The organism is Burkholderia diffusa (assembly GCF_902499115.1).
GTDB classification, from domain to species: Bacteria; Pseudomonadota; Gammaproteobacteria; order Burkholderiales; family Burkholderiaceae; genus Burkholderia; species Burkholderia diffusa.
Map to the genome: position 1 here is coordinate 53,837 of NZ_CABVPN010000006.1, position 57,671 is coordinate 111,507.

Below are 57,671 nucleotides of genomic sequence, written 5' to 3' on the forward strand. Positions count from 1 at the left end.
ATTGCGGCGCACCATGATGAGTGCATAGGGTACGAAGTCGCGACAGGGAGGTCTCATGGCTAGCTACAACAAGATTCTGCTGTGCTACGACGGCACGCTCGAAGGACGCAAGGCATTGCGGTGCGGTGCCAATCTTGCGCTGGACCTGAAGGCGGAAACGCATTTGCTGTCGGTCGTCGACATGCGCTCGAGCATCGCGCAAAGCGCAGGGCTGCTGACCGACGTCGCGTGCGGCCGCTTCGAGGAAACGGCGCGCGAGATACTGCAGGAAGGCGTGAACTGGCTGCGCGAGCGCGGCGTTCAGGCGGAAGGCCATTTCGCATTCGGCTATCCGATCGACGAAATCGCGAACCTCGCGACGGAATTGAAGGCCGACCTCGTCGTCGTCGGCCATCGGTGCCGCAGCGGGTTGTCGAGATGGTGGATGGGTTCGGGCAACACACAACTGCTCGATCGCGTGAACTGCAGCATTTTGGTCGCATGTTCGTCGGCGGAAGAGCAAAAGGCCGAGATCGCACGCGAACGCGAAGCGGCCACCGCGAGCGGCAAGTGACGCAACGATTGTGTGGCCGGCCGGGTCGTATCGCGATTCGCGCCGGTCGCGCGCAGTGCCGCTAGCGGCATCCACGCCGATTGCGGCCGCTCAGGCGTGCAGGTCGATCGCGGACAGCTTCCACGAAAACAAGCCGAAGCGGTGGAAGATCGCCGCATAGCGCGTGCCGTCCGCGCTGCGCTGGTAGGTCACGACAAATTCATCGATATTCCGGTAGCCGGCGCTCGTTTGCTGAGGATGGGCCGCCTCGCCGGGGCTGGCCGGTGCGGGTGCGGTGGCTGGCGCCGATGCGGCGGAGGCGGTGGCATTGCTGGCCGGTACGGGGGCGCTCGCCGGATTGACCGGCGGCGCGGCCGGTGCATTGTCAGGCGCAGCGCCTGACGGCGGGCCCGACCATTCGGGCGGTCGTTCGCCCGGATTGCCGCGCGGGGGAATGCCGCTCATCAGCGCCGCTACACCTTCCGGTGTCGCATAGGCATCGACCAGGGGGCCGATCAACGCAGATCCGATCAGCGCGCCAATCACCGCGAACGGATTGTCCTTCTTCACTGCGTCGATTCGGCGCATCAACTCTTCCGTGACCTGCTGCTTCAGGCTGATGCGCAGCGACGGAAAATCGACATACTCGCTGACCGCTTGCGCATCGCGCGCATCGATCGCCGATTTCAGGCGACCGAGCGCGACGTACGGCGATGCGTACGCATAACCGATCGCCACCAGGACGGCGATGGCCAGCACGACGATCAGCAATGGCTTGAGCCGCCACGCGCGGCCCGAAGATCCAGTCACGATGCCTCCGGTGCGGACACGTTCCGCAATCAGAGACCGCCGTGCGTGGCCGATCGTTCCTCGGCGATGCAGCGATCGATCATCCGGCACACGGCATCGATCGTCCCGACCATGATCAGGCGCGACCGGCCGTGATAGACGCGCACGGGCGCACGGCGTGCCGGTTCCGCGTGATTCAGGCCGGCGTTCAGCGAGACCCGCGCGAATGCGGGAAGTGCTGACGGCAGCAGCGACGCCTGCCGTTCAACTGCGACTTCTTGGCTCACCACGGGCGCCGCGGCGGACAGCGGCGCGCAGGGCGTGCGACCGCGCAGGTGACGCAGGCGGCCGAATTGACGGAAAGGCAGCAGACGGGAAAGGCGTTCCATGATGTTCTCCTCAGCGAGACCGATTGTCAGAGTTCGCCCGAGCGGATCAGCCCGACGGCGATGCCTTCCAGCGCGAACTCCGCGCTGCCGGCCTTGACGAAGATATTTTCGTAATCCGGGTTCTCCGCGATCAGCTCGAGGCCGCCGGGCCGGCGCATCAGGCGCTTGACCGTGACGTCGTCGCCGAGACGCGCGACGATGATCTGGCCGTCCTTCGCTTCCGTGCGCTTCTGCACGGCGAGGAGGTCGCCGTCGAGAATGCCGGCGTCGCGCATCGACAGGCCACGCACCTTCAGCAGGTAATCGGGCTTGCTGGTGAACAGCGCGGGATCGCACGCGTAATGATGCGAGATGTGCTCCTGCGCGAGGATCGGGCTACCGGCCGCGACGCGGCCGACGAGCGGCAGCGACAGTTGCATCAGGCCGGCGTGCGGCAGCGTGAACTGGTGCGGGGCGTCGTCGATGCCGAGCAGGCGGATGCCGCGCGACGCGCCGGCGGCCAGCTCGATCACGCCCTTGCGCGCCAGCGCACGGAGGTGTTCCTCGGCCGCGTTCGGCGAGCTGAAACCCAGCTCTGCCGCAATTTCGGCGCGCGTGGGCGGGAAACCGGAGCGCTCGATCGCGCGGCGGATCAAGTCGAACACTTGCTGCTGACGGGCGGTGAGTTTGGTCATGGCTGAACTGTATGGATAGACAGTGAGCTGTATTTTTATACAGTACTTCGCGAATTTCAAGTGTTACTTGAGGTTCGACGCGATCACGCCGGTTCCGGCGCGATTTCGCGACGTCCGGACGCCGGTTTGTCTGCCGCAACCGTCCGTCCCGTCTGCGTTAGCACTTTTGAGTATTAAAAAATGAAGAACGATTATTTTTAATCATGTAACCCGTTCGTTAGACTGGCCCGACATCGCAATACCGACAACACTGGAGAACCAAGGATGGGCAAGCGCAATACGGGGCTGGTGGGCGGAGCGGGCCGCCTGATCGCAACACTCGCGCTGGGCGCGGCGGCGGCGCTGGGCGTCGCGACGCACGCCCAGGCCGATGTGACGTTCCTGAACGTGTCCTACGACCCGACGCGTGAGCTGTATCAGGACTTCAATCAGGCGTTCGGCAAGGAGTGGAAGGCGAAGACGGGCGAGACCGTCAACTTCAAGCAGTCGCACGGCGGCTCGGGCGCGCAGGCGCGCTCGGTGCTCGACGGCCTGCAGGCCGACGTCGTGACGCTTGCGCTCGCCTACGACATCGACGCGCTCGCCAACAAGGGCCTTGTCAACAAGGACTGGCAGAAGCGCCTGCCCGACAACGCATCGCCGTACACGTCGACGATCGTGTTCCTGGTGCGCAAGGGCAATCCGAAGGGGATCAAGGACTGGGACGACCTGACCAGGCCGGGCGTCTCGATCGTCACGCCGAACCCGAAGACGTCGGGCGGCGCGCGCTGGAACTACCTGGCCGCGTGGGCGTATGCGGTGCACAAGCCGGGCGGCAACGAGCAGACGGCGAAGGAATTCGTCACGAAGCTGTACAAGAACGCGGGCGTACTCGATTCCGGCGCGCGAGGCGCGACGACGAGCTTCGTTCAGCGCGGAATCGGCGACGTGCTGATCGCATGGGAAAACGAGGCATTCCTGTCGGTCAAGGAATTCGGTACCGACAAGTTCGAGATCGTCGTGCCGTCGGTGAGTATCCTGGCCGAGCCGCCCGTCGCGGTGGTCGACAAGGTGGTGGACAAGAAGGGCACGCGCAAGCTGGCCGACGCGTACCTGAACTTTCTCTACAGCCCGCAGGGCCAGGAGATCGCGGCGCGCAACTACTACCGGCCGCGCTCGAAGAACGTGCCGGCGGAGCTGACGAAGCAGTTCCCGAAGCTGAAGCTGTACACGGTCGACGACACGTTCGGCGGCTGGACGAATGCGCAGAAGACGCATTTCGCGGACGGCGGTGTGTTCGATTCGATCTACAAGCCGCAGTAACGCGACGCAGCAAGCCATAACGACAGCGGCGCGCCACGAGAGCGCGCCGCATCCCCGACGGGCCGCCGGCGCAATGCATCGCGCCGGCGGTTTGCGTCGGACCCATGAGCAGCATCGACCCAGCAAGAGCATCCGATGACGACGTACACCTTTCGCAAGCCGAGCGCGCTGCCCGGTTTCGGCGTGACGCTCGGCATCACGGTGGCTTATTTGAGCCTCGTGGTGCTGATTCCGCTCGCCGCCACGTTCATGAAGACCGCGACGCTGTCGTGGGACCAGTTCGTCACCGCCGTCACGTCGCCGCGCGTGCTCGCGTCGTACCGGCTGACGTTCTCCGCCGCGCTCGGCGGCGCGCTGATCAACGCCGTGTTCGGCTTTCTCGTCGCGTGGGTGCTCGTGCGCTACACGTTCCCGTTCAAGCGTCTCGTCGATGCAATCGTTGACCTGCCGTTCGCGCTGCCGACGTCGGTCGCCGGCATCTCGCTTGCCGCCGTCTATGCGACCAACGGCTGGGTCGGCCAGTATCTCGCGCCGTTCGGCATCAAGATCGCGTTCACGCCGGTCGGCGTGCTGGTGGCGCTGACCTTCATCGGGCTGCCGTTCGTCGTGCGCACCGTGCAGCCGGTGCTCGAGGATTTCGAGCGCGAGCAGGAAGAGGCCGCCGCGTGCCTCGGCGCATCGCGCTGGCTGACGTTCCGCCGCGTCGTGCTGCCGGCCGTGCTGCCGGCGCTGCTCACCGGCTTCGCGCTGGCGTTCGCGCGCGCGCTCGGCGAGTACGGGTCGGTCATCTTCATCGCCGGCAACGTGCCAATGAAATCCGAGATCACGTCGCTGCTGATCATCACGAAGCTCGAGCAGTACGACTATGCGGGCGCGACCGCGCTGGCGGTCGTGATGCTGGTCGTGTCGTTCCTGATGCTGCTGCTGATCAACTCGCTGCAGTGGTATCTGCAACGCCGCACGAGCAAGGGCGCGAGCGGCCCCGCGCCGGCGACCGTCACCGTCGCCGCCGCAGCAGGAGGCCAGCAATGAACCAGGAGGCCACCGTCGTGCTGAAAACCCCGCCGTCGGCCGCGCAAGGCCGTGCCGCGAATCGGCTCGACCCCGTCAGCGAGCCGCGCGCCGTGCGCTGGCTGCTGATCGGCGTCGCGCTGGCATTCCTCGCGTTCTTCCTCGTCGTGCCGCTCGCCGCGGTGTTCTTCGAGGCGCTGCGCAAGGGCGTCGGCTTCTATCTCGAATCGCTCGCCGATCCCGACGCGTGGTCGGCGATCAAGCTGACGCTGACCGTCGCCGTGATCGCGGTGCCGTTGAACCTCGTGTTCGGCGTGTGCGCATCGTGGGCGATCGCGAAGTTCGAATTCCGCGGCAAGGCGTTGCTGACCACGCTGATCGACCTGCCGTTCTCCGTGTCGCCGGTGATCTCGGGTCTCGTCTACGTGCTGCTGTTCGGCGCGCAGGGCTGGCTCGGGCCGTGGCTGCAGGATCACGACGTGCAGATCATCTTCGCGGTGCCGGGTATCGTGCTCGCGACGATCTTCGTCACGTTTCCGTTCGTCGCGCGCGAACTGATCCCGCTGATGCAGGCGCAGGGCACCGACGAGGAAGAGGCCGCGCGCGTGCTCGGCGCGTCGGGCTGGCAGATCTTCCGGCGCGTGACGCTGCCGAACGTGAAGTGGGGCCTGCTGTACGGCGTGATCCTGTGCAATGCGCGGGCGATGGGCGAATTCGGTGCGGTGTCGGTCGTGTCCGGCCACATTCGCGGCGTGACCGACACGATGCCGCTGCACGTCGAGATCCTGTACAACGAATACAACTTCGCGGCGGCGTTCGCGGTGGCGTCGGTGCTGGCGTTGCTCGCGCTCGTCACGCTTGCGCTGAAGCTGCTCGCCGAACGTCACCTCGCCGCCGAACTGGCCGGCGCACGCGACGACGTTCCCGCTCATGCCGGCCCCGTCGCCGCCATTTCGTCGAAATCGTAAAGAGGCAACCAGAATGGGTATCACCGTCCGTCACCTTCAGAAGCGCTTCGGCGATTTCACCGCGCTCGACAACGTATCGCTCGACTTTCCGCCGGGCGAGCTCGTCGCGCTGCTCGGGCCGTCCGGCTGCGGCAAGACCACGCTGCTGCGCGTGATCGCGGGCCTCGAGCACGCGGACGCCGGCCAGGTCGTGCTGCAGGGGCTCGACGTCGCGTCGGTCGGCGCGCGCGATCGCCAGGTCGGCTTCGTGTTCCAGCATTACGCGCTGTTCCGCCACATGACCGTGTTCGAGAACGTCGCGTTCGGGCTGCGCGTGAAGCCGCGCCGCGAGCGGCCGTCGGAAGCCGTGATCCGCGACAAGGTGCACGAACTGCTGAAGCTCGTGCAGCTCGACTGGCTCGCGCAGCGCTATCCGTCCGAGCTGTCGGGCGGCCAGCGCCAGCGGATCGCACTGGCCCGCGCGCTCGCGGTCGAGCCGAAGGTGCTGCTGCTCGACGAGCCGTTCGGCGCGCTCGACGCGAAGGTACGCAAGGAACTGCGCGGCTGGCTGCGCCGCCTGCACGACGACCTGCACATCTCGACGATCTTCGTCACGCACGACCAGGAGGAAGCGCTGGAAGTGGCCGACCGGATCGTCGTGCTGAACCGCGGTCACGTCGAGCAGGTCGGCAGCCCGCAGGATGTGTACGACCATCCGCAAAGCGCGTTCGTCTACGAGTTTCTCGGCGCGGCGAACCGGCTGCCGGGGACGGTCGCCGGGCGCGGCTTCGTCGCCGAGGGCGCCGCTGCGCCGATCGAGGTCGACGCCGACTTCGCGGGCCCCGCGAACGCGTACGTGCGGCCGCACGACCTGCAGCTTTGGCCGGCAGGCGAAGGGCATCGGGACGGCATCGCGGTGGACGTGCGCCGCGTGATCCCGCTCGGCGGCTCGGTGCGGGTCGAACTCGAGGCGCGCACGGGCGGCGCGCTCGAAGCGGAGCTCGATCGCGATGCGTGGCGTGCGCTCGCGCTGCAGGTCGGCGACGGCGCGACGGCCGTGCCGCGCGCGGTTCGCGTATTTCCCGCACACTGACGCCCATACCCGGTAATGAGAAGAGGGCGGATACCGCTCCGGATCACATTCGAACAACGACAGCCCAAGAGGCAAACCCATGAATTTTCAGCAATTGCGTTTCGTGCGCGAAGCCGTGCGCCAGAACATGAACCTGACGGAAGTCGCTAACGTGCTGTACACGTCGCAGTCGGGCGTGTCGAAGCAGATCAAGGATCTCGAGGATGAACTGGGCGTCGACATCTTCATCCGGCGCGGCAAGCGGCTCACGGGGCTCACGGAGCCGGGCAAGGCCGTGCACCAGCTGATCGAGCGGATGCTGCTCGATGCGGAGAACCTGCGCCGCGTCGCGCGCCAGTTCGCGGACCAGGACAGCGGCCACCTCGTCGTCGCGACGACCCACACGCAGGCGCGCTATGCGCTGCCGAAGGTGATCCGCCAGTTCACCGAGGTGTTCCCGAAGGTGCATCTCGCGCTGCGCCAGGGCAGCCCGCAGCAGATCGCGCAAATGATCCTGAACGGCGAAGCCGATCTCGGCATCTCGACCGAGGCGCTCGATCGCTATCCGGATATCGTCACGTTCCCCTGCTATTCGTGGCACCACACGGTGGTCGTGCCGAAGGGGCATCCGCTCGTCGGCCGCGAAAACCTGACGCTCGACGAAATCGCCGAGTACCCGATCATCACGTATGACCAGGACTTCACGGGCCGCTCGCACATCGACCAGGCGTTCGCGCAGGCCGGCGCCGTGCCCGACGTCGTGCTGACCGCGATCGACGCGGACGTGATCAAGACCTACGTCGAGCTCGGGATGGGGATCGGCGTCGTCGCGGCGATGGCCTTCGATCCGCAACGCGACACCGGGCTCGTCGCGCTCGACACGCAGCACCTGTTCGAGGCGAGCACGACGCGCGTCGGGTTGCGCAAGGGCGCGTTCCTGCGCGCGTATGCATACCGGCTGATCGAGATGTTCGCGCCGCACCTGAACGAAGCCGAAATCGCCGGGCTGCTGCGCGAAGCGGTCTGATCGAGCAAGCGATGTTTCGGGGGCGCGGCAGGCCCCCGCTGGGCGGCCGCGACGAAGCGGCGCCGCCGCACCCGGTGTAACGCGCCGCAATCGGAGCGCGCAATCGCGCGCTCCGAATAAACCCTTAAATATTGATCAGACGGGTTGCGCGTCGACCCGAAACGGTACAGCATAGCCCTCACTCCGCCGGCGTCCCCGCCGGCGGTGGCGCGTCGACGACAGCACGCGCCAGGCAGTCGGCCGTCTGCCTCGCTTCCATTCCGTGGTACCGACAAGCAGCATCGATGGCCAATGCCCGGGTAGTGTGGCGCAAACGTTTGCTCGCATTAAAACAACAGTCCGGCCCGTCGGGCCAGTCGCCAGGAGATATGTATGAATGTCCGCTTTCGCCGTCGCTTCCTGACCGCCGCGCTTGCCGCCGTCGCGGTCGCTGCCGCACCGGCCGTCCATGCCCAATCGGCAGGCAAGCCGAAGGTGGCGCTCGTGATGAAGTCGCTCGCCAACGAGTTCTTCCTGACGATGGAAAACGGCGCGAAGGAATACCAGAAGCACAACGCCGGCCAGTTCGACCTGATCACGAACGGGATCAAGGACGAGACCGACACCGCGAACCAGATCCGCATCGTCGAGCAGATGATCGTGTCGAAGGTCGATGCGATCGTGCTCGCGCCGGCCGACTCCAAGGCACTCGTGCCGGTCGTGAAGAAGGCGGTCGACGCGGGCATCATCGTCGTGAACATCGACAACCGGCTCGATCCCGACGTGCTGAAGTCGAAGAACCTGAACGTGCCGTTCGTCGGCCCCGACAACCGCAAGGGCGCGCGCAAGATCGGCGACTACCTCGCCAAGCGGCTGAAGGCGGGCGACCAGGTCGGCATCATCGAAGGCGTGTCGACGACCACCAATGCGCAGCAGCGCACGGCCGGCTTCCAGGATGCGATGAAGGCGGGCGGGATGAAGGTCGTGTCGGTGCAGTCGGGCGAATGGGAGATCGACAAGGGCAATGCGGTCGCCTCCGCGATGCTGAACGAATACCCGAACCTGCGGGCGCTGCTGTGCGGCAACGACAACATGGCGATCGGTGCCGTGTCGGCCGTGCGGGCGGCGGGCAAGCAGGGCAAGGTGCTCGTGGTCGGCTACGACAACATCAACGCGATCAAGCCGATGCTGAAGGACGGCCGCGTGATCGCGACCGCCGACCAGTACGCGGCGAAGCAGGCCGTATTCGGCATCGACACGGCGCTCAAGGCGATCGCCGAGCATCGCAAGCAGGCCGACATGACCGGCGTGGTCGAGACGCCGGTGGATCTCGTGACGAAGTGACGCTGCGCCGGTGCGGCCGCCGCCCTCAAGAATCCGGCGCGGCGGCCGTTATCCGGTGTGAGCGCGATCACGGCCACTGCATGCACATGCACTAGTGAGCGTCATACCCGCGCGCCGCGTGCGCGTGGCCGCAACCAGGATCGCGATGGAACCGACCTTCCAACCCTCCCGTTCAGCTGTTCCCGTGCTGTCCGTCTCCGGCGTGGGCAAGACCTACGCCGAACCCGTGCTCGCCGACGTCACGCTGACGCTCGCGCCGGGTGAGGCGCTCGCACTGACGGGCGAGAACGGCGCCGGAAAGAGCACGCTGTCGAAGATCATCGGCGGGCTCGTCGACCCGACGACCGGCACGATGCAGCTCGGCGGCCAGGCCTATGCGCCGGCGAGCCGCACGCAGGCCGAGGCGCTCGGCGTGCGCATGGTGATGCAGGAGCTGAACCTGCTGCCGACGCTGACGGTTGCCGAAAACCTGTTTCTGAACCGTCTGCCGCGGCGCTTTGGCATCATCGATCACGCGCGGCTGCGCGACGATGCGCGTGCCGCGATGGCGCAGGTCGGGCTCGACGCGGTCGACCCCGATACGCCGGTCGGCGCGCTCGGCATCGGCCACCAGCAGATGGTCGAGATCGCGCGCAGCCTGATCGGCGACTGCCGCGTGCTGATCCTCGACGAGCCGACCGCGATGCTGACCGCGCGCGAGGTCGAACTGCTGTTCGAGCAGATCGACCGGCTGAAGGCGCGCGGTGTGGCGATCGTCTACATCTCGCACCGGCTCGAGGAGCTTGCGCGCGTCGCCGAGCGCGTCGCGGTGCTGCGCGACGGCCGGCTCGTGCATGTCGGCGACATGGCCGCGACGACGTCCGACGGGCTCGTCACGCTGATGGTCGGGCGCGAGCTCGGCGAGCACATCGATCTCGGCGCGCGCCATATCGGCGCGCCGCGACTCGTCGTGTCGGGCATGACGCGCGGCACGGCCGTGCAGGACGTATCGCTCGAAGTGCGCTCGGGCGAGATCTTCGGCATCTCGGGGCTGATCGGGGCGGGGCGCACCGAGCTGCTGCGGCTGATCTACGGCGCGGATACGCCGGACGCCGGGATGATCGCGGTCGGCGATCCGCTGAAACCGGCGCACATCGGCTCACCCGTCGACGCGGTGAGGCACGGCATCGCGCTGATCACCGAGGACCGCAAGGGCGAAGGGCTGCTGCTGTCGCAGTCGGTCACGTCGAACGTGTCGCTCGGCCAGCTCGACCGGCTCGCGCGCGGCGGCATCGTTGATACGACGCGCGAGACGGCGCTCGCCGAGCAGCAGATCGACGCGTTGCGGATCCGCACGCACGGCGCCGCGCAGGCGGTCGGCGAACTGTCGGGCGGCAACCAGCAGAAGGTCGTGATCGGCCGCTGGCTCGCGCGCGACATGGGCGTGCTGTTGTTCGACGAACCGACCCGCGGCATCGACGTCGGCGCCAAGTTCGAGATCTACACGCTGATGGGCGCGCTCGCGCGCGAGGGCCGTGCGCTGGTGGTCGTATCGAGCGACCTGCGCGAGCTGATGTTGATCTGCGACCGGATCGGCGTGATGTCGGCCGGCCGCATGACCGCCGTGTTCGAGCGCGGCAACTGGACCCAGGATGCGCTGCTGGCCGCGGCGTTCGCCGGCTTCGGCCGCGAAGCGCTGCCGGACGGCGTGCGGCATCCGGATGCGGAAGGCGCGCCGCGCGCGGCTTCCGGCACTTCGACCACAGGACGACAGCAATGACTCAGCCTCCCGTATCCCCGAGCGACGCAGGCGCGCAGCAGACCGTGACGGGGCGCCGCGCGCGTACGCTGTCCGGCACGCGGCTCGGCGTGTCGAACTATCTCGGGCTCGCCGGCGCGCTCGCCGCGATGATCGCGCTGTTCTCGGCGCTGAGTTCGCATTTTCTGACCTACGATACGTTCAGTACGATCGCGAACCAGATTCCCGATCTCGTCGTGATGTCGGTGGGGATGACCTTCGTGCTGATCATCGCCGGCATCGACCTGTCGGTCGGCTCGGTGCTCGCGCTGGCCGCGTCGATGGTCAGCGTGGCCGCGCTGAAATGGCAGTGGGGGCCGCTGCCGGCCGCGCTGATCGGGATCGCGGTCGCGACCGCGACGGGCTCGCTGACGGGCGCGATCACGGTCGGCTGGCGGATTCCGTCGTTCATCGTGTCGCTCGGCGTGCTCGAGGCCGCGCGCGGCGTCGCATACCAGCTGACGAATTCGCGCACGGCCTACATCGGCGACGCGTTCGATTTCCTGTCGAATCCGATCGCGCTCGGCATCTCGCCGGCGTTCCTGATCGCGGTCGCGGTGATGATCGCGGCACAGTTCGTCCTCACGCGCACCGTGTTCGGACGCTATCTCGTCGGGATCGGCACGAACGAAGAGGCGGTACGGCTTGCCGGGGTTAACCCGCGTCCGTATAAAATCCTCGTATTCGCATTGATGGGCGCGCTCGCCGGGCTCGCGTCGCTGTTCCAGATCTCGCGGCTCGAGGCCGCCGATCCGAACGCGGGCGCGGGCGTCGAGCTGCAGGTGATCGCAGCCGTCGTGATCGGCGGCACGAGCCTGATGGGCGGGCGCGGCTCGGTGATCAGCACGTTCTTCGGCGTGTTGATCATCTCCGTGCTGGCCGCGGGGCTGGCGCAGATCGGCGCGAACGAGCCGACCAAACGGATCATCACCGGGGCGGTGATCGTGGTCGCGGTCGTGCTCGACACGTATCGCAGCCGGCGCGCGCGCGCGCGATAGAACTACTACACGGAAAGCAGACCAGAGAGAAACGGGAAATGGCGACGATCAAGGATGTGGCAGCCATGGCGGGCGTGTCGTTTACGACCGTCTCGCACGTGGTGAACAATTCGCGGCCGGTGTCCGCGGATGTGCGTGCGAAGGTCGAGGGTGCGATCCGCGAGCTGAATTACGTGCCATCGGCCGTGGCGCGCTCGCTGAAGGCGCGCTCGACGGCGACCATCGGCCTCGTCGTGCCGAACAGCACGAATCCGTACTTCGCGGAGCTTGCGCGCGGCATCGAGGACCAGTGCGCGGCCAACGGCTATTGCGTGTTCTTCTGCAACTCGGACGACGATCCCGTGAAGCAGCGCAACTACCTGCGCGTGCTGCAGGAAAAGCGCATCGACGGGCTGATCGTCGCGTCGGCCGGGGAGGACGCGGTGCTCGCGCAGACACTCGCGGACGCGCATGCGCCGCTCGTCGTCGTCGACCGCAACATCGAGGGGCTTGCGGCCGACCTCGTGCAGATCGACCACGAACGCGGTGCCTACCTGGCGACGCGTCACCTGCTCGAACTCGGGCACGCGAAGATCGGCTGCATCACCGGGCCGACCGACACGGCCGTCAGCGCGATGCGCGTGCACGGCTTCATCCGCGCGATGGCCGAGCGCGGGATCGACATCGTGCCGGGCGCGATCGCGGAAAGCGATTTTTCGTGCCTCGGCGGCTACCACGCGGCATCGCGGCTGTTCGAGTCGGTGCATCCCAGCGCGATTTTCGCGGGCAACGACCTGATGGGCGTCGGCGCGCTGCGCGCGGCGGCCGAGCGCGGCATGCGCGTGCCGGACGACTGCTCGATCATCGGCTTCGACGACATCGAATTCTCCCGTTACACGTACCCGGCGCTCTCGACGGTAGGCCAGTCGGTGCGCGCGCTCGGCGAAATGGCCGCGCAAACGCTGATCGAGCGGATCGGCGGCGGTTCGACGGCTGCGCCGAGCCGTCGTCGCGTCGTGTCGCCGCGTCTCGTGCTGCGCGAATCGACGGCGATCTACCGCGAGCCGGCCGCGCCGGGCGGCCGCCCATGACGGCGCGTACGGCGGGCGCCGGCCGCGTGACGGTGGTCGGCAGCCTCAACATGGATCTCGTCGTGCGTGCGCCGCGGCTGCCGATGCCGGGCGAAACGCTTGCCGGGCATGAATACGCGCAGGCGGCGGGCGGCAAGGGCGGCAACCAGGCCGTCGCGGCGGCGCGGCTCGGCGCGCAGGTCGTGATGATCGGCTGCGTCGGCGCGGATGCGCACGGTACCGCGCTGCGGGCCGGCCTCGAGGCCGAAGGCATCGACTGTTCGCGGCTCGCGACGAGCGCGTCGGCGTCGACCGGTGTCGCGCTGATCGTCGTCGACGACGCGAGCCAGAACGCGATCGTGATCGTCGCGGGCGGCAATGGCGAAGTGACGACCGATACGGTGGCACGGCACGAGGCCGCGCTCGCCGCGACCGACGTGCTGATCTGCCAGCTCGAGACACCGCCGGACGCCGTGTTCGCGGCGCTGTCGGCCGGGCGGCGGCTCGGCCGCATCGTGGTGCTCAATCCGGCGCCGGCCGTCGCGCCGCTGCCGGACGGCTGGCTGCCGCTGGTCGATTACCTGATCCCGAACGAAGTGGAGGCGGCCGCGCTGACCGGGCTGCCGGTGCGCAATCCGGCCGAGGCGGAAGCCGCAGCGCGTGCGCTGCACGCGGCCGGTGCGCGCAACGTGCTGATCACGCTCGGCGCGCGCGGCGTGTGCGCGCTGACGGCCGACGGCGCGGCGCGCCATTATCCGGCACCCGTCGTCAAGGCCGTCGACACGACCGCGGCCGGCGATACCTTCATCGGCGGATTCGCCGCGCGGCTCGCGGCCGGTGAGGCCATCGACACGGCCATCCGCTTCGCGCAACGCGCGGCGGCGTTGTCGGTCACGCGCGCAGGCGCGCAGCCGTCGATTCCCACCCTCGCCGAGCTGGCCGAATAGGGCTGGATCCCGCCTCTCGGCCGGCGCGTGCGGAAGCAGGCGCCGGCCATCTCCCCCGATTGCACCATCACGATGCTTGCCACGCGATTTCGCGAGGCAGGCCTGCGATGCTTCGGCCCTATTGTTCGGAAATTTGTAATTAACCGACGAATTGATGAAAAAATTGACATGAATACCATCAAGCTGCGCAGCATCCGGTCGTAAATACATCAGGACGAAACACCGTTTCGAAAAAACGGGCCTTGCCCGTTCATGACGACGCAATACAGGAAGAATGATGGTGATCGGAAACCTGACGATACGTGCACGCATCGGTTTGACGATGGCGTTTCTCGCGGTACTGCTGGGCGTGATCGGCGTGCTGGGCGTGTACGGGATGACGCGCGCGAACGACGCGACGCGCGAGATTTTCACGAACCAGATGCCGAGCGCGGTCGACGTGGCCGCTGCCGAAATGTACGCGGCGCGCGAGCGCCTGGCGCTCGATCGCGCCGCGCTGCTGGCGGGGACACCCGAATCGGCTGCCGCGGTGGAGCGGAGCCGCGCGATGCGCGCGCAGTCCGACGAGTGGTGGAAAAAGTACCTCGCGCTGCCGCGCGATGCGGAGGAGGACCGACTCGCGCAGGACGTCGCCGCGAAGCGGCAGGCGCTACAGCGCAGTTGCGACACGTTCGGAGGCATTGTCGCGACGGGCGACCACGACCGGATCGGCGATGGCGCCAAGCAGCTCCAGGTGCTTTACAACGATCTCGCGGTTGCGAGCGAGGCGCTGCGCAATTTTCAGTTCACCGCCGCGCAGTCGGGCTTCGATCATTCGGAATCGACGTTCGAAACGCTGCGCTTGCTGTCGATCGTCCTGCTGGCGGCTGGGCTGGTTGCCGCGGTGCTGTCTTGGTTGACGCTCAGTCGTGCGATCGGCCGTCCGCTCGCGGACGCGCTCGCGCATTTCGACGCGATCGCCGCGGGCGACCTGCGCCGCTCGATCGTGGTGCATCGGCGCGACGAAATGGGCCAGCTCCTCGACGGTCTCGCGAAGATGCAGCGCGGGCTGGTCGACACGGTGCGCACCGTGCGCGGCGGCAGCGAATCGATCGCGACCGCGGCCCGCCAGATCGCCGCCGGCAACATCGACCTGTCGTCGCGCACGGAAGAGCAGGCGTCCGCGCTGCAGGAAACCGCATCGAGCATGGAGCAGTTGACCGGCACCGTGAAGCAGAACGCGGACAATGCACGGCAGGCAAGCGCGCTGGCCGCGAACGCGTCGGAGATTGCAAACAAGGGAAATACGGTGGTCGGCCAGGTGGTCGGCACGATGGGCGAGATCAACGACAGCTCGGCGAAGATCGCGGACATCATCGCGATCATCGAGGGCATCGCGTTCCAGACCAACATTCTGGCGCTGAACGCGGCCGTCGAAGCCGCGCGCGCCGGCGAGGAAGGCCGCGGCTTCGCGGTCGTCGCGGGTGAGGTGCGCAGCCTCGCGCAGCGTTCGTCGAGCGCGGCCAAGGAGATCAAGGCGCTGATCGACGCGTCGGTGGAGCGTATCCGGACGGGCTCGACGCTGGTCGACGAAGCGGGCCGCACGATGAGCGACGTGATCGGTGCGGTGCAGCGCGTGACGGACATCATGGGCGAGATCACGGCGGCGTCCGAGGAGCAGAGCGGCGGCATCGACCAGGTCGCGCGCGCGGTCGCGCAGATGGACGAGGTCACGCAGCAGAACGCCGCGCTCGTCGAGGAGGCGGCGGCCGCCGCGCAATCGCTCGATGAGCAGGCCGCGCGCCTGCGCGAAACGGCGTCGGTGTTCCGGATCGATGACGACGCGGCCGGGCCGGTCGCCGCCGCTGCGCGCCAGGCGCCGCGCGCGGTGGCCGCACCGGCTGTCGTGCAGGCTGTCGTGCCGGCTTCGCCGCCCGCACCATCCGGGGCGCGCAACGACCGCGATGCAGCACCGAAGCGCGCGGCACCGGCTCGCAAGCCGGCGGCCGCGGCCGCTGCACCCGCACCGGTGGCTGCGTCTGCCGGCGCTGACGACTGGGAAACGTTCTGAGTCGCGCGCGCCGCGCATCTATCCCCATTTGGCAGCACACGACGCCCGCGACATGCGGGCGTCGTCGTTTCGACGGCCGATGAAATGTGACAGCGCGCGTGAACGTGCGTGCGTCGCCACGCGCGTTGCATGTGCGCATCTGCGCTACGGGTATCTCCGGACGATGCGAGAAAAATTTGTAACGGTGCGCGCGGCGTGTCGTCGAAAACGTCTGCTCGAACGTATAGGGATGAAGGGGGGAGTGAAGGGCGCGGCGATGACGGCGGAGGCATCCAACGTACGAGATGTTCCGATGCTCGACGAGACGCGGCGGATGCAGTTTCTGCGGCTCGGGAGGTCGATTGTAAAGCGTCGAAATGCGTTGTCCAAGCGGTGTTGTCGAGAATGACGAACTTCATACGAAGAGTTCGTGAAAAAAAATAAGAAAGGGTTTAGGATGAATTCGAACGCGCTTGCTTCTGCGCAGTCATAGAAGGCAGGCACGTCTTCAGACTCAGGCGAGGGAGGTAGCATGGATATTTACAGCAGCTTCGCGAACCGCTTCGAAAAAACGCGAGAGGAAGAGTTCTCGCTGGAGGAGTACCTCGCGCTCTGCAAGAACGATCCGTCAGCGTACGCCACGGCCGGCGAACGCATGCTGGCTGCAATCGGGGAACCGGAACAAGTCGATACCCGCAACGACCCGCGCCTGTCGCGGATCTTCGCGAACAAGGTTATCAAGGTCTATCCCGCGTTCCGTGAGTTCTACGGAATGGAGGAAGTGATCGAGCAGGTGGTCGCGTACTTCCGCCACGCTGCGCAAGGGCTCGAGGAAAAGAAGCAGATCCTCTACCTGCTCGGCCCGGTGGGCGGCGGGAAGTCGTCGATCGCCGAGCGCCTGAAGCAACTGATGGAGCGCGTGCCGTTCTATGCGCTGAAGGGTTCGCCCGTCAACGAATCGCCGCTCGGGCTGTTCGACTACGACGAGGACGGCCCGATCCTCGAAGAGCAATACGGCATTCCACGCCGCTACCTGAAGAGCATCCTGAGTCCGTGGGCCGTCAAGCGCCTGCACGAATACAACGGCGACATCCGCCAGTTCCGCGTGGTGCGCCGCTATCCGTCGATCCTTCGGCAGATCGGCATCGCGAAGACGGAGCCTGGCGACGAGAACAACCAGGACATCTCGTCGCTCGTCGGCAAGGTCGACATCCGCAAGCTCGAACAGTACGCGCAGGACGATGCCGATGCGTACAGCTATTCGGGCGGCTTGTGCCTGGCGAACCAGGGCCTGCTCGAATTCGTCGAAATGTTCAAGGCGCCGATCAAGGTGCTGCACCCGCTCCTGACCGCGACGCAGGAAGGCAACTTCAAGGGTACCGAAGGATTCGGCGCGATTCCGTTCGACGGCGTGATTCTCGCGCACTCGAACGAGTCGGAGTGGAAGGCATTCCGCAACAACCGCAACAACGAGGCACTGCTCGACCGGATCTTCGTCGTGAAGGTGCCGTACTGCCTGCGCGTGTCGGAAGAGACGAAGATCTACGAGAAGCTGATCCGCAATTCGTCGCTGGCCGAAGCCGTGTGCGCGCCGGGCACGCTGAAGATGATGTCGCAGTTCTCGGTGCTGTCGCGCCTGCACGAGCCGGAGAATTCGAGCCTGTTCTCGAAGATGCAGGTGTATGACGGCGAAAACCTGAAGGACACCGATCCGAAGGCGAAGTCGTACCAGGAGTATCGCGATTACGCGGGCGTGGACGAAGGGATGACGGGCGTGTCGACACGCTTCGCGTTCAAGATCCTGTCGCGCGTGTTCAACTTCGATTCGAGCGAGGTCGCGGCGAACCCCGTGCACCTGATGTACGTGCTCGAACAGCAGATCGAACGCGAGCAGTTCCCGCCGGAGACCGAGCAGAAATACCTGTCGTTCGTGAAGGATGTGCTCGCGTCGCGCTATGCGGACTTCATCGGCAAGGAGATCCAGACGGCTTATCTCGAATCGTATTCGGAGTACGGGCAGAACATCTTCGACCGCTACGTCACGTATGCGGACTTCTGGATCCAGGATCAGGAATTCCGCGATCACGACACGGGCGAGAGCTTCGACCGCGCCGCGCTGAATGCGGAACTGGAGAAGATCGAGAAGCCGGCCGGGATCAGCAATCCGAAGGATTACCGCAACGAGATCGTGAACTTCGTGTTGCGCGCGCGGGCGGCGAACGCCGGGAAGAACCCCGTGTGGACGAGCTACGAGAAGTTGCGCGTCGTGATCGAGAAGAAGATGTTCTCGAATACCGAGGAACTGTTGCCGGTCATTTCGTTCAACGCGAAGGGGTCGGCGGAGGAGCAACGCAAGCATGAGGACTTTGTGAACCGGATGGTCGCAAAGGGGTATACGCCGAAGCAGGTGAGGCTGCTTTGCGACTGGTACCTGCGCGTGCGCAAGTCGTCATGACGCGCGCGGTACCGCGCCCGTACGGCGAGTCCGTACGGGCACCTTCAGAGGCGCCGCCCGCATGACGGCAGACGGCATGCGCGGCGAGTGCCCCGGCAGATCGATTTTCGAGCGGGAGACCGGGAGTGCTTCATCAAATCATCGACCGCAGGCTGGCCGGCAAGAACAAGAGCATCGCCAACCGCGAACGCTTTCTGCGTCGCGTCAAGAACTACATTCGTCGTGCCGTGTCCGACGCGGTGCGCGACCGTAGCATCAAGGATATCCAGAGCACGCAAAGTATCACGATTCCGCGCAAGGACATCGCCGAGCCGAATTTCCGGCACGGGCCTGGCGGGCGTCGTGAATACGTGCACCCGGGCAACGAAGACTACGTGCGCGGTGACAAGATTCCGCGTCCGCAGGGCGGCTCGGGTGGCGGCGGCAGTCAGGCGAGCAACGAGGGCGAAGGGCAGGACGACTTCGTGTTCGAGTTGTCGCGCGACGAATTCATGCAGTATTTCTTCGACGATCTCGAACTGCCGCGCCTCGTGAAGACGCACCTGCTGACGGTGCCGAGCTGGAAGAACGTGCGCGCGGGCTGGTCGGCGGAAGGCACACCGAACAACATCGACGTCGTGCGTTCGCTGCGCAGCGCGCTCGGCCGGCGCATCGCGCTCGGCTCGCCGCTCGTCAACGAACTGCGCGAGCTGGAAGCGCAGCTCGAGGCGATGAAGCTCGACCCGGAAGACCGCCGTGCGGAAATCGCGACGCTCGAGGCCGAGATCCATCACCTGAAGGGGCGCATCTGGCGGATCCCGTTCATCGATCCGTTCGACCTGCGCTACATCAATCGCGTGAAGCAGCCGCAACCGTCGAGCCAGGCCGTGATGTTCTGCCTGATGGACGTGTCGGGCTCGATGGACGAGCAGCGCAAGGATCTCGCGAAGCGCTTCTTCATCCTCCTTTACCTGTTCCTGAAGCGCAACTACGAGCGCATCGAGGTCGTATTCATCCGACACCACACGCGTGCCGAGGAGGTCGACGAGGACACCTTCTTCCATTCGACCGAAAGCGGCGGCACGGTCGTGTCGAGCGCGCTCGAACTGATGCGCAAGGTGATGAACGAGCGCTACTCGCCGACCGAGTGGAACATCTACGGCGCGCAGGCGTCCGACGGCGACAACTGGACCGACGATTCGCCGAAGTGTCGCAAAATCCTGGAAGAGGATATCCTCACCAAGACGCGTTACTTCGCGTATATCCAGGTCGCACCCGAAGAGCAGAACCTGTGGCTGGAGTATGCGCAACTGGCGCTGTCGCAACCGCACCTCGCGATGAAAAAAGTCGAATCGGCTGCCGACATTTACCCGGTGTTTCGCGAATTGTTCGAAAAGCAGGTGGAAACGTCATGACGACCCGCCATCTGCACAACGAGTCGCGCGGCTACGCGCCGCGCCCTTCCGGCGACGACACGGCCGGCCCTGCCGCATCGCAGCAAAGCGGCCGGACCGAGCCGGCGGCGCCGGCCGCCGACTTGCCCGCTGCCGGGCAGAAGGAAGCGCGTATGAACGTTGCCGAACGCAAGCCGCTGCCGTGCCCGTCCGACTGGACCTTTGAATTGCTCGAGGAATACGACACGCACATCTCGCAGGTCGCCGAGCAGTACGAGCTCGACATCTATCCGATCCAGCTCGAACTGATCAGCGCCGAGCAGATGATGGATGCGTATGCGTCGGTCGGGATGCCGGTCAACTATCGCCACTGGTCGTTCGGCAAGCATTTCCTCGCGACCGAGAAGAGCTATCGCCGCGGCCAGATGGGGCTTGCCTACGAGATCGTCATCAACTCGAATCCGTGCATCGCGTATCTGATGGAAGAGAACACGATGACGATGCAGGCGCTCGTCATCGCGCACGCGGCGTATGGCCACAACTCGTTCTTCAAGGGCAACTATCTGTTCAGGCTGTGGACCGACGCGCATGCGATCATCGACTATCTCGTGTACGCGAAGAACTACGTCGCCGAATGCGAGGAGCGCTACGGGCTCGACCGCGTCGAGGAACTGCTCGATTCGTGCCATGCGCTGATGAACTACGGCGTCGACCGCTACAAGCGGCCGCAGAAGCCGTCCCTGTCGAAGGAGGCCGCGCTGCGGCGCGAGCGCGAGGCGTATCTGCAGTCGCAGGTCAACGAGCTGTGGCGCACGCTGCCGGGCAAGAAGCCCGAGCAGATGGAGGAGCAGGAGGAGCGCTATCCGCCCGAGCCGCAGGAGAACCTGCTGTATTTCGCGGAGAAGAACGCGCCGCTGCTCGAGCCGTGGGAGCGCGAAGTGATCCGCATCGTGCGCAAGATCGGCCAGTATTTCTATCCGCAGCGGCAGACGCAGGTGATGAACGAAGGCTGGGCGACGTTCTGGCACTACACGCTGCTCAATACGCTGTACAACCAGGGCAAGCTGGAAGACGGCTTCATGATGGAGTTCCTGCATTCGCACAGCAACGTGGTCTATCAGCCGCCCGTCACGAAGCCGTACTACAGCGGGATCAACCCGTATGCGCTCGGCTTCTCGATGATGAGCGACATCCGGCGGATCTGCGAGGTGCCGACGGAAGAGGACTACAAGTGGTTTCCGGAGATCGCGGGCACACCGTGGCTGCCGGCGATGCACTACGCGATGCGCAACTTCAAGGACGAGAGCTTCATCGCGCAGTACCTGTCGCCGAACCTGATCCGCGAGATGCGGCTGTTCTCGGTGCTCGACGACGACATGCGCGATTCGCTCGAGGTATCGGCGATCCACGACGAGTCCGGCTATCAGTACGTGCGGCAGGCGTTGTCGCGGCAGTACGACATCCATCACCGCGAGCCGAACATCCAGGTGTGGGCGGTGAACACGCGCGGCGACCGCAGCCTCACGTTGCGCCACTTCATGACCGACAACCGCCATCTGTCGAACGACAGCGACGAAGTGCTCAAGCACATGGCGCGGCTCTGGCAGTTCGACGTGTACCTGGAAAGCGTCGACGAGGCCGGCACCGTGCGCAAGCGCTACGAGTGCCGCTACGTGCCGCCGGAGGTGCGTGTCTGAGCATCGAGACCGGGAATAGTTTGCACCGGACGCCAGCCTCGCGGCTGGCGTTTTCATATGACGAACGCGTGGCGCGAGAAAATTTTTCTACATCCGGACGAACCCGGAAAGCCTTTTACTTTACATTTCGCTAAAATCCCGTAGCGCCGTGCGCCGGAACCGGTGCCACGTGCGACCGCACGCGGCGGCCCCCAGCCGTCTCGCCCAGAAAGCACTAAAAGGAACAGACCAACCCATGGACGTCCAGACCGACCAAGCTGCGCTGTCCGCGCAAGACACCCGGCGGCGCGTATTCGCCATCGTCGGCGCCTCGTCGGGCAACCTCGTCGAGTGGTTCGACTTCTACATCTACTCGTTCTGCGCGCTGTACTTCGCACCGGCGTTCTTCCCGAGCGGCAACACGACGACGCAGCTGCTGAACACGGCCGGCGTGTTCGCGGCCGGCTTCCTGATGCGTCCGATCGGCGGCTGGCTGTTCGGCCGTATCGCCGACCGTCATGGCCGCCGCGCGGCGATGATGATCTCGGTGCTGATGATGTGCGGCGGCTCGCTCGTGATCGCGGTGCTGCCGACCTACGCGCAGATCGGCGCGCTCGCACCGGCGCTGCTGCTGGTCGCCCGTCTGTTCCAGGGCCTGTCGGTGGGCGGCGAATACGGGACGAGCGCGACCTACATGAGTGAGGTCGCGCTTAAAGGGCGGCGCGGCTTCTTCGCGTCGTTCCAGTACGTGACGCTGATCGGCGGCCAGCTGTGCGCGCTGCTGGTGCTGGTGATCCTGCAGCAGGCGCTGTCGAATGACGAACTGAAGGCGTGGGGCTGGCGCATTCCGTTCGTCTGCGGCGCGGCGGCCGCGCTGATCTCGCTGTACCTGCGCAAATCGCTCGACGAGACGTCGACGAGCGCATCGCGCGACAAGAAGGATGCGGGCACGATCCGCGGCGTGTGGCGTCACAAGGGCGCCTTCTTCACGGTGGTCGGCTTCACGGCCGGCGGCTCGCTGATCTTCTACACGTTCACCACGTACATGCAGAAGTACCTGGTGAACACGGCCGGCATGCACGCGAAGACGGCCAGCAACGTGATGACCGTCGCGCTGCTCGTCTACATGCTGATCCAGCCGGTGTTCGGCGCGCTGTCCGACAAGATCGGCCGCCGCACGTCGATGATCCTGTTCGGCGTGTTCGCGGTGATCGGCACGGTGCCGCTGATGCACACGCTGAAGACCGTGACGAGCCCGACGGCCGCGTTCGTGCTGATCACGATCGCGCTCGCGATCGTCAGCTTCTACACGTCGATCAGCGGCCTCATCAAGGCCGAGATGTTCCCGCCCGAAGTGCGCGCGATGGGCGTCGGCCTGTCGTATGCGGTCGCGAACGCGATCTTCGGCGGCTCGGCCGAGTATGTCGCGCTGTGGTTCAAGTCGAAGGGCAGCGAGGAAACCTTCTACTGGTATGTGACCGTGCTGTGCGCGATCTCGCTGCTCGTGTCGTGGCGGATGCGCGATCCGAGCAAGGTTGGGTATCTGCGTCACGAACCGTGATCGGCGGGGCAGCCTCGCGAAGCTGCCCGCATCGACCGGCAACGTGCAACGGGACGGCGCTCCGCCTCACAGGCGGCGCGCCGTTTTTTCATGCGCGACGGCTTCGCATGGACGCGTGCAAGCTCATCGCGGGACGCGCGATATCGATATCGGAATCGCTTCGTTGTTCGCCGCGGGCGGTGCTTTTATTCTGAACCCGTAGTTCGTGTGACACCTCCTTGACTGGGATTCGCGCCCGCTGCGTGCAGCGGGCGTCTTTTTTTCGAAGCGTTCCGCGATGCCCGCCGTCTGCAAGACTCATCACGAAAGCCGCAGAGCAAAGCACCATTTGTTGGTTCGGAATCGCCGCACGCGCTGATACGTTAGCGGCTTCGCGACGACACACAGCGTCGCGATGTTCCTCGAACCGGCCGCGGCGCGATCCGCGGCGGCCTTCATGACAAATCAGGTCGTGCTCATGAAAATCCACACTCTCGCTACGTGGCTCGTCGGGGCCGCCCTCGTCACGGCCGGCACGGTCGCGCACGCGGACCGCCTCGACGACATCAGGAAGGCCGGCGTGCTGCGCGTCGCGACCTTCGACAGCAATCCGCCGTTCGGCTATGTCGACGGCAAGAGCAATCACATCGTCGGCCTCGACGTCGACTATGCGAAGGCATTGGCCGACAAGCTCGGCGTGAAGCTGCAACTGCAGCCGACCAATCCTGCGAACCGCATTCCGTTCCTGACTTCCGGCAAGGTCGACCTGGTGCTCGCGAACTTCACGATCACCGACGAGCGCGCGAAGCAGGTCGACTTCAGCATCCCGTATTTCTCGTCGGGCCAGCAGTTTCTCGCGAAGAAGGGCGTGCTGAAATCGGCCGACCAGTTGAACAGCCTGCGCGTCGGCGCGGACAAGGGCACGACGAACGAAATCACGCTGCGCGAGAAATTCCCGAAAGCGACGATCGTCGCGTACGACGACACGCCGTTCGCGTTCGCCGCGCTGCGCGCCGGCAACGTGCAGGCGATCACGCAGGACGGGCCGAAACTGATCGGCCTGCTCGCGAACGTGCCCGACAAGCAGAACTACGAGATCCCGGCGTTCACGATCTCGAACGACTACATGGGCGTCGGCGTGCCGAAGGGCGAGACGCGCCTGCTCGGCTTCGTCAACGACACGCTGAAGAGCCTCGAGGCGAACGGCCGCGCGGGGCAGATCTACGACGCGTGGTTCGGGCCGACGACGAAGACGCCGCTCACGCGCATCTTCCGCATCGGCGACAAGACCTGAGTCCCACGCCAGGTGCGCCGCGTTCCGCCGCCGGCCACGCCGGTGCGCAGGGGCCGCGGCGCTTTCCGTTTCTTTTCGATCGCGCGCTTCGCGCGCGCACCACGGCATGCTCGGGTTGGCTCCCAAATATCTGTCCTGGCTCTGGCAGGGCTTCCTGCTGACGCTCGGCCTCGCGGCCGCGTCGGCGCTCGCCGCGACCGTCGGCGGGCTGCTGCTCGCCGTCATGCGACATACGCGCGGCACCGTGCCGCGTACGCTGGCGGCCGGTTACGTCGTCGCGTTCCGCAACACGCCGCTGCTCGTGCAGTTGTTGTTCTGGTATTTCGGCGTCGCGTCGTTGCTGCCCGATACGTGGGTCGCGTGGCTGAACGCGCGCCATCAACTGTGTGCGGGCCCGTTCACGCTTGCGTGGCCGTCGTTCGAGTTCGTCGCGGGCTGGTTCGGGTTGAGCGCGTATACGGCCGCGTTCGTCGCCGAGGAATGCGAAGCCGGGCTGCGCGGCGTGCGCCGCGCGCAGCACGATGCGGCTGCGGCGCTCGGCCTCACGCCAATGCAGTCGCTGCGCTACGTCGTGCTGCCGCAGGCCGTGCGCATCGCGCTGCCGCCGTTGTTCGGCCAATACATGAATCTCGTGAAGAACTCGTCGCTCGCGATGGCGATCGGCGTCGCCGAGCTGTCGTATGCGTCGCGGCAGGTCGAGACCGAGACGTTCAAGACGTTCGCCGCGTTCGGTGTCGCGACCGTGCTGTACATCGCCGCGGTGGCCGCGATCGAGGCCGGCGCATATGCGGCCACGCAATGGCGCGACCGGCTCGGGGCGGGGCGCTGACGATGGACTTCTCGCTGCTGCTCGACAACCTGCCGTACCTGCTCGTCGGCGCGTTCCCGGACGGCGCGCTCGGCGGTGCCGCGCTGTCGCTCATGCTCGCGATCGCGTCGGCGCTCACGTCCGCGGTGCTGGGCGTCGCGCTCGGCGTCGCGATGGCGCTCGCGCGCGGCCCGCTGCGCGTGCTGCTGCTCGCGTTCATCGGCTTCTTCCGCGCGATTCCGGTGCTGATGCTGATCTTCTGGACGTATTTCCTGATGCCGATGCTGCTGCACATGGACGTGCCGGGGCTCGCGACGGTCGTGTGCGCGCTGGCGCTGATCGGCGGTGCGTATCTCGCGCATGCCGTGCATGCGGGCATCGTCGCGGCAGGCGACGGGCAGTGGCAGGCGGGGCTGTCGCTCGGGCTCACGCGCTGGCAGACCGTGCGCTACGTGCTGCTGCCGCAGGCGATCCGGATCATGACGCCGTCGTTCGTCAACCAGTGGGTCGCGCTCGTGAAGGACACGTCGCTCGCGTACATCGTCGGCGTGCCGGAACTGTCGTTCGTCGCGACGCAGGTGAACAACAGGCTGATGGTCTATCCGGCGCCGATCTTCCTGTTCGTCGCGGCGATCTATCTGGTGCTGTGCACGTCGCTCGACGGCGCGGCGCGCTGGCTGCTGTCGCGTCGCCCGCGTGCGGAGCGCGTCGCGCGGGCGGCGGCCGAGCGCACGGAACCCGCGCGGTGACGGCGGGCGCGTGCGATGCCTGCGGCGCATGGCTGGCGATGAAGATCGGGCGCTTGCGGAGATCCGCCGCGGGCCGCGTCGCCGCTGCTCGAGCGGCGACGGGCGTGATGAGGCTCGTGGTGCGTCGGCGTCAGGACGCGCTGTAGTGCGTATCGAAGACCGCGCGCAGCGTCGACGGACCGGTCGCGAAGTCGCCCCACAGCGGGCCGTCGGTCTGCGCGAATGCGAACGGCGTCGTACTGATCGACGCGAGGCGGAAGCGCCATTGCGTCGCTTCCTGGCGGAACGCCGTGAGCTGCATGTCGGACAGCCCGGTCTGCGCGCTCGCGAGCGTGACGAGCGGATCGACCGGATCGTTCGCGACGCGCACTTCGAAGTGCAGATGCGGGCCGGTGGCCGCGCCGGTCATCCCGACCGAGCCGAGGCGTTGCCCCTGCTTCACGGTTTCGCCGGTCTTCAGTCCGCGCGCGTACGCGGACAAGTGTGCGTAGTAGGTCGAATAACCGTCCGCGTGATCGACGATCACGTAGTGGCCGTAGCCGCCCGGATCGGTGCCGACAAACGACACGACACCGTCGGCCGCCGCATTGACCGGCGTGCCGGACGGCGCGGCGAGGTCGACGCCGGTATGGAACGCCATCGCCTGCGACAGCGGGTGGATGCGTTCGCCGAAGAAGGAGCTGATACGTGTCCACTTGACGGGCATCGTGAACGCGGCCGCCTCGAGCGGTGCGCCGTCGAGCGTGTAGTACGCGCCGTGGTCGGCGCCCGGCGCGCGGAACCAGATCGCGCCGAACGTGCGGCCCGCGATGCGCAGCTCGAGCGCGGTGAGGTGCGGCGTGCCGTTGTTGGTGTCGTACGCGAGGCGGTAGTAGTCGCCGCGCCGTGCGCCGGCGCGCATATCGACCTTGCCGGTGACGAGATCGCCGAGCTGGATGCGCACCTCGGGCGGTACGTCGAGACGGTTCAGCGTATCGGACAGCGTGAGTTCGATGTCGCCCGCGCGCATCCCGTGCTGCTGTTCGGGCGGCGCGAACTGGAACAGGCTCGTATAGCCGAGCATGTCGTTGCGGTGCACGCTGAGCGGCGCGAACAGGCCCGGCTGCAGGCTGCGCTCGCCGCGTTCATTGAGTTCGTTGCGCTCGCCGATCGTGCGCGCGAGTTCGCTCGTCACGAAATGCTGCGCGGTGGGAAACGGCGTGTCGGACAGCACGCGCTGCGGCAGCGCGGCCGTGCCCGAATCGACGGCCCCCGGCAGTTGCGAGACGGCCGGCAGCGCGGCGGCGAGACCGAAGGCGGCGAGGGCGCCGATGACGGCGGCCGGCACGAGCGCGCGCACGAGGCGCTGCGCGCGGCCGGGCGCGAAAGCATCAGGGGTTGCGGCAGGCTTGACCAAAGGTGTCCACATCCAGGAAAGCGGTTCAAAGAGGTGTGGGCGGGAGCCATCGGCGGCATGTCCGCCGGGTGGCGACGGGGGCAGGCGACGGGCGTGCAACAAAACAGGCCCCGCCAGGGGCCTGTGTCGTTTCCGTTCGACCCAACTCGCGGGCAGGCCCGCTTCGAACGGCGGCGTGAACTTTCCGGGTCGCACCCGGATTACCACGAAGACGCTAAAGAAAGATGACAGCGTCAGTCTACCGATGTTCCGCGAAACGTTAAAAATTTTAAAGAGGGTCAGCTCATTCGTTTCGCACTGCGGTAAATCGGGTTAAATCAGCATTTATTGCGCGGCTTTTCTTCAAGCAGGCAATTTTTGCGCACGCACGCGTAGCGCGCTGGACGTTCTGACCGCGTCGAAGCCGGCGTCGAGCATCGCTTCCGCGTCGTTCCACAAATTGCCGCGCAACCGGTTGGTCCAGATCATCGACGCGAACACGCCTTCGAGCAGCGACACGAGATAGACGGCCGCGAGATGCACGTCGAGATCGGCGGCGAGTTCGCCGGCCGCGATCGCGCGGCGCAGCAGCGCCTTGGTGATGCGCAGTATCTGCAGCTCGAGCAGCATGCGGCGCCGCAGCAGCGCGCCGTTCTCCTCGCTCTGTTCGCACTTCGTATAGAGGATCACGAGCACGCGCTGCATCGAGCCCGGCTCGCCGCATCGCTGCAGGTAGTGCGACGCCGCGCGGCGCAGCGTGGCGAACGCGGGCAGGCTGTCGACCGTGTCGAATCCTTCCGACGTGCGTGCGAACGCGCGGTCGCACATCGCGAGACACACTTCCATCTTGTTGCGGTAGTGGCCGTACACGGCGCCCCGCGACATCCCGGCGGCCTCGGCGAGGTCCGCCATCGCGGTTTGCGCGACGCCTTTCTCGAGCAGGACGAGCTCGGCGGCGTCGAGGATCCGGTGCTTGATGGCGAGCGATTCTTCCCGGGTCTTGCGGGCCATGGCGTGAATTTCCTTACAGTTCGCTGTCGCTTAATTGACACAGTGACGCGGTCGGATTGCAACCACATGTATTTAATCAGTCGTGACTGATTATAATCGGCCACCCTGAGCCGCCGCATTGTATCGGCGGCGAACGATCCGAGGTCATACATGAACAACAAACGCTCCCTGGGGCGCCGCCTTCGGCTGGCGCCGTTCGCGCTCGCAGCCATGCTGCTCGTGACCGGATGCGGAAAGGGCGAACAGGACAAGGCGCCGGAGGCCATTCAGCACGCGACGGTCGTCACGGTGCGTCCGACGGCCGTGCCGATGACCGTCGAATTGCCCGGCCGGCTCGACGCGTATCGGCAAGCGCAAGTGCGCGCGCGGGTCGCCGGCATCGTCACCGCGCGGACTTATGAAGAAGGCCAGGAAGTGAAGCAGGGCGCGGTGCTGTTCCGCATCGACCCGGCACCGCTGAAGGCCGCACGCGACGCCGCACAGGGCGCGCTCGCGAAGGCGCAGGCCGCCGCGCTCGCGGCGAGCGACAAGCGCCGCCGTTACGACGACCTGGTGCGCGACCATGCGGTCAGCGAGCGCGATCACACGGAGGCCGTTGCCGACGACGCGCAGGCGAAGGCCGGCGTCGCTTCGGCGAAGGCCGAACTCGCCCGCGCGCAACTGCAGCTCGACTATGCAACCGTCACCGCGCCGATTTCGGGCCGCGCGCGGCGCGCGCTCGTGACCGAAGGCGCGCTCGTCGGCCAGGACCAGGCGACGCCGCTCACGACCGTCGAGCAGCTCGATCCGATCTACGTGAATTTCTCGCAGCCGGCGGCCGACGTCGATGCGTTGCGCCGTGCGGTGAAGAGCGGTCGCGCGACGGGCATCGCGCAGCACGACGTCACGGTGACGCTGTTGCGTGCCGACGGCACCGCGTATCCGCTGAAGGGCAGGCTGCTGTTCAGCGATCTCGCGGTCGACCCGACCACCGATACCGTCGAGATGCGCGCGCTGTTCCCGAATCCCGAACGCGAACTGCTGCCGGGCGCGTACGTGCGGATCGCGCTCGACGCGGCCGTCGACCAGCGCGCGATCCTCGTGCCGCGCGATGCGCTGCTGCGCACGGCCGACCGCACGTCAGTGCGCGTGGTCGGCGCGAACGGCAAGGTGAAGGACGTCGAGGTCGTCGCCGACCGGATGAGCGGACGCGACTGGCGCATCACGCGCGGCCTCGCGGGCGGCGAGCGCGTGATCGTCGATAACGCCGCGCAGTTCGCCCCCGATACCGCCGTCAAGCCCGTCGAACAGGCAACGCCGACGAAGGCTGCGTCACAGGCGGCCGCCCGTCAAACCTGACCGGTTTACCGAGACCAACATGGCACGTTTCTTCATTGATCGCCCCGTCTTCGCGTGGGTGATCGCACTCTTCATCATGCTCGGCGGCGCGTTCGCGATACGCGCGCTGCCCGTCGCGCAGTACCCGGACATCGCGCCACCCGTCGTCAGCATCTATGCGACGTACCCGGGCGCGTCCGCGCAGGTCGTCGAGGAATCGGTGACCGCGCTGATCGAGCGCGAGATGAACGGCGCGCCGGGGCTGCTATATACGTCCGCGACGAGCAGCGCCGGGGCCGCGTCGCTGTACCTGACGTTCAAGCAGGGCGTCAACGCCGATCTCGCGGCCGTCGAGGTGCAGAACCGGCTGAAGACCGTCGAGGCGCGGCTGCCCGAGCCCGTGCGGCGCGACGGCATCCAGGTCGAGAAGGCCGCTGACAACATCCAGCTCGTCGTGTCGCTGACGTCGGACGACGGCCGGATGACCGACGTGCAGCTCGGCGAATACGCGTCGGCGAACGTCGTGCAGGCGCTGCGCCGCGTCGACGGCGTCGGCCGCGTGCAGTTCTGGGGCGCCGAATATGCGATGCGGATCTGGCCCGACCCGGTGAAGATGGCCGGGCACGGCCTCACCGCGTCGGATATCTCGTCGGCCGTGCGCGCGCACAACGCGCGCGTGACGATCGGCGACATCGGCCGCGGCGCGGTGCCGGACACCGCGCCGATCGCGGCGACGGTGTTCGCCGACGCGCCGCTGAAGACGCCGGCCGACTTCGGCGCGATCGCGCTGCGCACGCAGCCGGACGGCTCGGCGCTCTACCTGCGCGATGTCGCGCGCGTCGAGTTCGGCGGCAACGACTACAACTATCCGTCGTACGTGAACGGCAAGACCGCGACCGGGATGGGCATCAAGCTCGCGCCGGGCTCCAACGCGGTGGCAACCGAGAAGCGCGTGCGCGCGACGATGGACGCGCTGTCCGCGTACTTCCCGCCGGGCGTGAAATACCAGATCCCGTACGAGACGTCGTCGTTCGTGCGCGTGTCGATGAACAAGGTCGTCACGACGCTGATCGAGGCCGGCGTGCTGGTGTTCCTCGTGATGTTCCTGTTCATGCAGAACCTGCGCGCGACGCTGATCCCGACGCTGGTCGTGCCGGTCGCGCTCGCGGGCACGTTCGGTGTGATGTACGCGGCCGGTTTCTCGATCAACGTGCTGACGATGTTCGGGATGGTGCTCGCGATCGGCATCCTCGTCGACGATGCGATCGTCGTCGTCGAGAACGTCGAGCGGCTGATGGTCGAGGAGGGGCTCGGGCCCTACGACGCGACCGTCAAGGCGATGACGCAGATCAGCGGCGCGATCGTCGGCATCACGGTCGTGCTGACGTCGGTGTTCGTGCCGATGGCGTTCTTCGGCGGCGCGGTGGGTAACATCTACCGGCAGTTCGCGCTCGCGCTCGCGGTGTCGATCGGCTTCTCGGCGTTTCTCGCGCTGTCGCTGACGCCGGCGCTGTGCGCGACGTTGCTCAAGCCGGTGTCCGGCGACCATCACGAGAAGCGCGGCTTCTTCGGCTGGTTCAACCGCTTCGTCGCGCGTGCGACGCAGCGCTATGCGACGCGCGTCGGCACGATGCTGAAGAAGCCGGTGCGCTGGCTCTTCGTGTACGGCGCGCTGACCGCGGCGGCCGCGCTGATGCTCACGCAACTGCCGACCGCGTTCCTGCCTGACGAGGACCAGGGCAACTTCATGGTGATGGTGATCCGGCCGCAGGGCACGCCGCTCGCGGAAACGATGCAGAGCGTGCGCGAGGTCGAGTCATATATCCGCAACGACGAGCCGGCCGCATATACGTTCGCGCTCGGTGGCTTCAACCTGTACGGCGAAGGGCCGAACGGCGGGATGATCTTCGTCACGCTGAAGAACTGGAAGGAACGCAAGGCCGCGCGCGATCACGTGCAGGCGATCGTCGCGCGCATCAACGAGCGCTTCGCGGGTGCGGCGAACACCACGGTGTTCGCGATGAACTCGCCGGCGCTGCCCGATCTCGGTTCGACCAGCGGCTTCGACTTCCGGCTGCAGAATCGCAGCGGGCTCGACTACGCGGCGTTCAGTGCCGCGCGCGAGCAACTGCTCGCGGCGGGCGGCAAGGATCCGGCGCTCACCGACCTGATGTTCGCCGGCACGCAGGATGCGCCGCAGCTCAAACTCGACATCGATCGCGCGAAGGCGTCGGCGCTCGGCGTGTCGATGGACGAGATCAACACGACGCTCGCGGTGATGTTCGGCTCCGACTACATCGGCGACTTCATGCACGGCACGCAGGTGCGCCGCGTGATCGTGCAGGCCGACGGGCTGCGCCGGCTCGATCCGGACGACGTGAAGAAGCTGCGCGTGCGCAACGCGCGCGGCGAAATGGTGCCGCTCGCGGCGTTCGCGACGCTGCACTGGACGCTCGGGCCGCCGCAGCTCACGCGCTACAACGGCTATCCGTCGTTCACGATCAACGGCTCGGCCGCGGCCGGCCACAGCAGTGGCGAGGCGATGGCCGCGATCGAGCGGCTCGCCGCGAAGCTGCCGGCCGGCATCGGCCACGCGTGGTCGGGGCAGTCGTTCGAGGAGCGGCTGTCGGGCGCGCAGGCGCCGATGCTGTTCGCGCTGTCGGTGCTCGTCGTGTTCCTCGCGCTCGCGGCGCTCTACGAGAGCTGGTCGATCCCGTTCGCGGTGATGCTGGTCGTGCCGCTCGGCCTGATCGGCGCGGTGCTCGGCGTCACGCTGCGCGCGATGCCGAACGACATCTATTTCAAGGTGGGGCTGATCGCGACGATCGGTTTGTCCGCGAAGAACGCGATCCTGATCGTCGAAGTCGCGAAGGACCTGGTCGCGCAGCGCATGTCGCTCGTCGACGCCGCGCTCGAGGCCGCGCGCCTGCGGCTGCGGCCGATCGTGATGACGTCGCTGGCGTTCGGCGTCGGCGTGCTGCCGCTCGCGTTCGCATCGGGCGCCGCGTCCGGCGCGCAGATGGCGATCGGCACCGGCGTGCTCGGCGGCGTGATCACGGCGACGGTGCTCGCGGTGTTTCTCGTCCCGCTGTTTTTCGTGAGCGTCGGTCGCCTGTTCGACGTCGGCCCGCGCCGGCGCGGCGGATCGCAGCCGGCGACGATGGAGGGTTCGCAATGACGTTTTACCTGAAGGCGTGCGCGACGCCGCGCGCTCGGGTCGCGCTGGCCGCCACACTCGCGTTCGCGCTCGCCGGATGCTCGCTCGCACCGCGCTACGAGCGACCGGCCGCGCCGGTGCCGGCCAGCTACACGCCGGTCGATGGCGACACGCAGCCGGCGGTCGAGGCGGCTGCATCCGCCGATGCCGCGCTGCTCGACGACTGGCGCGCGTATTTCACCGATCCGGCGTTGCAGGCGTGGATCGATGCCGCGCTCGCCAACAATCGCGACCTGCGGATCGCGGCCGGCCGGCTCGACGAAGCGCGCGCGCTGTACGGCGTGCAGCGCGCGGACCTGATGCCGTCGGTCGACGCGAACCTCGGCTACGAACGCACGCGCCAGTACGACCCGGTCGTGCGCGAGAGCGCGGTGAGCGGGCTGTATCGCGCGGGCGTCGGCGTCAGCGCGTACGAGCTCGACCTGTTCGGCCGCGTGCGCAACCTGTCCGATGCGGCGCTCGCCGAGTATTTCGCGACGGCCGATGCGCAGCGCACGGTGCGCATCGGCGTGATTGCCGAAGTCGCCGGCGCGTATGTTTCCGAACGGTCGTTGCGCGAGCAACTGGCACTGGCGCAGCGCACGCTCGACGCGCGCGAGCGCATCGCCGCGCTCACGCAGCGCCGCTACGCGGCCGGCACGAGCGACGCGATCGAGTTGCGTTCGGCCGAGATGCTGGTCGCGTCCGCGCGTGCGTCGCAGGCCGCGCTGCAGCGCGAACACGCGCAGTCGGTGCGCGCGCTGCAATTGCTCGCCGGCGATTTCGCACGCACCGTGCCGGCCGACGGCACCGCGTTCGACACGCTCGCGATCGCGCCGGTGGCGCCCGGCGCGCCGAGCGCGCTGCTCGAACGGCGGCCGGACATCCGGCAGGCCGAGTCGCGGCTCAAGGCCGCGAACGCGCAGATCGGCGCCGCGCGCGCGGCATTCTTCCCGCGCATCGCGCTGACGACCGACTACGGTTCGGTCAGCGATGCGTTCTCGAGCCTGTTCGCGGGCGGCACGAGCGTGTGGACGTTCGCGCCGCGCATCACGCTGCCGATCTTCGCGGGCGGCCGCAATCGCGCGAATCTCGACGTCGCGAACGCACGCAAGCACATCGCGGTCGCGGAATACGAGAAGACCGTGCAGACCGCATTCCGCGAAGTGGCCGACGCGTTCGCCGCGCGCGACTGGATCGATCGCCAGCTCGCGGCGCAGCAGGACGTCTATGCGGCCGACGGCGCGCGGCTGAAGCTCGCCGAGCGCCGCTATGCGGGCGGCGTCGCGACGTATCTCGAACTGCTCGACGCGCAACGCAGCACGTACGAGTCGGGACAGGAGCTGATCCGGCTCAAGGAACGCAGGCTCGCGAATGCGATTGCGCTGTATCGCGCGCTGGGCGGCGGGTGGGCGCCGGCCACGGCTGGCGAAGCTGCCGCGTGATGTCTTGACCGGGACCGGGCAGGTAGCGGCGGCGCATGGCGATGCGTCGCCGCTACCCCGGTCGGTGTTGCTGCGGTCGGGTCACCGGCCGCGATCGACGACACGCGCATGCGCGCTTCGTCGCGCCTGTTTTTCTCCACGCAGCCGGGTTGAAGGGCCGCCTTCCACTCGACTCGCATCCCGGCGACCGATCGCGTCGCCGCCGGCCTCCGATCGTGCCGGATTTCCTCCAGTTTCGACTCCATCCAGTGTCGCGAATGTCGTCCCGGCGCACGGCTTTATGCGGCCGCTTTAATTCCGGGTTGACGATTCGATTAATTCACGTATTGCGAATAATCATGGGCGACGAAGTGTCGCGGTGAAACGTTTGTACAGATATTGCAATCGTTTGCGCGAAAGTTTCGCGTCGTTGAATATCGCCCGTTAATTTCCTGTTGGTTGAAAATCGTTGAATTGTTTCGTTGTGGTCATGCAACGATGGCGGGATCGGACCGAATTTTGTCGGCTCACATCCGGTATCTGGAAAGTCTTTGCCCAGCAAAGAGAAGCCGGGATATTTCAATCGATAAAACGAATTGTCTTTAATTTTCAGTCGGTTCCGAAAAATAGAAAAGGACTGCGGAAGAAAATGTCGTAATTGAGAATTGGCAGGAAGGAATGGGGTTTAAAAATGCGTAAAACAAAGATTGTCATTGAGATTTGACAATGATTTACAAAATTCTTTCACTCCTATCTCGATAATGCCGCCTCGTGACGGACGGGAGCCAACCACACGCTGCCTTTTGTATCCGCCACGTCGTCCATTCCCTTTGCAATTCTCATGGAACACGTCATGAAAAAAACCCTCCTGAGCGCGGTCGCACTCGCAGCCCTGTCCACCTCGGCCTTCGCAGCGGGCACCGGCACGATCAACTTCACGGGCGAGATCGTCGCGGGCGCATGCGGCATCGATTCGAACTCCGTCAATCAGACCGTGCAGCTCGGCAAGGTGCCGACCAACAAGTTCAAGCAAGCCGGCGACAAGTCGGACGCGGTGTCGTTCGACATCAAGCTGACGGACTGTGACACCAGCATCGCGCAGAACGCATACTTCACGTTCACGGGCACGTCGAGCGCAGGCCAGCCGAAGCTGCTCGCCACGATCGGTTCGGCAACCAACGTCGGCATCCGCCTGCAGGCCGCGTCGGGCGAATACCTCGACAACGGCGCCGAACAGAAGGCGCCGACCCTGCTGCAAAACGGCACCAACACCGCACGCTTCGCGGCGATGTACGAAGCCACGGCCGCCGGCGTGACGCCGGGTACGGCCGACGGCGTCGCGAACTTCACGGTCCGCTACCAGTAAGCGGCCGTACCGGGGAAGGGGTGTCCGCACCCTTTCTCCGGCTTCCTTTCCTTCACGTCTCACCTTCCCCGGATTTCCGGTAGCGCCGCGTGCGAATCAGACATTCCTTCCTTTGCGTCTCCGTGCTGGTGGTCGGCAGCCAGAGCCATGCGACGGAATTCAATTCGTCGTTCCTCGACATCGACGGCACGAACAACGTCGACCTGTCGCAGTTCTCGCAGCCCGACTTCACGCTGCCGGGCGAATACATGCTCGACGTGCAGGTCAACGACCTGTTCTACGGGCTGCAGGCGATCCAGTTCATCGCGCTCGACGCATCCGGCGCGGGCAAGCCGTGCCTGCCGCCGGAACTCGTCGCGCGGTTCGGGCTGAAACCATCGCTCGCGAAGGACCTGCCGCGCTTTCAGGGCGGACGTTGCGTCGATCTCGGCGCGATCGAGGGCGCGACCGTGCGCTACCTGAAGAGCGACGGCCGGCTGAAGATCACGATTCCGCAGGCCGCGCTCGAATTCACCGATTCGACGTACCTGCCGCCGTCGAGCTGGTCCGACGGGATTCCGGGCGCGATGCTCGACTATCGCGTGATCGCGAACACGAACCGCAACTTCGGTTCGGGCGGCGGACAGACGAATTCGGTCCAGGCCTACGGAACGATCGGCGCGAACTGGGACGCGTGGCGCTTTCGCGGCGACTACCAGGTGCAGTCGAACGTGGGCAACACGGCGTATGCGGACCGCACGTTCCGCTTCAGCCGGCTTTATGCGTTTCGCGCGCTGCCGTCGATCCAGTCGACGGTGACGTTCGGCGACGACTACCTGAGCTCGGACATTTTCGACACGTTCGCGCTGACCGGCGCATCGATCCGCAGCGACGACCGGATGCTGCCGCCTTCGCTGCGCGGCTATGCGCCGCTGATCTCGGGCGTCGCGCGCACCAACGCGACCGTGACCGTGTCGCAGGCGGGCCGCGTGCTGTACGTGACGCGCGTGTCGCCCGGCGCGTTCGCGCTGCAGAACATCAATACGAGCGTGCAGGGCACGCTCGACGTCACGGTCGACGAGGAAGACGGCAGCGTGCAGCGCTTCCAGGTGACGACGGCCGCCGTGCCGTTCCTCGCGCGCACCGGACAACTGCGCTACAAGGCCGCCGTCGGCAAGCCGCGGCAGTTCGGCGGCGCCGGCATCACGCCGTTCTTCGGGTTCGGCGAAGCCGCCTACGGGTTGCCGTTCGACATCACGCTGTACGGCGGCTTCATCGCCGCATCGGGCTACACGTCGATCGCGCTCGGCGTCGGCCGCGATTTCGGCACGTTCGGCGCGGTGTCGGCCGACGTCACACACGCACGCGCGCGGCTGTGGTGGAACGGCGCGACGCGCAACGGCAACTCGTACCGTATCAACTATTCGAAGCACTTCGACGGGCTCGATGCGGACGTGCGCTTTTTCGGCTATCGCTTCTCCGAGCGCGAGTACACCAACTTCGCGCAGTTCTCCGGCGACCCGACCGCGTACGGCCTCGCCAACAGCAAGCAGCGCTACTCGGCGACGATGTCGAAGCGCTTCGGCGACACGTCGACCTATTTCTCGTACGACCAGACGACCTACTGGGCGCGCTCGTCCGAGCAGCGCGTGGGTCTCACGCTGACGCGCGCGTTCTCGGTCGGCGCACTGCGCAACCTGAACGTCAGCGTGTCCGCGTTCCGCACGCAGAGTGCGGGCGCGAGCGGCAACCAGTTTTCCGTGACCGCGACGCTGCCGATCGGCGGCCGCCACACCGTCACGTCGAACCTGACGACGGGCAGCGGCAGCACGAGCGTGAACGCGGGCTACATCTACGACGATCCGGCCGGCCGCACCTACCAGATCAATGCGGGCGCGACCGACGGCCGCGCGTCGGCGAACGCGAGCTTCCGCCAGCGCACGTCGACCTACCAGCTGAGCGCGCAGGCGTCGACGCTCGCCAACGCGTACGCGGCCGCGTCGCTCGAAGTCGACGGCTCGCTCGTCGCGACGCAGTACGGCGTGTCCGCGCATGCGAACGGCAACGCGGGCGATACGCGCCTGCTGGTATCGACCGACGGCGTGCCCGACGTGCCGCTGTCCGGCACGCTCACGCATACCGATTCGCGCGGCTACGCGGTGCTCGACGGGATTTCGCCGTACAACGTGTACGACGCGACCGTCAACGTCGAGAAACTGCCGCTCGAGGTGCAGGTGTCGAACCCGATCCAGCGCATGGTGCTGACCGACGGCGCGATCGGCTTCGTGAAGTTCTCCACCGCACGCGGCAGCAACCTGTACCTGACGCTGACCGATGCGGCCGGCAAGCCGGTGCCGTTCGGCGCATCCGTGCAGGACGCGGCGAACGGCAAGGAGCTCGGCATCGTCGGCGAAGCCGGCGCCGCGTTCCTGACCCAGGTGCAGCCGAGATCCGCGCTCGTGGTGCGTGCAGGCGAACGCACGCTGTGCGCGGTGAATGCACTGCCCAACCAGCTTCAACTCGAAGGCACGCCGATTCCGGTGACGTGCCAGACGCCCGGCGAGCCGCATGCAACGGCCGCACGGACGGAACGATGATTTGACGGATCCAGCGATGAACCACGCTTTCTCTCTTTTCTTCCCGCGCCGCGCGTCGTGCATGCTGGCCGTGGCCAGCGCGCTGCTCGCCGGCGTCGCGCATGCGGCGATCGTGCCGGACCGCACGCGCGTGATCTTCAACGAAGGCGAACCGGCCGCGATCGTCACCATCACGAACAAGAGCACGACGTATCCGTATCTCGTGCAGTCGTGGCTCGAGGACACGCGAGGCAACAAGATCACGTCGCCGCTGATGGTCGTGCCGCCGCTGCAGCGCGTCGAGGCGAACGAGCGCAACGTGCTGCGCATCGCGAAGCTGCCGGGCACCGAACTGCCGGCCGATCGCGAATCGGTGTTCTACCTGAACATCCGCGAAGTGCCGCCGAAGACCGATACGCCGAACACGCTGCAGATCGCGCTGCATACGCAGATGAAGCTGTTCTACCGGCCGAAGGGCGTGCAGCCCGCGCGCGACGAGGACTGGACGCTGCCGATGACGCTGCGCGTCGACGCGGGGGCGCACAAGCTCGTGTTCGACAATCCGACGCCGTATCACATTACGATCGTCGACGTGGCTTCGGGTGCGCAGAAGACGCATGTGCCGCTGGACCCGGTGATGGTGAGCCCGATGAGCACGGCCGACGTGCCGTTCAAGGCCGCGACGCCGTCGACGTTGTTCGTCACGCACGTGGACGACTACGGCGGCCAGGTGGCGGTCGAGTATGCGTGTGAGGCCGGTGCCTGCAAGAGCGTGAAGAAATGAGCGGGGGGATGCGCGAACGGCGGTTGCCGGCGGCGTGGCTGCGCTGGCTCGTGCTGGGATTGCTGGTCGCGGCCGCGCAGCCGGCGTGGGCGCTAAGATGCCTGACGAACAGCGGTGCGACCTCGCTGACCGAGCCGATCGGCGGTGTCGCGTCGTATCCGACCGACGCGCCGGACGGATACGTGATCTGGGTGTCGCCGGTCCGCACCACGTCAGGGTATTGCTACAAGGACCTCGGCGATGCAGGCAGCCTGAAAGTCGTCGACAACATCTATTTCTACGCGAACCCGAATCGCACGAACCCGGCGGCGTGGGGGCTGGAGATCGGCATCCGCTACAAGGGAATCGACTATTTCGACAAGACGAGTAATCGCGGCGGAGGGGTGTTTACCGGCTATTCGGTGCCGCCGTGCAGCAAGTACGACTTCGATCGCGGACGTTGCGAGCAGACCCGTATCAGCATCGACTACCAGGTCGTCGTGCGCAAGAAGGGCAACTGGGTCCAGCCACCGAGCGATATCTACACGGTATTCCAGTTCGACGGCGAGTTCGGGCTGAATGCATACAACCCGAGCTTCCAGTACCGCCTGAGCGGCCTGCGCAACCTCAAGCCGACGCCGTGCTTCGTCGACGTGCTCGTGACGCCCGAACCGGGCATCGTCAATTTCGGACAGGTGCAGGCCGTGGGCAACGGCTTCATGCCGGCGGTGCCGCGCAAGCGGTTCTCGTTGTCGTTGACCAAGAAATGCAACGTCGCGGTACGCGTCGACGGATATTTCGAAACGAGCTATCCGGTTCAGAACGGCTTGCTGGTGCCGGCGAAGGACAGCAATTTCGGTATCGGGATCGAGGACAGCCAGGGCAAGGCCATTCCGTTCAACCAACAGTTCAACCTCGCTCAGTTTCCGTCCAACGTCATGAACCAGAGCGTATTGATGGACGCGGTGCTCAAGTCGTTCGGGCCGCCGAAGATCGGGCGGTTCGATGCGACTGCAACGATCCGGCTGTTCATCTATTGACGCGAGCCGCGCGAGCGCGGCTCGACGCACCGCACGCACCTCACGTGAAAGCGCCGGCATGCCGGCGCTTTTTTCCAGGCTCGCGGCGCGCCGCTCAAAGCACCCGGCGACACACCTTGTGATGGCGATGCACGAAGTCGCACACGTGGCGCGGATGCGCTTCGGCGGTGGCCGGCACGAGCCGTGCGACGGTGGCGGAGGCGTCTTCGTCGAGATCCTGTCGTTCGGCCTGTCCCGTTCGTCAAAACACCGAATCCGTCAATTAATCAGACAAATCCTGACAACCGAAAGGGTCATCTCGTAATCGGATTGAGAATGATTTGCGTTTACGTTAAATTGCGCTATCTCGGAATTTGACGGAGCAGATCGATGGCTATGGCGGAAGTGCTCGAACGACCGGCAGCGGCAACGGCGAACCCGTTCCTCGGCAGTTATCCGGACCTGCCGTCGCGTCCCGCGCCGCGGGCGCGCCGTACCGCCGAGCCGCATGCGCAGGGTGCGCTGCTCGACGTGCTGATCGCCCATCGCGCGATGCTCGTCAACGTCGCGCGCGGCTTCGTCGGTTGTGCGAGCCGCGCCGAGGACGTCGTGCACGACGTGTTCGTGAAGCTCGTCGAATTCCCGAACCAGGACGCGGTGCGCCAGCCGGTCGCATACGTGACGCGGATGGTGCGCAATGCGTCGATCGATGCGTGCCGCCGGCAAAGCCTCGAGAACGTCTATCACACGGAAGAGGACGACGGCTTCGACGTGCCGTCGCCGGAACCGACGCCCGAGGCCGCGCTGATGACGCGCGACACGCTGCGCCGCGTGTGGGCCGCGCTCGACGACCTGCCGGCGCGCAGCCGCGCGGCGTTCGAGATGGTGCGGCTGCGCGAGGAGACGCTGCAGACCGCGGCGCGCGCGTTGAACGTGTCGCAGACACTCGTGCATTTCATGGTGCGCGACGCGGAGCGGCACTGCGCGGAATGCCTCGACGCGTGCCATCGCGGTGACGCGTGCCCGGTGTTTCTCGGCGGCCGCGCGCGGCGCCGGTAAAAAATCGCGCCGGCCAATCGTCTTCAAGACAGGAGCGGCCGATCCGACAGTTCGCCGCTTCGCCTCCTTCAACCGCCTCCCGCTTTTTTCGATCATGACGCAAACCACGACGCCTTCCGCCGACACCGACGACCTCGTCTACACGGTCGTCATCAACGACGAAGAACAGTATTCGATCTGGCCGACGTTCCGGCCCGTGCCGGCCGGGTGGCGCGAGGTCGGCGTGCGCGGCCCGAAAGCCGACTGCCTCGCGCACATCGAGACCGTCTGGACCGACATGCGCCCCGCGAGCCTGCGCCGCGCGATGGACGGCGATCGCGCAACGCGCGCGTCGTGACCCGCTGCGCCGCGTGTGCGGCGCGCCACCTGAAGAGGACGTTGCATGACCCTGCTTTCGTTGCCGACGCTCGACGACCTGCGTATCGAGCCGGGGCTGCCCACCGTCGTGTCGCCGCGCGGCGCCGACGGCATGTCGATCGACGAGATCGCGCCGCTCGCGCATGCGATCGCGGCCGACACGCTCGAACGGGCGGGCGGTGTGCTGTTCACGGGCTTTCACGTGCCGTCGATCGACGCGTTCCAGCAGTTCGCGGCGTCGTTCGGCGATCCGCTGATCGGCTATGAATACGCGTCGACGCCGCGCAGCCAGGTCGAAGGCGCCGTCTACACGTCGACCGAATACCCGCCGCATCGCGCGATTCCGCTGCACAACGAGCAGTCATACACGCGCGAGTGGCCGCTGCGGATCTGGTTCCATTGCGCGCTCGCGGCGCCAAAAGGTGGTGCGACGCCGATCGCGGACAGCCGCGCCGTCTATCGCGCGCTCGATCCGGCGCTGGTCGCGCGCTTCGAGCAGCGCGAGCTGCTGTACGTGCGCAACTTCGGCCAGGGGCTCGACCTGCCGTGGCAGCAGTCGTTCGGCACCGACGAGCCGGCCGAGGTCGAGCGGATGTGCGCGGCGCGCGGCATCGAATGCACATGGCGCACGGACGACGACGGCGAACTGCTGCTGCGCACGCGCGAACGCTGCCAGGCTGTCGCACGCCATCCGCGCACGGGCGAGCGCGTGTGGTTCAACCAGGCGAACCTGTTTCACCTGTCGGCGCTCGACGACGACATGCAGGAAGCGCTCGTCGACGCGGTCGGGCTCGAGAACGTGCCGCGCAACGTGTATTACGGCGACGGCGAGCCGCTCGAGGCCGACGCGCTCGCGGAAATCCGCGGCGTGCTCGATCGCCAGCGCATCGTGTTCCCGTGGCGCACGGGCGACGTGCTGATGCTCGACAACATGCTGACCGCGCACGCACGCGACCCGTTCGAAGGGCCGCGCAAGGTGGTCGTCGCGATGGCGCAAAGTTATACGGTCCCGCGCGCGGCCGAACGGAGGACCGATGACGCGTAGTACCGCCGCGCTGGCCGCGCGCGGATTGACGGTGGGTTATCGCGACCATGTCGTGATCGACGGGCTGGACCTGTCGATCGCGGCCGGCCGCGTGACCGCGCTGTGCGGCCCGAACGGCTGCGGCAAGAGCACGCTGCTGCGCACGCTCGCGGGCCTGCAGCCCGCGCGTGCGGGCCGCATCGACGTGAACGGCAAGCCGCTCGCGTCGTTTCGCCGTCGCGCGCTCGCGCGCGAGCTCACGATGCTCGCGCAGTTCAACCAGATTCCGTCGGGGCTGACCGTGCGCGAGCTGGTCGCGTACGGCCGCTACGCGTATGGCGGTTTCCTGCGTGGGCTGTCGCGCGCCGACCATGCGGCGATCGACGAGGCGCTCGAGACGAGCGGCCTGGCCAGCGACGCCGGGCGTGACGTCGGCGCGCTGTCGGGCGGCGAGCGGCAGCGCGCGTGGATCGCGATGGCGCTTGCGCAGCAGGCGTCGATCGTGCTGCTCGACGAGCCGACGACCTATCTCGACATCCATCATCAGCTCGACATCCTCGACGCGCTGCGCGCACTGAACCGCGCGCGCGGGCTGACGATCGTGTGGGTCCTGCATGACCTGAACCAGGCAGCCGCGTTCAGCGACGACATCGTGCTGATGCGTGCCGGCCGCCTTGTCGCGCAGGGCTCGCCCGACGCGATGCTGGAACCGGCGCGGCTGCGCGCGGCGTTCGGCGTCGACATGCTGAAGCTCGCGCATCCGCAGACGGGCGCGCCGATGTGCGTGCCGGCATACGGGCCGCCGGCATCCGGCACGGCGGACGGGTTCGATCGCGCAGTGCATCGGGATATCGCCGTATGACGACGTTCGCGATGCGCAAGCGGCTCGCGGCGAGCGGGCAGGGCGCGGCATCCGGCCGCCGTGCCGGCGTGCTCGCGCTCGGCCTCGTCGTGCTGATCGCGGTGCTGGCGGTGCTGCGCATCGCCCCAGACCTCCGTGTGTGGTGGAACGCGATGCCGGGCAGCGACGCTGCCGCGCTCGCGGGCGTGTTCCTGTTCGACCTCAACCTGCCGCGTGTCGCGGCCGCGCTCGTCGCGGGCGGCTGCCTCGGCATCGCGGGCGCGCTGTTCCAGTCGCTCACGCGCAACCCGCTCGCATCGCCCGACCTGCTCGGCGTGACGGGCGGCGCCCAGCTCGGCCTGCTCGCGGCGATGCTGGTGCCGGCGCTCGCCGGTGTCGCGTCGGTGCCGCTGCTGTTCGTCTGCGGGCTGATCGCCGCCGCGTGCGCGATCGTCGCGGCCGGCGGCTGGCGCGCGACGCCGCTGCGGCTCGTGCTCGCGGGCAGTGTGTGCATGCTGCTGTTCGCGGCACTGTCGACGCTCGTGCTCGCATTCTTCGAGCAGAACATCGCGGGCGCGGCGCTGTGGACCAACGGCAGTCTTTATCAACCCGGCGCGACCGGGCTCGCGCTTGCCGCGCGCTGGCTCGTCGTGCCGTTGCTCGCGCTGCCGTTCGTGATCCGGCCGCTGAACCCGCTCGCGCTCGGCGACGAGGCGGCGGCCGCGGCCGGCGTGCGCGTCGACGGGGCGCGGCTCGCGGCGACGATCGTCGCGGTCGCGTTCACGAGCGTGGCCGTCAGCATCGCGGGCCCGCTGTCGTACGTGGGGCTCGTCGCGCCGAACCTGGTGCGCCAGGTGCGCGGCGCACGCGCGGGCCGGCTCGGCGTGCTGGTGCCGCTGTCGGCGCTCGCGGGTGGCGCGCTCGTGCTCGTCACCGACAGTGCGGTGCTCGCGTCGGGTCTCGACGCGACGCTGTCGACCGGCGTCGCGATCGCGCTCGTCGGCACGCCGCTGATGCTCGCGATGATCCGGCGCGGCGCTGCTTGGTCGGGCGTGCTGCATGCTCAAGCCGAACGCGCGGGCGGCAGCGGGTCGAGGCGGGTGGTCGCCTGGCTCGAGGAGCTCGGCTGGCCGCTGCGCACCGCGCTGTTCGTCGCGGCCGGCGTGCTCGTCGTATTCGCCGGCGTGTCGGCCGGCCCCGAATGGCTGTCGCCGGCACGCTGGTCCGCCGCGCTGTCGGGTCACGATGCCGTCGCGCGAATGCTTATCGACCTGCGCATGCCGCGGCTGCTGTGCGCGCTCCTCGCGGGTGCGCTGCTCGCCGTGAGCGGCGTCGCGATGCAGAGCGTCGTGCGCAACCCGCTCGCCGGCCCCGAAGTGCTCGGCGTCACGCAGGGCGCGGGGCTCGTCACGCTGTTCGCGTTGTCGACGTGGCCGCTGATGGGGCACGTGACGCTCGCCGTGGCCGCGTTGAGCGGCGGTGCGCTGTCGCTCGCGATCACGCTCGCGCTGAATCACCGGCACCGTTATGCACCGCTCGCGGTCGCGCTGACCGGCATCGTGATCGGTGCGTTGTGGACCACGCTCGCGCAATGGCTGATCACGCAGGAAAGCGTGCAGCCCGCGCGCTTCGTCGTGTGGCTCGTCGGCGGCACCTACGGCCGCGGCTGGGGCGAGGTGTCGATGCTGCTGCCGTGGTGCGTGCTCGCGGTCCCCGTGTTCGCCTGGCTCGCGCGGCCGCTCGACATGCTCGCGCTCGGCGACGACCAGGCGGCCGCGCTCGGCCTGCCGGTCGCCGCGCTGCGGCCGCTCGCGCTGACGATCGCGACGCTCGCCGCGTGCGCGGCCGTCGCGGCGGTCGGGCCGGTCGGCTTCATCGGACTGATGGCGCCGCACGTCGCGACGATGCTCGGCGCGCGCCGGCACCGCACGCGGCTGTGGCTCGCGGCCGCATGCGGCGCGCTGATCCTCGGGTGTGCCGACCTGGCCGCCCGCACGGTCGTCGCGCCGCGCGAAGTGCCCGCCGGCGTGCTGACCGCGCTGATCGGCGCGCCGTATCTGCTCGGGCTGCTGATCCTCGAGGGGCGCCGCGCGCGGCGCGCGGGGCGATGACACCAGCACTCGACGGTGCACGCGCCACGCGCTTCTCCGCGTTCGCCCCTGAACCGTTCACCGCGCATCTCGACGCGGTGTGGCTCGGGATGCCCGACGACGCGCACGCGCCGGGCCGGATCGTCGTGCCGGTCGGCGCGCTGCCCGATCATCGCGATGCGCTGCTCGATGCGATGGTCCGCCACTACGGCGGCGATCCGGCGTTGCATGCGCGCGCGCTCGTGTCGCAATGGAGCAAGTACTACTTCGGCCGCGCGGCGCCGGCCGGCGTCGTCGCCGCGCTGACGCTCGGCCGGCCGCTCGACATGACGCTGGACCGCACGTTCGTCGCGCTCGACGACGGGATGCCGGCCGCGCTGTATTTCGCGCCGGACGCGCTCGGCGCGCCGTGTATCGCGCCCGCGCCGCGCTATGCGGGGCTCGTCGCGCATCTCGGCGCGGTGATCGGCCTGCTCGCGGCGATGGGCCGCGTCACGCCGCGCGTGCTGTGGAGCAACGCCGGCAACCTGCTCGACTATCTGCTCGACACGTACCGTTCGCTGCCGTGCGCGGCCGATCCCGCTCGCGATGCCGACTGGCTGTTCGGCGCGTCCTGCGTCGAAGGTGAGCCGAATCCGCTGCGCCTGCCGGTACGCGACGCCGTGCCGCGCTCGCCGCTGCTGCCGACGCCGTTTCGCGCGCGCCGCGTGTGCTGCCTGCGCTATGAAATTCCTGGAGAAACGCAACTGTGTGGAAGCTGCCCCCTGCTGTTGACGATGGACGACGCGGCGCTGGCCGAGCAGGATGCGATCCGGTGACTCCGGCACCGCATGCCGGCCGCCGCCATGCGCTTGCCGCACTGGCCGCGTTCGGCGCTGCTTGCTGCGGCGCGCATGCGGCGCCGGCCGCCGCGGTCGCGAACGACGCGCGCGGCGGGCAGGGCAGCACGCCTTCGCAATCGGGCCGCTCGCTCGCCGGCAACCCCGTCGTATCGCAGGCGAGCGCGACGATGCCGGTGCAGCCGCAACGTGTGGTCGCGCTCGACTTCATGTTCGCGGAAAGCGTGATCGCGCTCGACATCGTGCCGGTCGGCATGGCCGATACCGCGTTCTATCCGGGCTGGCTCAGCTACGAGAGCGAGCGGCTCGCCCGTGTGACCGACATCGGCTCGCGTCAGGAGCCGGGGCTCGAGGCGATCGCCGCGGTGAAGCCCGACCTCATCCTCGGCGTCGGCTTCCGGCATGCGCCGATCTTCGCCGCGCTCGACCGGATCGCGCCGACGATCCTGTTCCAGTTCAGCCCGAACGTGTCGGAAGGCGGCGTGCCCGTCACGCAGCTCGACTGGATGCGTCGGATCTTCCGGACGATTGGTACCGTGACCGGACGCGACGCGCGCGCGAAGGCGGTCGAAGCACAACTCGACGCAGGGATCGCGCGCAATGCATCGCGGCTCAAGGCCGCGGGCCGCGGCGGCGATCGCATCGCACTGCTGCAGGATCTCGGGCTGCCCGACCGCTACTGGGCGTATACGGGCAACAGCACGTCGGCGGGCCTCGCGCGTGCGCTCGGGCTCGACCCGTGGCCGAAGAAGCCGACGCGCGAAGGCACGCTTTACGTGACATCCGCCGATCTGCTCCGGCAACGCGATCTCGCCGTGCTGTTCGTCACCGCGACGGGGATGGATGTGCCGCTCTCGTCGAAACTCGACTCGCCCGTGTGGCGTTTCGTGCCCGCGCTGCGCGAACGCAGGATCGCGCTCGTCGAACGGAACATCTGGGGGTTCGGCGGGCCGATGTCGGCGCTGAAGCTGGCCGACGTGATGACCGATACGATGCTGAAGCTGCCGGCCGTGCGCTGAGCGAGCGAATCGTCGTTGCGGGCAGGGGAAGCGCGTGGCCGAGCGCCGCGTAGTTGTTCGCGTGTCGCGGCGCCCCGATGGCGTCACCTGTACGTCAGTATGCCGAACGATATTTCCTTTCGACCTTTCCAGTCCTTTCCGCTCCGGCGAGCCGGACACCGACTGCCTGCGCGCCGCAATTGCCGCGCGCAGGCGGCCGGTGTTCACGCGTGCCTACGCGCTCAGTGCATCGGCACCGTCCCGTGCGCGTGACCGCGCGGGCGTCGTGTCGCTGACGATCTGCCCGTTGTCGAGCTTCAGCAGCCGATCGGCGAGATCGAAATAGCGGTCGTCGTGCGTGATCACGATCACGGCCTTGCCGCGCGCGCGCAGCTCGGGCAGCAGTTGCTCGTAGAACACCGCCTTGAACGACGGATCCTGGTCGGCCGCCCATTCGTCGAACAGGTAGAACGGCCGGTCCTCCAGATACGCGACGACGAGCGCGAGCCGCTTGCGCTGCCCGGTCGACAGCGCGCGGTTCGAGAACGCGCCGTCGACGACCTTCACCTTGTGATCGAGCGCGAGCTTCGCGACCAGCGCGTTCGCGCGCGCATCGGCCTGCGCACGCGCGGGATCGTCGGGATCGACGATGCCGAGCAGCGCATCGAACAGATGGAAATCGTTGAACACCGCGCTGAAGCGCTGCCGGTACGCAGCACGCTCGCGCCAGCCGATCGTCCGGCCGTCGACCTCGATCGCGCCTTCCTCCGGCTCGTAGAGCCCCGTCAGCACCTTCGCGAGCGTCGTCTTGCCGCTGCCGTTGCCGCCGACGATGAACACGAGCTCACCCGGCCGGATCGTCAGGTCGATCGGCCCGATCCGGAACATCCGTTCGTCACGCTCGTGGAAATACGCGTGCGTGACGCCCCGCAGCGTGACGGCGCCGGCCGGTGGTACGTCGGGGGCGTCGCTGGCGGGCGGCACCGTGCGCAGCGCACCGAATTCGGCCATCACGCCTTCGATGCGCCCGAGCGACACGCGCGCCGCGTTGACGGTCGGCAGGTTGTTCAGCAGTCCGTCGAGCGGCACCAGCATGAACAGGAACACGACGACGTAGCCGGCCGCCGTACCTGCATCGGCATGCACGCCCAGCTGCGGCCAGAACGCGGCCGCGCCGAGGAACACGTAGAACAGGAAGATGATCCAGCCGACGCCGACCGCATACGCGCTGAACGCGCGGCGGCGGTGGTCGCGCACTTCACCGATCGCCGCGCCGAGCTGTCCGTCGACGAACTGGCGCGCGCGCGCGTCGTGCAGCTTCAGTTCCTTCGCGCCGGAGAACAGCGAGCCGAGATAGCCGAACAGGCGATCCTGCGCCTGGCCGGCCGCCTCGAGCGACGCGATCGCACGGCGATCGCCGGTGTGATAGCCGAGCGAGCCCGCGACGATCGCGGTCAGCGCGAGCAGGCACACGGGCCACGACAGCCACGCGAGATAGCCGAGGCAACCGAACACGATCGAGCCGTGCATCACCAGGTTCGGCAGCGCGAAGAACAGCATCGACACGTTGGTCGCGTCGTCGGTCAGCACCGACTGCACGGGCGCCGCGCCGATCCGCTCGATGTCGCGCAGCTCGGCCGCGCCGACGCGCCGCGCGAGGTGCACGCGCAGGCGCGCCATCGTGTCCTGCGACAGCCGGGCGAACAGCGTGCCCGACACGATGCGCGTGACGAGCGCGATCACCGCGCACAGCGCGAAGCGCCACGCGAGCGACACGTCGGCCGCGCCGGGCGTCGCGAGCGCGCGGTTCAGCGTCGCGACGAGCAGCACGCTCGCGACGCCATTGAGCACGCATGCGACGAGCGCCAGCGCGAGCGACGCGCGGCTTTCGCGCAGCAGCGCGAGGATCAGGCGGGCCGCGGGGCGGCCGGGGGAGGCGTCGAGGGACGGCGGGGAAGAAGGCTCGTGGGCGGCGGTCATCGGCAACATCGGTAAATGAAGGGCAGGCAAATCCTGCGGAAACGGCGGGATTGATGCGAAAGCAGCGCGCGGGACGGGCCAGTCGCGGCTTTCCTCCCTGATAGACGAACGGGCCGCGCAAATATTTAGCCGTGCCTTCAAAAAATGCATCCATTCCGGCTTTGCGCGCAAAACGGTAAAAAATCGGCCGCGCCGTTCGTCACACCAGTGAAGCCGCCCCATGCGGCCCCGAGACTTGGCCGAAGCGGCCGGACCGAAGGACTTCACGCACATGACGAGTTTCCCGACTGCGTTGCATCACCGAATTCGCGAACTGGCGCGCCGCGCGCCCGACGCGCCCGCGCTCGCCGCGCCTTTCCAGAACGACCTGCGCCTGTCGCGCGGCGCGCTCGACGCGCGTGCGTCGCACCTTGCCCGCCAGCTGCGCGCGGCCGGGGTCGGCGCGGAAGTGCGGGTGGGCGTCTGCGTCGAACGCTCGTGCGAGCTGTTCGTCGCGCTGCTTGCCGTGCTGAAAGCGGGCGGCGTATTCGTGCCGCTCGATCCGCGTCATCCGGCCGCGCGGCTGGACTGGATCGTCCGCGATGCGCAACTGCGCCACGGGATCGTCGATGCGGCCGGCCGCGCGGCGCTCGGCGCGCCGTTCGAACACGCGTTCGACGCGATGCCCGCGGAGGCAGGTGCCGCCGCCTTCGTCGACGACGAGGACGTGTCGGTGCATCCGCGCTCGGCGGCCTACATGATCTACACGTCGGGCTCGACCGGCACGCCGAAGGCGGTGGTCGTCGAGCACGGGCCGCTCGCCGCGCATTGCGACGCGCTCGCGGCCGCGCTGCCGATCGAGGGCGGCGACCGCCTGCTGCATTTCGCGTCGGTCAATTTCGATGCCGCGCACGAATGCTGGCTCGCGCCGCTCGCGGTCGGCGCGAGCGTGACGATTGCGCCGCCGCAGCCGTTCACCCCGGACGCCGCCCATGCGCTGATGGTCAGTGAATCCGTCAGCGTCGCCGCGTTTCCGCCCGCGTATCTGCGCGAATTCGCGGCCGTCGCCGCGCGCGAAGGCGTGCCGCCGGCGTTGCGCGTGCTCGCGTTCGGCGGCGAAGCGCTGCCGCAACAGGCATTCGAATTCGTGCGCCGCACGTTCCCGTCGGTTCGCCTGATCAACGGCTACGGGCCGACCGAGGCCGTGATCTCCCCGATGCTGTGGCCGGTCGAGCCGGGCGAAATGCCCGTGCTGGCCGATGACGATGCGTATGCATCGCTGCCGATCGGTCGCGCGATCGGCCCGCGCGTCGCGCGCATCGATGGCGACGATGGCGGCGAACTGCTGCTCGGCGGTGTATGCCTCGCGCGCGGCTATCACGGCCGCCCGGCGCTGACGGCTGAACGCTTCATTCCCGATACGCACGGCGAACCCGGTGCCCGCGTGTACCGAACCGGCGACCTCGCACGCCAGCGCGCCGACGGCGCGTTCGATTATCTCGGCCGCCTCGATGACCAGGTCCAGGTGCGCGGCGTGCGTGTGGAGCCCGCGGAAATCGCCGCGTGCCTGCGCACGCATCCGGCGGTGGCCGACGCGGCCGTGATCGCCGAAACCGGCAACGGGCCGACGCGGCTGATCGCGTGCGTCGCGCTGCGCGCGGCCGCCGACGATGCGACGCTGAAGGCGCACGTGGGCGCGTTGTTGCCCGCCGCGTGGCAGCCGCACCGTTTCGTGCGCTGCGACGCGCTGCCGTACACGCTGAACGGCAAGATCGACCGTGCCGCGCTACGCGAGCGCATCGCCGGCGTCCGCGACACCGAACAATCCGCAGGCGACGAGCCGCGCACCCCGACGGAGCAGCAGATCGCGGGCCTCTGGCAAACGCTGCTCGGCCTCGACGCGACGCCGACGCGCGACGACCGCTTCTTCGTGCTGGGCGCCGATTCGCTCGCCGCGATGCAACTGCAGGCCGCGATCCGCGCCGCGTTGCGCGTGAACCTGCGGCTCGACACGCTGTTCGCCGATCCGGCGCTGGCTGAGCTGGCTGCGCACGTCGATCGCGCGGAACGTGAAACGGGCGAGCCGCTGGCCGCGATTGCCACACGCCGCGCGCCGGCCGATGCCGCTGCGTCGGGCGCCCCGTATGTCGATCGCGCCGCATCGCTCGCACAGCAGCGCTTCTGGGTGCTCGCGCACACGCGCGACGCGAGCGCCGCGTATCACATCGCCGCGCACTGGACGATCGACGGCGCGCTCGACCACGCCGCACTGCAGCGCGCGCTCGATCACGTGATCGAGCGGCACGACGCGTGGCGCACGACGCTCGTCGACAACGACGACGGCATCGTGATGCAGCGCATCCATGCGCATCTGCCCGTTACGATCGAGACGCTCGACCTGCGCGGTCAACCGCTGGCCGCACGCGACGCGCAAGCCGCGCGCATCGCCGAGCGCGACGCAGGCATGCCGTTCGATCTGTCGGACGGGCCGCTGCTGCGCGCGACGCTCGTCGCGCTCGCCGACGATCGCCACCGGCTGCTCCTGACCGCGCACCATGCGATCACCGACGGCTGGAGCTCGCGCTGCGCATTCGACGAGCTGTCGGCTGCGTACCGCGCGTTTGCGGAAGGCCGCGAACCGTCGTTGCCGGCACTGCCGATCCAGTACGCCGACTATGCGGACTGGCAGCGCGACATGCTTGCCGGCGGCGAAGGCGAGCGTCAGCTCGACTACTGGCGCGGTGCATTGCGCGACGTGCCGGGCCCGCTTGCGCTGCCGGTCGATCGCCAGCCGGGCGCGACGCGCACGCTGCAGGGCGCGCGTGTGTCGGTCCGCCTGCCCGACGCGGTCGCTGCGGACATCCGGCGTCTCGCGCGCGACGCGCAGGCAACGGTCTTCACGGTGCTGCTGGCCGCACTCGACGCATGGCTGTCGCGCCTGACAGGCGAGACCGACGTGGTCGTCGCGGTGCCGGTCGCGCATCGCCAGCGCCCGGAAACGCGCGCGCTGCTCGGGCTGTTCCTGAATACGGTCGCGCTGCGTGTGCGGGTGGCGCCGACGCTGCCGTTCCGCGCGCTGGTCGACGCGGCACGCACGGCGGCGCTCGATGCGGTCGCGCACCAGGACGTGCCGTTCGAGCGCGTCGTCGATGCGGTGAAGCCGCCCGTCAAGCGCGGCGACGAATGGCTGCGCGTGAAGTTCGCGCAGCAGTTCGATGCACGGCACGACAGCGTGCTGCCGGGCGCGACCGCGGTTGCGACGCCGGGGCCCGATCTCGCCGCGCGCTTCGACTTCGCACTGGATTTCACCGACGACGCGCACGGAATCGAACTGGTCGCCGCCTATGCAACCGACTGCATCGATGCCGACACCGCGCGCGCGTGGCTCGACAGCTATGCAGCGCTCGTCGCGTGCGCCGCACATGAACCGCACCGCACGACGGCCGCGCTGCCGTGCGATGCCTCTCCGGCGTCGCGCCTGCCGCGCGACGGCCGTGCGCTGAACGTCGAGCACGCCGACATCGTCGCCGCCTTCGCGCGGCAGGCTGCCGCTTATCCGCATCGCGTCGCGCTCGTCGATGCGTCGGCGTCGCTGACGTTCGCCGAACTCGACGACGCGTCGAACCGCATCGCGCATGCGCTGAAGTTGCGCGGCGCGGCGGCCGAAGCACCCGTCATCGTCTGCATCGAGCGCTCGGCCCGCTTCGTCGTCGGCCTGCTCGGCGCACTGAAGGCCGGCGCGCTGGCCGTGCTGCTCGACCCGGCCCAGCCGGCCGCACGGATCGCGGCCGCAGCCGCCGATTGCGGCGCGCGCTGGGCCCTCGTCGCGCGGGGCCGGGATGTGGCCGCGTGGCCGGCCGGCAGCGCAGCACAGCCGCTCGACGTCGACACACTCGCGCAGGACGCGACGCTCGCGCATGCGGCCGACGTACGCGTCGCGCCGCATCCCGAGCAGGGCGCCTATCTGATCTATACGTCGGGTTCGACCGGCACGCCGAAGGGCGTCGTCGTGTCGCACGGCGCACTGGCCGATTACGTGCAGGGGATGCTCGACGAGCTCGCGTTCGCACCGGACGCGTCGTTCGCGATGGTGTCGACCGTCGCCGCCGACCTCGGCCACACGACGCTGTTCGGCGCGCTGTGCGCAGGCCGCACGCTGCACCTGCTGCCGGCCGCGTGCGCGTTCGATCCGGACCTGTTCGCGGACGAGATGCGCCGCCGCGACGTCGGCGTGCTGAAGATCGTGCCGAGCCATCTGCAGGCGCTGCTGGATGCGCGCGTGCCGGCCGACGTGCTGCCGCGCCACGCACTCGTGACCGGCGGCGAAACGCTGACGTGGGCACTCGTCGCGCGCCTGGCCGCGCTCGCACCGGCCTGCCGCGTGATCAACCATTACGGGCCGACCGAAGCGACCGTCGGCGCGATCGCGTGCGACACCGCGTCGATCGGCGCCGATGCGCGCGACCCCGCGAGCGCCGTGCCGCTCGGCCGGCCGCTGCCGAATGCGCGCGCGCTGGTGCTTGACGCGTTCGGCGCGTGCGTGCCGGCCGGTGCAACGGGCGAGCTGTATCTGGGCGGGCCGGGCGTGGCGCGCGGCTACCTGAACCGGCCGGCGCAGACCGCCGAGCGCTTCGTGCCCGATCCGTTCACGCCCGGTGCGCGCCTGTATCGCACCGGCGACCGCGTGCGCCTGCGCGCGGACGGCCGTCTCGCATTCCTCGGCCGCATCGACGACCAGGTGAAGATTCGCGGCTATCGCGTCGAACCGGGCGAGGTGAGTGCGGCCGTGCGCGCGGCCGGCCCGGTCGCGCAAGCCGAGACGCTCGCGATCGAGCACGACGGCCGCCTGCGGCTCGCGACGTTCGTCGTGATGCGCGACGGCGCGGCATTCGACGAGGCCGCCATGCGCGCGGCACTCGGCGCGACGCTGCCCGACTACATGGTGCCCGCGCAGTTCGTCGCGCTCGCGCGCCTGCCGGTGACCGCGAACGGCAAGATCGATCGCGCGGCGCTGCGCGAACTGGCCGCCGCGCCGGTGGCGGTCGCCGCCGGCGCCGCGCCGCAGGGCCCGGTCGAAACGGCGCTCGCCGAAGTCTGGCAGGCGGTGCTGAAGGTGCCGCACGTCGGCCGCGACGACAACTTCTTCGAGCTCGGCGGCGATTCGATTCTGGTGCTGCAGGTGATCGCACGCGCCCGCAAGCGCGGCGTGCGCTTCACGCCGAAGCAGCTGTTCGACGGCCCGACGGTCGCGGAACTCGCGCGCATCGCGAAAACCGGGGACGTCGCCGCTGCAGCGCCGGCAACGATATCGTCCGCGCCGGCTCAGGCCGCAACGGCTACCGCGGCTACCGCGGCTGCCGCGGCGACGATCCTGACGCCAGCACAGCAGCGCTTCTTCGCGCTCGACGTGCCGAATCCGGGCCACTGGAACCAGTCGGTCGCGTTCGACGTGCGCGATCCGTTCGACGCTGATGCATTCGCGCGCGCGTTCGACGCGCTGCTCACGCATCACGACGCCTTCCGCCAGCGCTTTGCACACGGTGCGGATGGCCACTGGCACGCGCGCGATGCAGCGAAACCGTACGACGCACTCCCGTTCGTCGAGGTCGCCGCGCAAGACGAAGCCGACGCGCTGGCGCGCTTCGACGCCTTGCAGCGCCGCCTCGATCTCGGCCGCGGGCCGCTCGCGTGCGCATGTGCGGCGCGATTGCCGGACGGCGCGACACAGCTGTATCTGGCGATTCATCACGCGATCGTCGACGGCGTGTCGTGGCGCATCCTGCTCGACGATCTGGACGCCGCGTATCGCGCCGCATGCGAACGCACGCCGGTTCGCCTGTCGCCGCCGGGCTTGCGTGCGGATGCCTGGGCCGCACGCCTCGCGCGTGCCGCGACGGAGCCGGCATCGCCGTTCGCCGCTGAAACGGCTTACTGGGCCGGCATGGCGCAGGGCGACGACCTCGTGCCCGATCATCCCGACGCACCCGCGACGAACGCCGACGCGGCCCTCGTCGTGCAGACGATCGACGCGGCGCTGACTCGCGCCGCGCTGACCGACGCGCACGCGGCGTATCGCACGCAGACGATCGAACTGCTGGGCGCGGCGCTCGCACTGGCGCTGGCCGGTGCCGACGGCGCCGCGTCGTGCCGCGTCGAATTCGAGGGGCACGGCCGCGAGGCGCTGTTCGATGATGCGGACGCGAGTCGCACGATCGGCTGGCTGACGAGCCACTATCCGGTCACGCTGCCGGTCGAAGCCACCGCGCGCGACACGCTGTGCGCGGTCAAGGACACGCTGCGCGCGGTGCCGCACAAGGGGCTCGGCTTCGGCGTGCTCGCGCACTACGGCGACGCGGCGACGCGTGTGGCGCTGGCCGCGGTGCCGCGTCCGCGCGTCACGTTCAACTATCTCGGCCAGTTCGACGCGCCGCGCGACGCGACGCTCGTGCCGCGCTTCGGCGGCACCGGCATCGAGCGTGACCCGCAAGGGCCGCTCGGTAACACGCTCGCGATTCACGCATACCTCGATACCGACCGCGACGGCGCACGCACGCTGAAGGTTCACTGGGTATACGGCACGCCGCAGTTCGAGCGCGCGACGATCGATGCATTCGCGGATCGCTTTGCCGCCGCGCTGCGCGAACTCGCCGACGCATGCGCATCGCGTGTCGCGCATCGCGGCGGCGGTGCGACGCCGGGCGATTTCCCGCTCGCGCGGGCCGCCGGCCTCACGCAGGCCGCGATCGAGCGCGCGCCGCTCGACTGGCGCACGATCGACGACGTGTATCCGCTGTCGCCGATGCAGCAGGGGATCCTGTTCCATGCGCTGTTCGCGCCGGGCCATGCAAGCTACGTGAACCAGCTCGTCGCGACCGCGACGGCGCTCGATGCCGACCGGCTCGTGGCCGCATTCGCCGCATCCATCGCACGCCACGATATCCTGCGCACCAGCGTGATGCCCGACGAGGCCGCACCGCTGCAATGCGTGCATCGCCATGCACGGATGCCGGTCGAACAGCTCGACTGGCGCATGCGCGGCGACACGCTGGACACCGATTTCGACGCGTGGCTCGCTGCCGACCGCGAACGCGGCTTCGACTGGCGCGAGCCGCCGCTGATGCGGCTCACGCTGATCCGCGTGACGGACGACGCGTGGCGCGTCGTGTGGACGCGCCACCACGTGCTGCTCGACGGGTGGAGCACGGCGCGCCTGCTCGGCGACGTGCTGCGCGACTATCGCGACCCCGACGCGGTGTCGCCGTTCGAGCGCCGCCCGGCGCTGCGCTATCGCGACTTCATCGCGTGGCTCGGCACGCGCGACCGCGAGGCCGACGAGCGGTTCTGGACCGGGCGGCTCGCGCGTCTCGACGCACCGACGCTGATCGCCGAGCGCGTGGCCGACCGTGCGGATGCCGACATGGTCACGTGGCGCGCGACGATCGACGCGGCGGCGACGACGCGTGTCGCGCAAACGGCGCGGGCGCTGAAGCTGACCGTCAACACGCTGGTGCAGGGCGCCTGGGCGCTCGCGCTACAGCGCGTGACGCACCAGCCGGCCGTCGCGTTCGGCGCGACCGTCGCGGGCCGTCCCGATGCGCTCGCGGACGTCGACACGGTGCTCGGCCTCTTCATCAACACGCTGCCCGTCATCACGGCACCCGCGCCGCAACAACGCGCAGCCGACTGGCTGCACGCGCTGCAACGCGAAAACGCGGCTGCCGCCGAGCATGCGCATACGCCGCTCGCCGACATCCAGCGCTGGGCGCGCGGCGCCGGGGGCGCACTGTTCGACACGCTGGTCGTGTTCGAGAACTATCCCGTCGACGACTCGGTGCGCGACGCCGATCCGCGCGCACTCACACTGAGCGGCGTGCGCAGCATCGAGTCGACCGATTTCGCGCTGACGCTCGTGATCGAGAGCGGCGCCGAACTGACGATCGACTACGGCTACGACACCGCACGCGTCGACGCGCATCAGGTCGAGCGCTGGCACCGCGCGTTCGCATGTGCGCTCGATGCGCTGATCCGCACGCCGGACGCGCTGCTCGGCACGCTGTCGATCGCCGACGACGCGACGCGCGACGCACTGGCGCGCGCGCAGGACACCGCGCGGACGTGGCCGGATGCGCAACGGCAGCCACTGCATCTGCAATTCGCGGCCGCCGCACGGGCAACGCCCGACGCGATCGCGCTCGAATACGCGGATGTCCACGGTGGCGTGCAGCGCGCGACCTATCGCGAGCTCGACCTGAACACGACACGCGTCGCCGCCGCATTGCGCAGGCGCGGCGTGCAGCCCGACACGCCGGTTGCGCTGTGCGTCGAGCGTTCGTTCGACATGGTGACGGCGCTCGTCGGCGTGCTGAAGGCCGGCGCCGCGTACTTGCCGGTCGATCCCGACTATCCGGCCGAGCGCATCGCGTACCTGCTGCGCGACGCGCGGCCCGCGGTCGCGATCACGCAGGCGCATCTGCGCGAGCAGGTCGAGGCCGCGCTCGGCGACGAAGCGCCGACGCAACTGCTGACGGTGGCCGATCTGCTTGCGGACGAGGCGTGCGAAGTGGCCGATGCCGCCGCCGACGTCGCAACCGACATTGACGACGCACGGCTCGCGTACCTGATCTATACGTCCGGCTCGACCGGCAAGCCGAAGGGCGCCGGCAACACGCACGGCGCGCTCGCGAACCGGATCGCGTGGATGCAGCACGCGTACCGGC

Annotated in this window: 40 protein-coding genes and 1 pseudogene (1 of these 41 cut by a window edge); 34 read left to right on the forward strand and 7 right to left on the reverse strand. The window is 67.9% G+C overall.

Features of this window, described 5'->3' with window-relative positions; genetic code table 11:
• Positions 1-55 precede the first annotated feature (55 nt).
• Positions 56-553: a universal stress protein gene (locus BTE28158_RS07795; RefSeq protein WP_044843612.1), complete on the forward strand. Its 498-nt coding sequence runs from the start codon at positions 56-58 to the stop codon at positions 551-553.
• Positions 554-643: 90 nt separating this feature from the next.
• Here BTE28158_RS07795 and BTE28158_RS07800 read toward each other — a convergent pair whose 3' ends face one another.
• Genes BTE28158_RS07800 through lexA form a run of 3 tightly spaced genes read right to left on the reverse strand, consistent with a single transcriptional unit; the run spans position 644 to position 2,384 of the window.
• Positions 644-1,342 carry a DUF2939 domain-containing protein gene (locus BTE28158_RS07800; protein WP_124906102.1) on the reverse strand — a complete coding sequence of 233 codons (699 nt, stop codon included), beginning with the start codon at positions 1,340-1,342 and terminating at the stop codon, positions 644-646.
• A gap of 29 nt (positions 1,343-1,371) precedes the next feature.
• Positions 1,372-1,710, reverse strand: coding sequence for a hypothetical protein (locus BTE28158_RS07805; protein ID WP_040144136.1), 339 nt, complete (start codon positions 1,708-1,710; stop codon positions 1,372-1,374).
• A gap of 26 nt (positions 1,711-1,736) precedes the next feature.
• Complete coding sequence (gene lexA / locus BTE28158_RS07810) at positions 1,737-2,384, reverse strand: transcriptional repressor LexA (RefSeq protein WP_059606655.1); 648 nt, start codon at positions 2,382-2,384, stop codon at positions 1,737-1,739.
• Between the two features lie 264 nt (positions 2,385-2,648).
• Between lexA and BTE28158_RS07815 the strand changes: the two genes are divergently transcribed.
• The 18 genes from BTE28158_RS07815 to BTE28158_RS07900 all read left to right on the forward strand — a co-directional run bounded on the left by BTE28158_RS07815 (position 2,649) and on the right by BTE28158_RS07900 (position 25,761).
• A complete protein-coding gene (locus BTE28158_RS07815) occupies positions 2,649-3,686 on the forward strand; it encodes a sulfate ABC transporter substrate-binding protein (protein WP_124626112.1) in 1,038 nt (345 codons plus the stop codon).
• 135 nt (positions 3,687-3,821) lie between these two features.
• Positions 3,822-4,718 (forward strand): sulfate ABC transporter permease subunit CysT, encoded by an 897-nt coding sequence (gene cysT, locus BTE28158_RS07820; RefSeq protein WP_059683283.1) that lies wholly within the window; start codon positions 3,822-3,824, stop codon positions 4,716-4,718.
• Positions 4,715-5,665, forward strand: coding sequence for a sulfate ABC transporter permease subunit CysW (gene cysW, locus BTE28158_RS07825; RefSeq protein ID WP_124906107.1), 951 nt, complete (start codon positions 4,715-4,717; stop codon positions 5,663-5,665). Before cysT ends, cysW begins: the two co-directional genes overlap by 4 nt.
• Positions 5,666-5,678: 13 nt before the next feature.
• Positions 5,679-6,737 carry a sulfate/molybdate ABC transporter ATP-binding protein gene (locus tag BTE28158_RS07830; RefSeq protein WP_059683287.1) on the forward strand — a complete coding sequence of 353 codons (1,059 nt, stop codon included), beginning with the start codon at positions 5,679-5,681 and terminating at the stop codon, positions 6,735-6,737.
• 79 nt (positions 6,738-6,816) lie between these two features.
• Complete coding sequence (locus BTE28158_RS07835) at positions 6,817-7,743, forward strand: CysB family HTH-type transcriptional regulator (RefSeq protein ID WP_044843605.1); 927 nt, start codon at positions 6,817-6,819, stop codon at positions 7,741-7,743.
• 372 nt (positions 7,744-8,115) lie between these two features.
• Complete coding sequence (locus BTE28158_RS07840; RefSeq protein ID WP_059606671.1) at positions 8,116-9,066, forward strand: sugar ABC transporter substrate-binding protein; 951 nt, start codon at positions 8,116-8,118, stop codon at positions 9,064-9,066.
• A 145-nt stretch (positions 9,067-9,211) separates the two neighbouring features.
• Complete coding sequence (locus BTE28158_RS07845; RefSeq protein WP_151050234.1) at positions 9,212-10,825, forward strand: sugar ABC transporter ATP-binding protein; 1,614 nt, start codon at positions 9,212-9,214, stop codon at positions 10,823-10,825.
• Complete coding sequence (locus BTE28158_RS07850) at positions 10,822-11,841, forward strand: ABC transporter permease (protein ID WP_124626120.1); 1,020 nt, start codon at positions 10,822-10,824, stop codon at positions 11,839-11,841. Before BTE28158_RS07845 ends, BTE28158_RS07850 begins: the two co-directional genes overlap by 4 nt.
• Positions 11,842-11,879: 38 nt before the next feature.
• Entirely contained in the window at positions 11,880-12,911 is a 1,032-nt protein-coding gene (locus tag BTE28158_RS07855) for a LacI family DNA-binding transcriptional regulator (protein ID WP_059606677.1), read from the forward strand.
• Positions 12,908-13,837 carry a ribokinase gene (gene rbsK, locus BTE28158_RS07860; protein WP_124902479.1) on the forward strand — a complete coding sequence of 310 codons (930 nt, stop codon included), beginning with the start codon at positions 12,908-12,910 and terminating at the stop codon, positions 13,835-13,837. Before BTE28158_RS07855 ends, rbsK begins: the two co-directional genes overlap by 4 nt.
• Before the next feature lie 277 nt (positions 13,838-14,114).
• Entirely contained in the window at positions 14,115-15,887 is a 1,773-nt protein-coding gene (locus BTE28158_RS07865) for a methyl-accepting chemotaxis protein (protein ID WP_174919775.1), read from the forward strand.
• A 511-nt stretch (positions 15,888-16,398) separates the two neighbouring features.
• Positions 16,399-18,321, forward strand: a complete 1,923-nt coding sequence (locus BTE28158_RS07870) for a PrkA family serine protein kinase (protein ID WP_059606682.1) — start codon at positions 16,399-16,401, stop codon at positions 18,319-18,321.
• Positions 18,322-18,446: 125 nt separating this feature from the next.
• Entirely contained in the window at positions 18,447-19,715 is a 1,269-nt protein-coding gene (locus BTE28158_RS07875) for a YeaH/YhbH family protein (protein WP_059606685.1), read from the forward strand.
• Positions 19,712-21,391: a SpoVR family protein gene (locus tag BTE28158_RS07880; RefSeq protein WP_151051736.1), complete on the forward strand. Its 1,680-nt coding sequence runs from the start codon at positions 19,712-19,714 to the stop codon at positions 21,389-21,391. Before BTE28158_RS07875 ends, BTE28158_RS07880 begins: the two co-directional genes overlap by 4 nt.
• Positions 21,392-21,626: 235 nt before the next feature.
• The gene (locus BTE28158_RS07885; RefSeq protein ID WP_059606689.1) at positions 21,627-22,931 is read left to right on the forward strand and encodes an MFS family transporter; all 1,305 of its coding nucleotides are present in this window, start codon (positions 21,627-21,629) and stop codon (positions 22,929-22,931) included.
• A 457-nt stretch (positions 22,932-23,388) separates the two neighbouring features.
• Complete coding sequence (locus tag BTE28158_RS07890) at positions 23,389-24,204, forward strand: ABC transporter substrate-binding protein (RefSeq protein WP_151051734.1); 816 nt, start codon at positions 23,389-23,391, stop codon at positions 24,202-24,204.
• A 106-nt stretch (positions 24,205-24,310) separates the two neighbouring features.
• Positions 24,311-25,033 carry an amino acid ABC transporter permease gene (locus BTE28158_RS07895; RefSeq protein WP_151051732.1) on the forward strand — a complete coding sequence of 241 codons (723 nt, stop codon included), beginning with the start codon at positions 24,311-24,313 and terminating at the stop codon, positions 25,031-25,033.
• A 2-nt stretch (positions 25,034-25,035) separates the two neighbouring features.
• Positions 25,036-25,761, forward strand: coding sequence for an amino acid ABC transporter permease (locus tag BTE28158_RS07900; RefSeq protein ID WP_151051730.1), 726 nt, complete (start codon positions 25,036-25,038; stop codon positions 25,759-25,761).
• A gap of 130 nt (positions 25,762-25,891) precedes the next feature.
• On the opposite strand, the gene BTE28158_RS07905 is transcribed toward BTE28158_RS07900, so the two are convergent.
• Both BTE28158_RS07905 and BTE28158_RS07910 read right to left on the reverse strand, forming a co-directional pair.
• Positions 25,892-27,157: a M23 family metallopeptidase gene (locus BTE28158_RS07905; protein ID WP_477021227.1), complete on the reverse strand. Its 1,266-nt coding sequence runs from the start codon at positions 27,155-27,157 to the stop codon at positions 25,892-25,894.
• Positions 27,158-27,499: 342 nt separating this feature from the next.
• Complete coding sequence (locus BTE28158_RS07910) at positions 27,500-28,147, reverse strand: TetR family transcriptional regulator (RefSeq protein WP_124626134.1); 648 nt, start codon at positions 28,145-28,147, stop codon at positions 27,500-27,502.
• Between the two features lie 150 nt (positions 28,148-28,297).
• Between BTE28158_RS07910 and BTE28158_RS07915 the strand changes: the two genes are divergently transcribed.
• The 7 genes from BTE28158_RS07915 to BTE28158_RS07945 all read left to right on the forward strand — a co-directional run bounded on the left by BTE28158_RS07915 (position 28,298) and on the right by BTE28158_RS07945 (position 39,808).
• Positions 28,298-29,485: a MexX/AxyX family multidrug efflux RND transporter periplasmic adaptor subunit gene (locus BTE28158_RS07915; RefSeq protein WP_151052196.1), complete on the forward strand. Its 1,188-nt coding sequence runs from the start codon at positions 28,298-28,300 to the stop codon at positions 29,483-29,485.
• Between the two features lie 19 nt (positions 29,486-29,504).
• Positions 29,505-32,642, forward strand: a complete 3,138-nt coding sequence (locus BTE28158_RS07920; protein WP_151052194.1) for a multidrug efflux RND transporter permease subunit — start codon at positions 29,505-29,507, stop codon at positions 32,640-32,642.
• Complete coding sequence (locus tag BTE28158_RS07925) at positions 32,639-34,105, forward strand: efflux transporter outer membrane subunit (protein WP_174919779.1); 1,467 nt, start codon at positions 32,639-32,641, stop codon at positions 34,103-34,105. Before BTE28158_RS07920 ends, BTE28158_RS07925 begins: the two co-directional genes overlap by 4 nt.
• Positions 34,106-34,937: 832 nt before the next feature.
• Entirely contained in the window at positions 34,938-35,450 is a 513-nt protein-coding gene (locus tag BTE28158_RS07930) for a fimbrial protein (RefSeq protein WP_124626140.1), read from the forward strand.
• An 89-nt stretch (positions 35,451-35,539) separates the two neighbouring features.
• Positions 35,540-38,026 (forward strand): fimbria/pilus outer membrane usher protein, encoded by a 2,487-nt coding sequence (locus tag BTE28158_RS07935; protein ID WP_477021226.1) that lies wholly within the window; start codon positions 35,540-35,542, stop codon positions 38,024-38,026.
• Between the two features lie 16 nt (positions 38,027-38,042).
• Positions 38,043-38,789: a fimbrial biogenesis chaperone gene (locus BTE28158_RS07940; protein ID WP_124902471.1), complete on the forward strand. Its 747-nt coding sequence runs from the start codon at positions 38,043-38,045 to the stop codon at positions 38,787-38,789.
• Positions 38,786-39,808: a fimbrial protein gene (locus tag BTE28158_RS07945; protein ID WP_151051726.1), complete on the forward strand. Its 1,023-nt coding sequence runs from the start codon at positions 38,786-38,788 to the stop codon at positions 39,806-39,808. Before BTE28158_RS07940 ends, BTE28158_RS07945 begins: the two co-directional genes overlap by 4 nt.
• Before the next feature lie 94 nt (positions 39,809-39,902).
• On the opposite strand, the pseudogene BTE28158_RS32430 reads toward BTE28158_RS07945, so the two are convergent.
• Positions 39,903-39,998 (reverse strand): annotated as a pseudogene (locus tag BTE28158_RS32430) (HHHH-motif protein); the annotation flags it as partial.
• A gap of 179 nt (positions 39,999-40,177) precedes the next feature.
• On the opposite strand from BTE28158_RS32430, the gene BTE28158_RS07950 reads away from it, so the two are divergent.
• From BTE28158_RS07950 to BTE28158_RS07980, 7 genes are all read left to right on the forward strand, one after another.
• Positions 40,178-40,846 carry an RNA polymerase factor sigma-70 gene (locus BTE28158_RS07950; protein ID WP_151051721.1) on the forward strand — a complete coding sequence of 223 codons (669 nt, stop codon included), beginning with the start codon at positions 40,178-40,180 and terminating at the stop codon, positions 40,844-40,846.
• A gap of 94 nt (positions 40,847-40,940) precedes the next feature.
• Complete coding sequence (locus tag BTE28158_RS07955; protein WP_151051719.1) at positions 40,941-41,183, forward strand: MbtH family protein; 243 nt, start codon at positions 40,941-40,943, stop codon at positions 41,181-41,183.
• Positions 41,184-41,228: 45 nt separating this feature from the next.
• Entirely contained in the window at positions 41,229-42,248 is a 1,020-nt protein-coding gene (locus BTE28158_RS07960) for a TauD/TfdA family dioxygenase (RefSeq protein ID WP_151051717.1), read from the forward strand.
• Positions 42,238-43,089: an ABC transporter ATP-binding protein gene (locus BTE28158_RS07965; RefSeq protein ID WP_124902466.1), complete on the forward strand. Its 852-nt coding sequence runs from the start codon at positions 42,238-42,240 to the stop codon at positions 43,087-43,089. The genes BTE28158_RS07960 and BTE28158_RS07965 overlap by 11 nt, the downstream gene beginning before the upstream one ends.
• Positions 43,086-45,179 carry a Fe(3+)-hydroxamate ABC transporter permease FhuB gene (fhuB, locus tag BTE28158_RS07970; RefSeq protein WP_174919781.1) on the forward strand — a complete coding sequence of 698 codons (2,094 nt, stop codon included), beginning with the start codon at positions 43,086-43,088 and terminating at the stop codon, positions 45,177-45,179. Before BTE28158_RS07965 ends, fhuB begins: the two co-directional genes overlap by 4 nt.
• Positions 45,176-45,976 (forward strand): siderophore-iron reductase FhuF, encoded by an 801-nt coding sequence (gene fhuF, locus BTE28158_RS07975; protein ID WP_151052779.1) that lies wholly within the window; start codon positions 45,176-45,178, stop codon positions 45,974-45,976. Before fhuB ends, fhuF begins: the two co-directional genes overlap by 4 nt.
• Positions 45,973-47,016 carry an ABC transporter substrate-binding protein gene (locus BTE28158_RS07980; RefSeq protein WP_174919783.1) on the forward strand — a complete coding sequence of 348 codons (1,044 nt, stop codon included), beginning with the start codon at positions 45,973-45,975 and terminating at the stop codon, positions 47,014-47,016. The genes fhuF and BTE28158_RS07980 overlap by 4 nt, the downstream gene beginning before the upstream one ends.
• 213 nt (positions 47,017-47,229) lie before the next feature.
• Here BTE28158_RS07980 and BTE28158_RS07985 read toward each other — a convergent pair whose 3' ends face one another.
• Positions 47,230-48,975 (reverse strand): cyclic peptide export ABC transporter, encoded by a 1,746-nt coding sequence (locus BTE28158_RS07985; RefSeq protein ID WP_151052539.1) that lies wholly within the window; start codon positions 48,973-48,975, stop codon positions 47,230-47,232.
• A 271-nt stretch (positions 48,976-49,246) separates the two neighbouring features.
• On the opposite strand from BTE28158_RS07985, the gene BTE28158_RS07990 reads away from it, so the two are divergent.
• A protein-coding gene (locus BTE28158_RS07990; RefSeq protein ID WP_174919785.1) for a non-ribosomal peptide synthetase crosses the window boundary here: on the forward strand, positions 49,247-57,671 show its 5' portion. The gene runs 1,268 nt beyond the window's last position; the window shows 8,425 of its 9,693 coding nt (coding positions 1-8,425); it begins with the start codon at positions 49,247-49,249; its stop codon lies off the right edge, out of view.

Coding starts and splice junctions, on each gene's coding strand:
- BTE28158_RS07895 (WP_151051732.1), top strand. CDS start 24,311: ATGCTCGGGTTGGCTCCCAAATATCTGTCCTGGCTCTGGCAGGGCTTC.
- cysW (WP_124906107.1), top strand. CDS start 4,715: ATGAACCAGGAGGCCACCGTCGTGCTGAAAACCCCGCCGTCGGCCGCG.
- BTE28158_RS07880 (WP_151051736.1), top strand. CDS start 19,712: ATGACGACCCGCCATCTGCACAACGAGTCGCGCGGCTACGCGCCGCGC.
- BTE28158_RS07885 (WP_059606689.1), top strand. CDS start 21,627: ATGGACGTCCAGACCGACCAAGCTGCGCTGTCCGCGCAAGACACCCGG.
- BTE28158_RS07985 (WP_151052539.1), bottom strand. CDS start 48,975: ATGACCGCCGCCCACGAGCCTTCTTCCCCGCCGTCCCTCGACGCCTCC.
- BTE28158_RS07850 (WP_124626120.1), top strand. CDS start 10,822: ATGACTCAGCCTCCCGTATCCCCGAGCGACGCAGGCGCGCAGCAGACC.
- BTE28158_RS07805 (WP_040144136.1), bottom strand. CDS start 1,710: ATGGAACGCCTTTCCCGTCTGCTGCCTTTCCGTCAATTCGGCCGCCTG.
- BTE28158_RS07845 (WP_151050234.1), top strand. CDS start 9,212: ATGGAACCGACCTTCCAACCCTCCCGTTCAGCTGTTCCCGTGCTGTCC.
- BTE28158_RS07910 (WP_124626134.1), bottom strand. CDS start 28,147: ATGGCCCGCAAGACCCGGGAAGAATCGCTCGCCATCAAGCACCGGATC.
- BTE28158_RS07865 (WP_174919775.1), top strand. CDS start 14,115: ATGGTGATCGGAAACCTGACGATACGTGCACGCATCGGTTTGACGATG.
- fhuF (WP_151052779.1), top strand. CDS start 45,176: ATGACACCAGCACTCGACGGTGCACGCGCCACGCGCTTCTCCGCGTTC.
- cysT (WP_059683283.1), top strand. CDS start 3,822: ATGACGACGTACACCTTTCGCAAGCCGAGCGCGCTGCCCGGTTTCGGC.
- BTE28158_RS07930 (WP_124626140.1), top strand. CDS start 34,938: ATGAAAAAAACCCTCCTGAGCGCGGTCGCACTCGCAGCCCTGTCCACC.
- lexA (WP_059606655.1), bottom strand. CDS start 2,384: ATGACCAAACTCACCGCCCGTCAGCAGCAAGTGTTCGACTTGATCCGC.
- BTE28158_RS07960 (WP_151051717.1), top strand. CDS start 41,229: ATGACCCTGCTTTCGTTGCCGACGCTCGACGACCTGCGTATCGAGCCG.
- BTE28158_RS07945 (WP_151051726.1), top strand. CDS start 38,786: ATGAGCGGGGGGATGCGCGAACGGCGGTTGCCGGCGGCGTGGCTGCGC.
- BTE28158_RS07920 (WP_151052194.1), top strand. CDS start 29,505: ATGGCACGTTTCTTCATTGATCGCCCCGTCTTCGCGTGGGTGATCGCA.
- rbsK (WP_124902479.1), top strand. CDS start 12,908: ATGACGGCGCGTACGGCGGGCGCCGGCCGCGTGACGGTGGTCGGCAGC.
- BTE28158_RS07870 (WP_059606682.1), top strand. CDS start 16,399: ATGGATATTTACAGCAGCTTCGCGAACCGCTTCGAAAAAACGCGAGAG.
- fhuB (WP_174919781.1), top strand. CDS start 43,086: ATGACGACGTTCGCGATGCGCAAGCGGCTCGCGGCGAGCGGGCAGGGC.
- BTE28158_RS07855 (WP_059606677.1), top strand. CDS start 11,880: ATGGCGACGATCAAGGATGTGGCAGCCATGGCGGGCGTGTCGTTTACG.
- BTE28158_RS07950 (WP_151051721.1), top strand. CDS start 40,178: ATGGCTATGGCGGAAGTGCTCGAACGACCGGCAGCGGCAACGGCGAAC.
- BTE28158_RS07965 (WP_124902466.1), top strand. CDS start 42,238: ATGACGCGTAGTACCGCCGCGCTGGCCGCGCGCGGATTGACGGTGGGT.
- BTE28158_RS07915 (WP_151052196.1), top strand. CDS start 28,298: ATGAACAACAAACGCTCCCTGGGGCGCCGCCTTCGGCTGGCGCCGTTC.
- BTE28158_RS07925 (WP_174919779.1), top strand. CDS start 32,639: ATGACGTTTTACCTGAAGGCGTGCGCGACGCCGCGCGCTCGGGTCGCG.
- BTE28158_RS07940 (WP_124902471.1), top strand. CDS start 38,043: ATGAACCACGCTTTCTCTCTTTTCTTCCCGCGCCGCGCGTCGTGCATG.
- BTE28158_RS07795 (WP_044843612.1), top strand. CDS start 56: ATGGCTAGCTACAACAAGATTCTGCTGTGCTACGACGGCACGCTCGAA.
- BTE28158_RS07815 (WP_124626112.1), top strand. CDS start 2,649: ATGGGCAAGCGCAATACGGGGCTGGTGGGCGGAGCGGGCCGCCTGATC.
- BTE28158_RS07830 (WP_059683287.1), top strand. CDS start 5,679: ATGGGTATCACCGTCCGTCACCTTCAGAAGCGCTTCGGCGATTTCACC.
- BTE28158_RS07955 (WP_151051719.1), top strand. CDS start 40,941: ATGACGCAAACCACGACGCCTTCCGCCGACACCGACGACCTCGTCTAC.
- BTE28158_RS07840 (WP_059606671.1), top strand. CDS start 8,116: ATGAATGTCCGCTTTCGCCGTCGCTTCCTGACCGCCGCGCTTGCCGCC.
- BTE28158_RS07890 (WP_151051734.1), top strand. CDS start 23,389: ATGAAAATCCACACTCTCGCTACGTGGCTCGTCGGGGCCGCCCTCGTC.
- BTE28158_RS07900 (WP_151051730.1), top strand. CDS start 25,036: ATGGACTTCTCGCTGCTGCTCGACAACCTGCCGTACCTGCTCGTCGGC.
- BTE28158_RS07835 (WP_044843605.1), top strand. CDS start 6,817: ATGAATTTTCAGCAATTGCGTTTCGTGCGCGAAGCCGTGCGCCAGAAC.